Consider the following 57,671-nt stretch of genomic DNA (forward strand, 5'->3'; position numbering starts at 1 on the left):
TGAAAAACCATATTGTTTTACCATAATAAATATTACCACACTGGAGGTGTTGCATGAGCCTTTCTATACGGAGCCGTCTCTTTATTCTTTTTTTGGTTCCTCTGGGTTTTTTCTTGGTTCGAGAGGGCATGAATTTCCAGAAAAACTATGCAGATTACCAGCTCTACAAGAGTCAGCAGAAAAATATCCGGATTATAGGTGTTACGGGGGACCTCGTTACGGCTCTACAGAAAGAACGGGGACTCTCGAGTATCTATGCAAGCTCCGGAAAGGAACTGGATAAAATATCCGCTGAAAGGTCTGCGGTTGATGCAGAGCTTGATCGCTGGAGCAGAGAAGTTGCCCAGGCGGCTTATGTAAAACAGCAGAAAGGCCAGGTCCCGGAAAAAATCCGCGCTGCCCGGAACATGGTGGACGGGAAAACCTTTACTTCTTTTTACGATGTTTTTGATGCATATTCTGCGGTGATATCGGATTTACTGGCGATTTCCAACAAGGCGGTGAACCAGCCTACCATCGGTGGAATCGGCAAGGTGATGTCCTCTGCAGGGATTTTAATGCAAGCCCAAGAGTCCGTAGCCATGACGAGAGGTTTACTGGGCAGTATCCTTGCAGGCCAGCACCAGATCAATGATAAACAACGCTTGCTAGACTTAATTGAAGCCTTTGAGGGCTTTGAGATAAATCTAAAAAGTCCCGCAATTATCTATTCCGATGAGACCAAAAAAGCGGTGAGTGCAATTCTTGCAAGCGAAGCCTACATTGTCATAGAATCGAGTCTTTTTGATGTTTTTGTAAAAAACATGTCCGGCAACTGGGGAACTGGTTATTCCGTTGGGTATGATGAGCTATGGACCAAGGGGACTGGACTAGTAAATGATCTGAACGGAATAGTAAAAGAGGAGCTTACAAAAATTATTGACCGTTCTGTTCAGATGGACAGCAAATATGCATCACAATTCTTATTTACGATTGTTTTAGTAATTATTATGGTGATAGGTATTGTTAGCACCGGTTTTGTCTTTGCCCGGTCTATACGGAGTCCTGTTGTACAGGTTATGCACACCTTTGACTCTATTGCCAAGGGACAGGGCGATCTCTCTCAGGAAATTGCCGTAAGGGATAATTCTGAGCTTGGTAAAATGGCTTTGTATTTTAACAGTTTTACAACCCAGCTCAGCAGGATTATTCGCACTATTCGGGACGAGACCGCACGGCTTAAGAGCCTGGGAGAAAACCTCTCACAGGAAATGGAACAAAGCGCTGCTGCCACTGAAGAAATAAGCACCACCCTTAAAAGCATTCATCAAAATGTGCTGCACCAATCCACCAGCGTTACCGAAAGTGCTGCTACCATCGAGCAGTTCCTGTCCAATATTTCTGAACTAAAAGGCCAGATAGAAACCCAGTCGGCGGCAGTAACCGAGTCTTCCGCCTCCATTCGTCAGATGTTGGAATCAATCCGGCGTATGCAGGAATCCCTGGAAGCAGGTAATGAAAAAATAGCCGATTTGGTAAAAGCCAGTGAAGTTGGAAAGAGTACCCTGGAGCCTCTGATTGCCCAGATTGGCGAAATTACCGAACAGTCCCGGGCCTTGCAGGAGGCAAATAGCCTCATTTCCGGTATTGCAGCCCGCACAAACCTCTTGGCTATGAATGCTGCTATAGAAGCGGCCCATGCGGGTGAACATGGACGGGGTTTTGCGGTAGTAGCGGACGAAATCCGAAAACTTGCAGAAAATGCGGCAAGCCATTCCAAGAGTATCGCCACGAACCTTAAAGCGATACAGCAGGTAATTAACAACGTGGTAGAAAGTTCACAAAAAGTGAGCGAAAGTTTTACCTCTATCAATACGGGTATACAGGAAGTCAATTCGAGTCGTGAGCAGATGCGCCAAGCCATGCTGGAACAGCAGTCGGCTTCCAAAGAGGTTTCTATTGCCTTGGATGAAATTACCACTATCACCAGCAAGGTCGAGGATTTCGCAGGAGAAACCGAGACCGGCAGCAAGCAAATTAAAAGCGAGATGTCCAATCTGCTTCAGGTAACCGAGGAAATTCGGAATGCGGTTGCGGAGGCGTCTCAGGCGCTGGACGAAATAACTGAAACTACCCTCCATGTACACGAACTGAGCGAAGAAAATCGGAAGTCGATTGAGCACATTTATGAGGGTATAGCAGCATTTAAACTTAAAGAAGAAGCATAATTGTTTCACGGGGCTTTTGAAAAGGTAATTCAAAAGCCCTGTTTTATAATAATACATCATTATTATTGATGAATATAAACGATATGTATTGACCTTACTCTGTAAATAGAGTAGCTTGATAAAAGAGTGAGAGAAACTCATAACGTTACTGCTACATTTTCTACTGTTACGCTCCTTTCGAAGTTTTTGATGCCTGCCTTTCCCTGGCCGATATTCAAGAAAACCGACTCGGAAATTAAAGTTATCGTGAAAAGTGCTGTCCGTTCAGTCCGTCTCTTCGCTCTGCCCCGGATTTCTGCGGTCTAATCTTGCGGAAACTGACTGGGAAAAGCGCTTATCCTGTATAGGCGGATTTTATAAGACCCGAACAATTGGGCAAAGGCAGGCCATATATGGCTAAAAAACTTTATGTAGGCAATCTTTCCTACAACACCTTCGAAGACAGTCTTCGCAATCTCTTTTCTTCCTACGGAAACGTAGAATCGGTAAAAATCATTACCGACCGGGATACGGGCTATTCCAAAGGTTTTGGTTTTGTTGAAATGAGCACCGATGCGGAAGCCCAGGCTGCTATTTCTGCGACCAACGGTGTCGAATTCGACGGTCGCCGTCTTAAGGTGAATGAAGCGATGGACAAACCCCGCCGGGATCGGGATAACGGCGGTAACTACGGTCGCTGGTAATTTTTAAACCGGTAGCATAGTTAATGCGTTAAGAAAAGGCTGCTCAAATACTTGGGCAGCCTTTTTTTATTTCATTTTTTAATAGAAAAAGGCTGTTCCATTATTAGATATGCGGCGGACCGAATAGGTTGTTCCGCCCAAAAAGGTTGGCTTGTTTTCGGTCATTTCAAATACATAGCTGAGGGTTGAACCTGTTCCCATTGGATCAAAGCCTACTGTTGCGGTGTTCCCGGAAATTATACAGCTTACAATGCTGTATGGCCGATTGGGAAAATAAGTATTCCAGAGATCTGTGGTAGATGCGGTATTGTACATGGTGGCTGTGGGGTCAAGGCAATCTTTAATTCCCTGTTCGTCCCCAGAATTCACCGCATCTATAAATTTTCCGATCCGGTCCCGGATTGTTTCTCCTGAAAGGCTGCAACCTGCAAGCAGCACCGCTGCGAGTAGTAAGACAATCGAGCCAAGCATAAGGCCGGTTTTAATAGTAGTTTTCTTTTTCATAGCTCCCTCCTGGTTTTTCAGGCCGCAATGCAGCCTGTCAGTAATCGGTAATATTGGTATAAGGTTCAAAGGTTTCCTGAAAATCCTGAATAAGCTTCCGGTAGCGGGCCATAAAGGTTTCATAAGTACTGTCTTTGGTTACCATGTTCCGGGTCCTCACCTGCATATATAGGGGCCCCAGAACATAACGGCGGAGAGACAGGGCCGAAAGGGTATAGTAACGGTAATTTAAAACTGCGCTGCCGGTTTGCAGGGCCAGGGGGAACCACACCTCGTCCCGATATTTCCCCTGGGCTTCCTTGTCGGTGATTTCCGCCATGGTTTTGGCAGCCGCTTCAGATTCGACCCTGGCAGATTCGTATTTGCCAACCCATTCTGCAAGCCCCGCTTTGAACTGTTCTAAAAGGACCTGAGTCCGTTCCAAAGCTGCCAAGGGATCTGCAAGGAGGGCTTCTGCCTTTTCCTGGGCCCAGACAGAAAAATCGAGCTCCCGGCCTAGAACTGAGTATTTTTCTCCCGGAGGACCTCCGACAGGGACTTCCACCGCTTCCTGTTCGCCCAGGTCCACGGTCTTACCCTCCGCGGTGACCGATACAAGTCCGCTTTTCACGATAAAGAGGGAGCTGCCATCAGGTCCTGCAAACACCGTTAGTTCTGTGCCGCGGATGCCCGCGATGGTACTCACCGTTCCGACCCGGGGTTCTTTTCCTGCAAGGCGGTTAAATTTCATGGACACCGAACCAACTACGGTACTGAGGACCTGTTCTTTCTGTCCCCCTGTTTCTACTTCGCGGATGGTAAAGACCGTATTGGGTTTTATTCTGATGACCGCCGCAGATCCCTGTTCGAGCTCTGCCAGGTCCTTTTTACCGGTAATAACCGATTCCCCGGCGCTCAGCCGGCTCCCGTAATCGAGGGGCGCCAAAACTCCCTTGCTGTTTTTATGCTGCGGCTCCCCTTCTAGATACACCACCGTAGTATTCTGGGCCATCAGTATGCCGGCAGAAAAAATGCAGGCAAGGTGAAACCATATAAACAGGCTGCGTTTCATAGAGATCCCCCCTTGCTCGTAAAGCCGATGATTTTAGGTGTGAACCAGGTGCGCCCGCCGGTTATAATGTAAAAAGTTCCCAGGCTTGTTGCCACTTCCGCGACGGCCCCGTCCTTGGGAACATATTTCTTAAAGAAAAATTGGGCATCCTTGGAATTGCCAAAAAGCAGATAACTTTCGCTGTTCACTGGTTGTATCGATACAATTTCTGCTTCGGAAAAGCTGAATCGGGCGGCCCGTAGATTCTGCCAGAGAGATTCTAGGTCGGATTCCCGCACTATTATTTCCCCGTCCAAAAGAAACGGACGACTGGATCGTTTCATGAGGCTTTCGACCGGTTCAGTGTTGAGGGCCTGAATAAGACTCTGTACCCGTCTGGGGTTTTGAGACATAGGCAGGGTAGAACAAGATGCAAGGCCGCCCATAATAAGGGCTCCCATAAGAGAAAATAAAAAGCAGTATACATTCCTATTCATAGTGTAATAATATCCCGGTTTTCATTGGTTCACAAGCAGACTATTTTCATCAATATATGATGGCCCTCACCTCTCGATTTATACCACCTCTTTGGGCTACAATAAAGCTCGGAGGAATACTATGAAACAGGTTCAAGTTAAATTTGCTCTCGTTATTCTAGCTGTCATGCTTGTAGCTGGTTTTGTTTCCTGTGCAAAAAAAGCGGATAACACCGCGGCGCAGCCTAGCCAAGGCACACTGAGCGCTGGTTTGCCAGACCTTAAGGGCCGGACGATACGGGCGGTTACCGAAAATGCCTACACACCCCTAAATTTTGTGGATCCCAAGACCGGCAAGGCTATGGGCTGGGAATATGACGCTACGGAAGAAATTGCCCGCCGGCTGAATGCCAAAGTGGAATGGCACATCACCTCCTGGGACACCATGATTCAGGCGATTCGGGATGGCCAGTTTGATGTGGGTATGGACGGTATTACTATTAACGATGAACGAAAGGCCCAGGTCGATTTTTCCATTCCCTATATGACCAGCCAGCAATTTATGCTGGTTCGTGCCGATGAAACCCGTTTTACCGATGCTAAATCCTTTGCGGCCAATCCAAAGCTGCTCATCGGCTCCCAGGCTGGTACCACCAATTTTTATGTGGCTGTCTATAACGTACTGGACGGGAACGAGTCCAATCCGCGGATTAAACTCTTTGAAACCTTCGGTGCAGCGGTGCAGGCCTTGTTAGCAGGCGATGTGGATACGGTGTTGATGGATGCGGCTTCCAGCAAAGGCTATGTGGGTGCAAACCCTGGGAAACTTAAGGTCCTGGGCGAAGCTCTGGGCACCGAAGAATTCGGCTTTATCTTTAAAAAAGGTTCAGATCTCGTTGAGCCCTTTAACAAGGCAATTGAGTCTATGAAAGCCGATGGAACTCTGGACAGGCTGAATACCAAGTGGTTTTTTGAATACCAGCCGTAAATAGCATGGCGAAACAGGACTTCCCCTGGTGGCTCGGCCTCCTTGCGGTTTTAGCCGCCGCTATCATCGTATCTGTAGCGGTTTCCCCTGATAGCCAGGTTATTTTTACCGCCGTAGCAAAGGGCTTGGGGGTTACTATAACGGTATCTCTTATAGCGTACGGGACTTCGGTACTTCTTGGCCTTATATTAGGGCTCCTCAGGGCTTCTCCTTTTAAGCCCTTTAGGGAATTGGCCACCTTTTATATCGAGGTGGTCCGGGGCCTCCCGATGCTGGTTATCCTTTATTATATCGCCTTTGTCGGGGCTCCGGCCTTGGCATCCGCGTTGAACTGGCTTATCGCACCTTTTATAAAGTTGGGCTGGCTCGCTGCAGTGGAAGTCCGCGCTTTTAATTTTACCGTTCGGGCGGTTCTGGCCCTAACCCTGGGGTACGCGGCTTTTATTGCCGAAATTTTCAGGGCCGGTATCGAAAGCGTGCCCCGGGGCCAGGTGGAGGCTGCCCATGCGCTGGGTTTAAGCCATGGTCAGACTCTGCGGAAAGTGGTGCTCCCCCAGGCGGTACGAAACGTGCTCCCCGCGTTGGCTAATGAATTTGTGGCTATTGTCAAAGACTCTTCCCTCGTATCGGTTTTGGGGGTCCAGGATATCACCCAGCTCGGCAAAGTCTATTCCGCATCGACCTTTAAGTTTTTCGAAACCTACAATGTGGTAGCCCTTTTCTATCTTTTCATTACCATTACTCTTTCTTTGGCGGTTCGTTCCCTGGAGAAAAAACTAAAACGGAGTGTGCATCCATGAATCAGGCTTTGGTACTGCAAAGTGACTTCGGGCTTTCCGATGGGGCCGTTTCGGCCATGTACGGTGTAGCCCTTAAGGTTGCGCCGGACCTAAAAATCTATGACATTACCCACGATATCCCGCCCTACAATGTCTGGGAGGCCTCGTACCGTCTGGTTCAGACCCTGGGCTACTGGCCCGAAGGCACTGTGTTTGTCTCTGTGGTTGACCCGGGGGTGGGCAGCAATCGCCGGAGTGTGGTTGCAAAAACGAAAAGCGGACATCTGGTGGTAACCCCCGATAACGGCACCCTGACCCATGTGGGGGCCTTTTATGGCATTGCCGAGGTTCGCCGTCTGGATGAAACAAGACACCGGCTTGCGGGATCCGAGCTTTCCTATACCTTTCATGGCCGGGATGTATATGCCTATACCGGGGCCCGGCTGGCTGCGGGATTTATTGGTTTTGATGCGGTGGGTGAAATGGTAGCTCCCGAAAGCCTTGTTCAGCTGCCCTTGGTCCATGCCCAACGGGAAGGAGATGTGGTAAGCGGTACTATTGATGCGCTGGATGTCCGCTTTGGCAGCCTCTGGTCCAATATTCCCTATACTATGTTTGCTGAACTGAACATACCCTACGGAGGCCGGGTGGAAGTTTCTATCCGGAACGATACCCGGGAAGTGTACCGGAATACCATGACCTATGCCAAATCATTCGCTGACGTAAACGTAGGGGAGCCCTTGGTGTATATCAATTCACTTTTGAATGTGGCGGTAGCCATCAATCAGGGCTCCTTTGCCCGGGCTTACAATATCGGTACGGGGCTATCCTGGAAAATCGCAGTCAGGCGGGCTCCCAAAATAGTTTATGAATGAAAGGAAAGGTTGATGAACAAATCTGTTGCGCCCATGCTTTGTATTCTGTGTTTGACACTTTTGTTTGCCAATGCTGCTTTTGCTCTCCCCTCGCTCCTGGAAGATCCCCTGCTTAAACAGGATCCTTGGAATTTCCCATCCCCAGGAACAGAACTTGGAGAAAAAGCCAAGACTTTTGTGTTCACCCTGGAAACCCTGCCTCGGGAGGGAAACACAACCTGGATCCGTACCCAGCAGGATATACAGGCTCTGCTGCCCATTTCCATGAAAGCCTTTGCGGAGGTTTTTCTGGATTTCCCGAGTCATGTTTCTTATATGCCCCGGCTTGCAAAAATAACCATGCTGAAACAGGCTGGCGGGCTTTATGAGGTCCGGCAGCGCTATGAAATACGAATTTTAGGTTACATCTATCCGACCGAATACGATATGCGCTACGAATTTGTAGAATATCCAGACAAACGCCGGGCTGAAATACGCTGGCACCTGCTTGGATCCGATGGTTCTATTGGTGGTTCTGAAGGGGGCTGGTTTATGGAAGAAGTTTCTACTCCCAAAGGGCCGGCGGTTAAGGTTCGCAATATCAATGCGGGGCTGGTTCGGAAGGATTTTCCTTTGCAGGCCCAGATTATGAAAATGGTGGGCCCCGGCGAACTTGAAGGAATAGTAACGGCCCTGTACAAGGAAGCCCAGCGCCGGGGCTTAAAGTAGGGTCATCCTAAGCAGCGCAGGGTTTGCGGTCTGGGGCCTGCATCGGCCCCGCCACAGCCTCTCTTACCGAACCACCAGATTGGTTAAAAAGGGTATGGAAATGAAATTTCCGATTGCTCCGCCTAAGGATGAAAGGAAAAAGACTAAGAGTGCCCTGCTGACCCGGTTCCGGTATAGGCCCTTGAGGCTGGTGATATCCTCCGAAAGGTGTTCTATATCCTGAACTCGGGGACGGCGCAGGGTCGCTTCTACCACACCGGCAAAGAGGCCTACGCCAATAAAGGGATTAATGGTTGCCACCGGGGCTCCCAAAAAGGCAGTCAACACCGAAAGGGGATGCCCCAGGGCAAGTATAGTTCCCAGTGCGGCGAGGGAGCCATTCCAGAGCATCCATTGAATAAGCATGGAAAGGCTCACTGCCCCGCCGCTTTTAAAAAAGCCTGCGAGGATAAGCGCTACAATCAGGGCGGGGATGATCCAGGGGGCCAGCTTGCTGAACAGGGAGGACGGCGGGAGCTCTTCCAATTCAAGGGTATTAATAGATGCTGCGCCTTCGGAAAGTTTTTCCAGGTGGGTTTTCACCCCTCCCATATGTCCTGCGCCGATAACAGCCACGATGCGGCTGCCCCGACTCTCCCAGATTTTGGCAGCTAAATACTGGTCCCGTTCATCAATTAAAACTCTTTTTATCTCAGGTAGATAGTTCGCGAGTTCTCCCATCATGCTGTCCAGTTCATTTTTGCTTTTAAGGGACTCAATCTGGTTTTCATCAATTTTTTCAGTGGTAAAGGCACTGGAAAGCAGGGTTGCCAAGAGTTTGTTTTTGCTCCAGAAACTGCAGCTTCCCCAGGCCCGTTTCAGGGTGAGCTGGACTTCACGGTCACAGAGACTATAGGGGATACCCAGTTCTGTAGCCTTGTCTATGGCTGCCCGCATCTCATCTCCCGGTTTAACCCCCAGGTTTTGTCCCATCCGGCGCTGAAAACCCGCCAAGACCAGGTTTGCCATGAGGAGAAACCCTTTTCCCTCCTTAAACACCTTAATTAAGTCGAGTTTTTCCCAGGAATCCTGCTCTTTCATGGACGCCAGGCGCCCCGCATCGAGCTCCACGCAGACCATGTCGGGTTTTACTTCTTCTATTACCTTATTTACTTCGTCTATGCTGTCCCGGGACACATGGGCGGTGCCTACGAGGATTATTTCCCGGTCCTTAAGCGTAAGTTTTGTTTGTGTTTCTTCGTTCATTGGTTCTCCTGGGCTGTCTCCACGGCCTTTACAAAGCGCCGGAATAGAGCCTGTTCATCAATATGTGCTGTGGGATGGATAATTCCACCCGCCATGTGGTCGTGTCCGCCCCCTTCACCGATACCTGCCAGCGCAAGCCTCACCACGGTTGCGGCGGAAATATCGGGTGTTCTGCTCCGGACCGACACATGATACCGGGGACCGCCGGCTTCGACAATGACCGAAACCTGAATTTCCCTGAGGCGCAGAAAAAAATCTGCGAGAATAGAAATGAGTTCCTGGGTGCAGTCGCTGGGAAGCATGGTAAAGAAAAGGTTCCCTTGGGTGTAAAAATGCTGGGTGGCATAGCTGAATGCCCTGAGGTCTGCGATGGAGAGGGATGCTTTTACCACTTGGGTGCCGAACTGCCAGTCGGCCTGAAAAAAGAGCCGGTGGTGGGCATCGAGGTCTGCGGGACTGACCCGGCGGGATAAAAAATCCGTGTCTATTTGTATGCCCATGAGAAGGGCTGTCGCGGTTTGGCGGTCAGGAATCAGTTCCGCCTCCTGCCAGTAGTCGGCGATAATGCTGGAGCATGCGCCGTAGCTGGTACGGATGTCCACAAAAGGAAGCGGCAGTTCCCCAGGGTTAACATGATGATCTATAACGGCTATCAGATTGGATGAAAGGGGATGGGCATTGGCGTTATTGGGACTGCCGTCCACTAATATACAGGGGGCCTCCGCACATTCGGGATCGAGTTCCCCACTTATTTGTTCCAGCGGAATATTGAGATCCCGGATCATTGCATTGAGCGAATGGCTGCGGATTGGATAACGGTGGACCAGGCGGACCTTAAAGGAAAGCCGTTCAAGCAGCCGCCCTAAGCCGAATGCGGAGGCCACCGCATCGTGATCCGGAAAATCGTGGGTTTGCACCAGAATCAGGTTGTCATTCCGCTTCATCCGAAGGGTGGCCAGAATGTAGTTGAATTGTTCAAAGGCGGAACTGCTGCCCATATAATCAGTATAATCCTAGGAACTTACGCTTTGTAAGCCTCTGCCAATCACTTCCCATTCATTAAGCCGCCATTCGATCATATTTTTCCGGTTCATCTCCCGGACCATAATAAAATACTTATTGGCCAGGCTGGTATTTCCTTTTAGATCATAGTATTGAGCCAGGTAATAGAGCATGCGAGCCTTTGTATCCAGCTTTTTTTCATTGCCAATTCGGTTTGCGATATCCGTATCCCCGGAAAAATCGAAAAACAGCCGCAGCATGTACCATTCCAAGGAATTAGGTGTTACTGTGGGGATTACTTTTTCCAGAAATCCCTTTACTTCCTGAGGTTTGCCGATTTTATACCAGGAAATACTCGCTAAAAGTGCGTAGCTGCTGTGGCTTGGTGACCGTTTATAGGCTTCGATAAAGGCGTCCCGAGCTTCGCGCCACCGTTTATCCCTCATGTAGAGCATCCCGAGGGCTTCAAAGGCGAAATAATAGTCAGGGTTCAGTTCGGAAAGCCGTTTATAGTCCCGTTCTGCCCCTTTATAATCTTCCAGTTCATCCCGGATGCCCGCGCTGTACACATAGGCAAGAAAATAGTCCTTATTAATGCTGATAGCCCGGTCATATTCGGCGAGGGCTTCTGTTTTTCTGCCTAAATCTAAAAGTACATTGCCCCGGTCCAGAGCAACCCAGTAATCGCCGGGGGCGAGCTCTTTTGCCAGATCCAGGTCTGTCAGGGCCTCCCGGAGAAAATTATTCTCCCGATACAGGCGGGCCCGTTCCTGCAGTGGCAGGGCCCATTTAGGGTTAAGTGCAATTGCCTTGTTAAAGGCCGCTTCGGCTGCCTTGGGGTTCCGGTTGTAGCGGTCTACCCTGCCTTGTCCAAGGAGGGCGTCGCTATTATCAGGATCTATAGAAAGGGCTTTTTTATAGTAGGCTTCGGCAAGTTTGTAAGTCTTAGCTTCTAAGGCTATATCTCCTAAATTTGTCAAAGCCTGGGTGTTTTGGGGGTTGATGGACACAATACGTTCTAACAGCTGTTTCTGTTCTTTTGTGTTGCCCCCTAAGCCCTCTACCTCTGCGAGGAGGAGCAGGGTTTCCTGATTGTCCGCGTCCTTCTGCAAAAGATTCTGTAGGGTTAAGCGGGCATCGGCAATATTACCCGATGTTGCAAGAATGCTCGCCTTTAAGCGCTGCATGGGAGCTGTGTCGGCTGTGTCCTTATCTAACTGGTCAAAAAGTTCCAGAGCTTTGGAGAATTTTCCCTGCTGCATGGCTTCAGTAACGGAAGCAAGCACCTTTGCAATTTGTTCTTCCTTTTTAAGCGGTTTCTCAGGAGGTGCTTTTTCCGGTATTGATGTAGCTTCTGTTGTTTTTCCTCGCAGATCGGATTCCTGAGGCGTCTTTTCCGGGAATCCCGCTGAACCAGGCTTACTGGTAACACAAGATCCAAGCAGGAGGAGGGTAAGGGCCAGCCCAAACACCATTCTATATTGTAGTAATTGCATATTCTTCCTTGCCATGGTGGCTATAGTATATGATGGTATTAAAATCGGCAAGGTGAGCCAATTTCAAAAGTCTTGAGCTTTTGAAATAGCTTCAGTTGAAATAAAGCTAGCTATTGAGGTATGCTGAGGATAATGAAAAGACATGTTGTATTGCGAACCATAGGTCTTATCGGCCTCTATGCAGCGGTATTTGTTGCTCTTGTTCTTATTCAATATGTGCGGAGAACCGCCTTTACTCTGAACCTGGGCTCCTTGGTCATTTCTGGCAATTACCGGGATGCAGGGGCGATTAAAAAGCAGGCAAAAGAAGAGCCATACCTGACCGAAGGCCGGCTTTCGGTATTTTTTGGCGGTATGGAATTTAGGATGGCTGAGGAAGATGGTTTTTCTGTAACCAAAACCAATGGAACAAAACATCCCCTTTCTGGGCTTTCCTTTACCCTTTTGGATAACGCTGTACAAGTAGCCTTGTCAGATGGTAGTACTTTATTATTTAAGACCTTCTACGCTAATGGTGTAGAGACCCTAAGCATACAGGCCTCTTTGGAAGGGTCGTCACAGGATATCAGGCTTCCCTTCCGGCCCTTGAGATCCTCCCATGTTATGTCCGGTGAGCAGAATCGATATATGGTATCTGCGGGCGGCAAGAATTATCTGTTTACCGGGTCATCTGTGGATTATCAAAATAAATTGATTAGCCTTAAAAAGGGTATGTCCATGGCAGCCTATGGTATGATGCCAGAAAAGAAGGGCTTTAATCCCAGCGACCTTGTTATCGCAAGCGCTCTGGATTCTCAGGCCTATACAGCAGCAATCAGCCGATGGCAGGCCCAAGCCTCCGCGACCTGGGAACGCAATATGGCTGGCAGCCCCGATGAAGATACCGTACTTGCCTATGTTTCTCAGGCTGCCAGAAAGGGGAGCTACCGGAGCGCAACCGGTACAACTCCCGTGGTTTTCCTTGAGGGAAATCAGCGAACCTATCGATCTTCCGCATTCTTCGGCCGCCTGGATATTGCTCTGCGAGGCCTGGTTTCGGCAGACCGGGAATATCTGGGCCGGCTCTCTCGGATGATAAACGAAAAAAACCAGGATATTCTTGCTGAACCGGACCTGGTGCGAAACCTTTCCATCCGGGGATCCAAAGCCCTCGTGGATGATCTTATGAACATGGTAAAAACCATGGATCCAAGTACAATAAGTCCTGCTACTGCCCTGGGTGTTATAGAGAATTTTGTCAGCTGGAAAAAATACCGCGGATCAGATGAGAACCCCTTTGAACGGCTGAAAGAACAGGCCCTCTTTGTTCTTTCTGGCACCTTAAAGTCCAGTTCCGACGGTCTTGTGCTTGCCTTCCCCGCAGCACAGGGTGATGTAGCGTATTCGATAAGACTAGGTAACGCGTTCGTGCTCTATGGCACCAGCGCAGGGCTTGCCGATTGGACAGCGCTTGGAAGGACCTTAATTCTTTCTGTATTAAGCCTTGCCGATTCAAGCGGCTCTGTGCCTGCTCTGGTGGATCTATCAAAAGATAGCAAGTCGTTTGTTGTTGCAGGGGAAACAAGAATTTCCGCATCTCGCATGTATTCCCAAATTACCGGGGACCTGTATTATCCGCGGATTGAACAAATTGCCGTTTCCGGTTACCCAGGCCTCTGGGCATGGACCGGAGCCGGAGCTCTTTCTGCCACCTTTGATGGATCGGTCCTTGATATTACAGTTCCCTTTTATGAAGGGGAAACCCATTACATGATGATAAAGGGGGTAAAACCCTTTAGAAAAATACAGCTCTATTCTATCGATTTCCGTACTGATCCCCGTTTTGAACGGTATGATTCATCTGGTTGGGCCTATTCTGAGTCGGAACAAACCCTGCTCTTAAAAATGAAGCACCGCGCACAGGAAGAGCATATACGGATTTTCTATCAAACTGCGGAACAGTGATGGAACTGAACATGGAAAAAGTTGATGGAGCCTTCTTTGCAGGCTGTAAACATCCGGTGGAATTTGTGTTTATCCGACATGGTGAGAGTGAAGGCAACGCAGTGGGAGTTTTTCAGGGACTTCTTGATTTTCCGCTCACCGACCGGGGCCGTGAACAAGCCCGGCTTCGGGGAAAGCAGCTAAAGGCTCTGCCCTGTTGCGTGCATCCCAATAAGGTCGGCGTTTTTTCTTCCCCCATGGGTCGGGCCCAGGAGACCGCCGCGCTTGTAGCGGAGGCCGCAGGTTTTGCCCCGCCGACGATTGTCCCATCCCTTACTGAACTTGATACCGGTGTCTGGACCGGTAAGGCCTGGGCGGATGTTCGCTCCGACGATAACGAACTGTGGCCCCATTTCCGAGCTAAAAGCTGGGCAGCGATTCCCGAAGCTGAATCGGAAGGCGCCCTTTACCAAAGAGCCCTGGATGCGTGGAAATATCTAAGGGACCAATCGATAGACCATAACTTGCAGACCGTTATTGCTGTAAGCCACGCTGGTTTCTTGCAATGGTTGTTTAGGGTAACCTTGGGCTGTACATCCTGGTTCCCCCTCATTCCGGTGCATAACTGCGGAATGTTCCGTTTTAAGGTAGAACCAATCAAGGGTCATGCCGCCTATGTTGCCTGGGAAACTATCGACGAACCGTTGCCTTCGGCATCATTGTAAAGATTCTGGCCCCGCCCGCTCCATAAGCTCATCCCGTTCCTGTTCGCTGTCCGCAATAATGCTTGCCGCAAGGAAGCGGGCGACCACGGTTTCTGTCGTATAGACCCCCATGGGTACGGCCCCTTCTTTCCATAGCTCTTTCGATGTGCTGTACCCCGAAAAATCCACGAGTCCTTCCTGCTGGGAGGTACAGTAGAACCGGGCCTGTTTTTTCCGGCCCATTGCAAAGGCCCGCTTCAGCGAATAGGGACCCTCGCGGAAACCGGCGGTTCCTGTGTCGTAGAGTTCAAGAAAGAAATATCGAACCCCCTGGTCCATAAGGGCCGTCAGATAATCGGAGCGGAGCCCCGGGTAGATACGGAAAACACACATGGAATTGGCAGCCTCTTCTAAAAGCTGGGTCAGCACATATTGGTCCGCTTCCAGGGGCCCGGTAAGCAGGGAAGACCCGGCATGGATAGGTTTCTGCATGTTCCAGTTTCTAAATCCATCAGACCCGATTCGTTCAAATTTAAGGTTCAAGGGCGAAAGAATCCGCCCGCTATGCACCACATATACCCCGGTCTTTTCTTTTACCGCCACGTTGATGGCCAATTCCATGGCTTTGGCAGCCTCGTCGGAGGTTCCCGGTGCGGTGGAGGATGCGGCAAGCACGATAGGGACCCCCGCATCGGCGAACAGCCAGTAAAGGAGGGGAGCTGTATAGGGCAGGGTGTCGGTACCATGGGTTACCACGATACCGTTGGCAGTACCAGAATTTATCCGTTCTGTAATGGTCGTAATCAGGGCTGCCCAGTCGGAGGGTATAATCTCTTCCGAGAGGATGCGCCCTACTTGGATAGATTCAAAGCGGATTTTCGATTCCAGGTGGTTCATGCGCTGGTGGATCAGTTCCTTTAGTACCCGTTCATCGCCACTTTCTACCATGCCGTCTTCTGCTATGCGGCCCGAAATGGCTCCGCCCATAGAAAGAACATAGACTAAGGAAACGGAAAGCTGCTCCCGTAAGATCTCCTTGACCATGTTCGGTTCCGCAAGCCCGCCGGTCTCCCGCATGATCCGGCCTGTCAGGAAACGAATAGGCCGTGCATCTCCTTCCCGAACCCGCTTAACTTCCAGCGGATTTTCTTCAATTACCCGGCGGACTATGTCGGAAATGACCTTTTCGTCGGTTAATTGTTCCCAGCCCTGTTCTTTTACAATGGTTTCCGGATCCTTATTTTCTTCCAGCACTGCGGTGATTGTCTGTTTTGCAATACCCGTATGGATGCGGCGGTCTGCAAGGAGTTTTATGATAGTAGCAAACCGTTCAGGTGTGAGCGGTGAGGTCTGGGGTGTTAATTGCAGCCGTTTAAATTCTTTAATGACATAGGATGAAAGCCATTGGGCAGTTTCCCGGGGACTGGCCCCATGGGCGATGGTCTGTTCAAAAAAATCGGCCCGGCTTTTTTCATCACATATAAACTCTGCCTGAGGAAGGGTAAGTCCATATTGGGCCATAACACGGTTGCGGCGCGGTTCAGGCAATTCAACCGTAAAGGATTCCAGGGCTTCAAGAATATCCGGACCCGGTATAAAGGGTTGTGTCTTAGGAAGCAGCTCGAATTTGGGCTGGTTCTCGAGTTTACGTTTCTGGAAGGATTCGGTGTTGTTTTTAGTTTCATTCCATATTCGGCTTTCAGGAAGCACGGTTCCGCCGTGTTCCAGTATTTCTTCCTGCCGATTAAGTTCAACGTTAATCGCTTTTCTGACAAAGTTAAATGAATTAAGATTTCGCAGTTTTACAAAACCCTCAGGCTCTTCCGGATAGGGGGCAAGGGCGACATGGGCATTACAGCGGATAACACTTTCTACGGGTACCCCAGGGATGACCTCCAGGTACTGAATACGGCGGCGTAAATCAGACAGGAAGACCTCCGCTTCTTCTCCAATCTCAAAGTCCGCCTCGGTGCGGATTCTGAGGCTGGGCATTCCGGCGGTAGAATAGTCCATCCGTGTTTCCTTTCCTGAATGGGTAAGCCGACCAGCATCTTCTTCGATCCTGAGTTCCGCGATGCGGATGTGTTTTTTTCTTCTATGAAAGACGATATCCATAAAGCCGTCGGTGCCGAGTTTTAGGGATAGACGGGAAAGGGCATATTCGGGGGGTAGATCCGGGGTGCTCAGGTTCTTTTCATAGACTGGTTTTTTTACCAATACGCAGTTCAAGGCCTTTGCGATCGTATAGGCCTTACGGGCTGCTATCTGGTTTAATTGGGGCGGAACGGTGCCTTCACCCCGGCATACTGGGCAAGAAGCAAGCATGCCGTTTTCCATATATGTGCAGTCGCAAAAGGTTTTTACCCCCGTTAAAAGGAGTATGCGTACTTCCAGCGAAATATAGGATTTTAACATGGTATAACCGCCTTTCATTCGTACTATGCTGGGCATAGCCCTGCCTGTCAAGGTCTTGCCAAGGATGAATATATTTGACATTTTATCTTCCTTACGTTAATTTTGTAAGGATGTAAAGGAGACTGTGTGATCAAGCGTGACTTTCCAAAAATCCACTTCTATGACCAGGATTTTGTAGACATATACGACAGAACGTGGGCTTGGATACAGGACAGCTGGCTTTCTGGACCGGAGAAAAGCGCCGTTAAGGGCAAGTTTTTTGGCTATCCCGGTTGTACCAAAGTAACCCAGCTGGAAGCTATTTTATCATCCTTTTTTCTCGTTTACTCAAATAGAATTTACCAGGCCCATCCTACTTTGGATATATTTTACGAACGGCAGGAAGCCAATGGGGCAATCCGCTGGGCCTACGAAATAGAGTCCGGTAATCCGGTTGTGAGCCCAGAAAATCCTGAAGGGTTAGGCCTTCCGCTCTTTGCCTGGGCCGAGTTTAATCTTTACCATAAATCTGCCAATAAAAAGCGTGTTAAAGAGGTAGTCCCCGTCTTACATCGGTATATGGCCTGGATCGATTCCCTGTATAAGCGTCCGAACGGGCTCTATGCGGTACCTCTGGCTGCAACGGGTATGGACAATGCTCCCCGGGAAGATGCGGTGTACCTTATAGATTTTAACACCGTCATGGCAATCAACGCCCTGTATATGTCAGCCCTTGCAGATATCCTTAATGACAAGGAAGCCAGCTTTCAGTACAAACGGCAATATTTCTCGCTTAAAACAAGGATCAATTCGCTCATGTGGGACCCTGATTCGGGATTCTATTATGATCTTGATGAAAATGAACGCAGGCTTTCGGTTAAGACTATTGCGGGTTACTGGCCTCTTTTAGCTGAGCTGCCAAACGACGATAAGGCGGAACGGATTATCGAAAAACTCACCGATCCGGAATATTTTGGTACCCCCCATCCCTATCCAACGGTGGCACGAAACGAGCCCAGTTTCAGCGAAAACGGTGACGGCTATCGGGGTTCGGTGTTTCCTCATTTGACATTTATGGTAATTAAGGGCTTGGAAAAATACCAACGCTGGGATCTGGCTCGGGAATGCGCTATCCGGCACCTCTATTTTGTGCTCGATTCTATGCATCCGGAGGGAAATCACCATAAGGGAAACCTCTGGGAAGCCTATTTGCCCCTAAAAGAAGGTCCTGCCCAATGGCCGGGCCGCGAAGGATTTCCCCGACCTAATTATCTCAGTTATATCGCCCTGTCTACTATTTGCCTTACAATAGAAAATATCATTGGTCTTTCCATCTCGCTGCCGCGGAAGACCGTAGACTGGATAATTCCCAACCTGGAGATTATGGGTATAGAAAACCTTTCCCTTAAGCGGAACATGATTACGATTCTGTCGAATAAAAGCGGCCGCGGCTGGGAAATACACATGGAAAGCGAAAAACTTTATTATTTTACCATCAATATCCTGGGCAAGAAAAAGAAGACCCTTCCGATCCCATCTGGAAAATGCTCTATGCTCATAGACAAGCTGTAAGTGGGCACCTATGGCCAACGGGGACTTTCGACTTGTAGCGGTGATTGAAATTGGCTCCACAGGAATTCGTCTGGTCGTTGCAGAGATTAATTCCTCCGGAGCCTGGCATGTGGTGGACCGGGCAGGAAAACCCGTCGCTCTCGGCCGTGATGTCTTTACCCGGGGTGTTATTTCCCGGGAGTCCATGCTTGCAAGCATGGTGGTCCTGCAAAACTACCGGGAACTTTTGAATGGCTGGGGTATTGATGACCGGGATATCCATGTTATAGCTACCAGCGCCCTCCGGGAAGCCCGAAACCGGGATATGTTTATTGACCGGGTCTACCTAGTGACCGGTTTTAAAATCGTTGTAGTCGAGGGTATCGAAGAAAACCGCCTCATGTATCTTGCGGTTCGTTTTGCCTTAAAGGATGACCGCCCCCAGTTCAGCCGTTCAAACTCGGTCATAATAGAAGTGGGCGGCGGTTCTACGGAACTCATGCTTCTTCGGCGGGGAAAAATGGTAGCTGCCCACAGCCTCAGGCTGGGGACCATACTGGTGGACCAGCAGGTCAGACAAACCATGGGATCAAATCTCTATTTACAGCGCTTCCTGACCGAAAGCGTTAATAATACCTGCGAATCTCTTAACGTAGAGCTTGATTTAAGCCATGTCAAAATATTTATTGTAGCCGGTTCAGATGCACGTCTTGTGGCAAGCCGTTTTGGAGTAGAAATAAATAAAAACTGCTGGGTGGTGGATAGGGAAGTCTTTTGTGAATTTGTGGATCGTATAAAGGGCTACAGCATAGAAGAGTGTGTACAGAAACTGAGAATTCCCTTTGCAGAAGCAGAAGGTATAATTCCGGGGCTGCTTACTTATAAATTGTTCCTTGAAAAGACCTCGGCCACAGAATTAATCGTTCCTAATGCGTCCATACGGGAAGGAATGCTTATCAATCTGTCTCAGGGTATTGATCCGGGGTTGCAAGAAGAGTTCTACTCTCAGATTATTGCATCGGCGGTCAATTTAGGAAGAAAATATCGGTTCGATGAAAACCATAGCCGCCATGTCACCACGTTAGCGCTCCAGCTTTTTGATGCACTGATAAAAATACATGGTATGGATCGGCGGGCCCGCCTCTTACTGGAAGTTTCCGGTGTGTTGCATGATGTGGGCATGTTTATCCGCAGTTCCGGGCATCACAAGCACAGCCAATATATAGTAGCTAATTCTGAAATATTTGGTCTCCATCAGGAAGATTTGGATATTATTTCCAATGTGGTACGCTACCATCGCAAAAGCCCTCCAAATTCAACCCATATTTCTTTTATTGCCCTCCAGCGGGAGGACCGAATATTGGTATTAAAACTTGCAGCCCTGCTTCGGGTGGCCGATGCACTCGACCGTGGTCATGCGCAACGAATACAGGATATACGGGTTGAACAAAGGGATGACTCTATTGTGATTCTGGTCCCGGGAAATCATGATTTGACCCTGGAACGGTATGGTTTGGAAGAAAAAGCTGATATGTTCCAGGAAGTCTTTGGTTACAAGGTCGTTTTATTGTAGGTGGTTTATGCTTACTGTTCCTTTTCGTTATTTTAACCGTGATCTATCTTGGGTTGATTTTAACGCCCGTGTCCTTGGAGAAGCCCTTCGTCAGGATTTGCCGGTCCTTGATCGGCTCAAATTCCTTACCATAGTGGCATCCAATTTTGATGAGTTTTTTATGGTCCGGGTGGCGGCAATAAAGCGAGCCCAGCGGATGAACCTTGGCCGGGATCCCTCCGGTCTTCTTCCGGAAGAACAATTGCAGCTTATTTCGGAAAAGGTAAAGGAAATAACCCGTAAAACCTACGAATGCCTCACAGCAGAAGTGCTTCCCGATCTTGCACGGGCAGGCCTAGAACTTATTCGTCCTGGTTCCTACAGCGAAGCCCAATATGAATATTTGGAAAACCTGTTCCAAAAAGAAGTGTATCCGATTTTAACGCCCCTTAAACTCGAAGAAGGTAAGGAGCCCCCAACCATGGGGAACCTGAAACTGCATGGGGCTTTCCTTCTTGAAAGCGGTCAGGTTGCCATTGTACAGGTCCCCACCGCTTTGGATCGAATAATTTGGCTGCCTCCGGAACCAGGTCAAAAAAAGCCCTGGGCCTTGCTGGATGATGTGGTAATGCTCTGGGCCCATCGGCTTTTTAACGGGTATACCATCAAAGAGGCCATGCTTTTTAAGGTTACCCGGGACGCAGATTTTTCGGTAGACGAAGAACGGGACGAAGATTTTGTAGAAGCTATGGCAGAGGTGCTTCAGAACCGGGAACATTCCTGGCCAGTAAGGTTATCTTATTCGGGTAATAGCCCTGTCCTTAAGGAACGGCTTGCCAAGCTCCTGGAATTGGAAGAGATGGATCTCTATGAAATGCCTGGACCTATCGATCTGCGGTCCCTTTCTGAATTAGCCTTTATAAAAGGCTTTGATCAGTTCCGGGAGCCCCTCTGGCCTGCTCTCTGGCCGGCAGAATTGCCGGAAGATGAACCGATGTGGGAGTACTTGCACCAATCTGATCTATTGCTGCAGCTTCCCTATCATTCTTTTGATCCGGTTGTTCGTTTTATTCAGGATGCTGCCATAGACCCCCAAGTTTTGGCTATTAAAATTACCCTGTACCGCACAAGCGGCGATTCCCCCATTGTCAAAGCCCTTGAACAGGCCGCCCGGAACGGCAAGCAGGTAACGGTACTGGTAGAATTAAAGGCCCGATTTGATGAGGAACGTAACATTACCTGGGCAAGCAGGCTCGAACGGGCTGGGGTCATTGTGGTTTATGGAATCGCCCAGTTAAAAGTACATGCAAAAATCTGCCTTGTGGTACGGAAAGAAGAAAACGGGATTTGCCGCTACGTTCATATATCTACGGGAAACTACAATGATAAGACTGCCCGACTGTATAGCGATCTGAGCCTGTTTACCACAAACCAGCAAATTGCTCAGGATGCAACCCTATTCTTTAATATGATTACCGGTTATTCAGTCATCCAGAGTACCCAGCAGCTTTTAATCGCACCGGTTAATCTTAAGCGCCGTCTGATTGAACTGATAGATCGGGAAGCAAAGCGGTCAAGTCAAGATTATCCGGGGAGAATTGTGGCAAAATTCAATTCCCTCGCAGATGTGGATATCATCAATGCCCTGTACCGGGCTAGCCAGGCAGGGGTTTCTATTGAGCTCAACGTACGGGGCATTTGTATGCTCGTGCCAGGTGTTCCGGGGTTATCAGAGCATATCCGGGTGGTAAGTATCGTAGACCGTTACTTAGAGCATTCCCGTATCCTCTATTTTGCAAACGGAGGGGCTGAGGAACTCTATATTTCCAGCGCCGATTGGATGAGCCGGAATCTGGATCGGAGAATTGAGCTCATGGTTCCCATACTGGATGCTTCCATTGCTGAAACTGTTAAAAAGCTGCTTTTTAGCTATTTTAATGACAATACCCACAGCCATATTTTAGGTTCTGATGGCAGTTGGGTTCGGCGGGAGCCAGGATCGGAGGAAAGTGCTTTCCGGGTTCAAGAAGCGCTCTATACGTCGATTAAAGAGACTAATGAAATATCCCGCTCGGCTCCCCGGCAGGAATTTGTAGTCCGCCGCCGCCCTCCATCTGAATAAGCCTCAGCAAATAAAAAGGAAACATTATGAAACGCATCATACTAAAGCCATCTCAAGAACGCCGGTTGCTTGCCGGTCATCCCTGGGTTTTTGATAACGAGGTTGAACGCATTCTTGGCCCCGATGGTCCGGCTCACCTGGAAGCGGGAGAACTGGTAGATGTGGAAAGTGCTCGGAAAACCTATATTGGCCGGGCGTTTGCCAATCCCCGATCAAAGATAGTGGGCCGAATATTTTCATCATCCAAAGAAGGGGTCGACAAGGGTTTTTTTAAGGCCCGGCTTCGCAATGCAATTGAGCGGAGAAAAGAGTATTACAATTTGGATGAGGAGTGCGAGCGGCTGGTTTTTGCCGAAGCGGATCTGTTGCCTGGTCTTATCATTGATCGTTTTATTGGATGGCCGGCGGTTCAAGCTGAGCCCCATATACTGGAAAAAAATAATGCAGGCGAACCGGTGTCTTTTAAAACCCTTCAGGCTGCCCTGGGGCCCGCAGGTATCTGGCTTTCAGTCCAGTTTCTCAGTTATGCGGTGGATCTTCGGAAAACACAGATCCTTGAAGTTCTGGAAGAGCTTATTGGTCCAGTTAGCGGAATCATCGAACGGGATGAAAGTCCGGTCCGCAGTTTGGAAGGACTCCCTCAGTTTTCGGGTCTTATTGCCGGTACTTATCCAGAGGGGGGGATTTGCATATTTGAAAACGGACTTCCCTTTTTCGCTGATCTTATGGAAGGCCAAAAAACAGGGCATTTTTTAGACCAGCGCGATAATCGGCGCCGGGCTGCTCGATATGCTTCGGGCAAGCGAGTATTGGATATGTGCTGCCATTCAGGGGGTTTTGCAATTCATGCGGCCCGCGGGGGTGCTTCGTCTATATTAGCGGCGGATATTTCCCCCCATGCACTGGATTCGGTGGTCCGTAATGCTCGCCTTAATGGTGTGGAGGATAGACTCTCTGTAGAACAGGGAGACCTGTTTGATCTGCTCCGAAATTATGAACGAAATAAACAGGAGTTTGATCTCGTTATCCTCGATCCGCCAGCCTTTGCAAAATCTCATAAAAGTATAGAAGGGGCTATTCGGGGCTATAAGGAGATTAATCTGCGGGCCCTTTCGCTGCTGAGGCGGGGCGGGATCCTGGTAACCTGTTCCTGCAGTCAAGCTATGACGGAAGGACGCTTTAAGGCCATGGTCCAAGAAGCTGCCATGGATGCGGAGAAACGGCTCCATATGCTGGAATTTGCCTATCAAGCGCCAGATCACCCAATCCTTGTGGGCTACGAGGAGTCCTTGTACTTAAAATGCGGTATTTACCGGGTCTTGTAATTAGTAGTGGTACTGCTACAATAAATGTTCAAGCAGTATTTTTAAGCCTATGGCTATGAGAATAATGCCCCCTGCAAGTTCTGCCCGTTTTTCAATTAAATAGCCAATCCGTTTTCCAAATTCAAAACCCGCGAGGCATACTCCAAAGGTTACTGCTCCTATAGTGAGCGCGGGGAACAGAATTGCTTTTCCGAGAAGACTATAAGATAGACCGACCGCCAGGGCATCTATGCTGGTTGCGATGGACAGGGTGAGCAGGATTTTCACATCCCGTACGTCTGTTTTACCTTTTTTCTGAGGTGTTTCCCCATCTTCGCAGGCAGGATTTTCATTTTCAAAAGATTCTATCACCATTTTAATGCCGATAAATGCAAGCAGTACAAAGGCGATCCAGTGGTCGATTTTTTGAATATAAACACGAAAATAGGTTCCTAAAAACCATCCTAATACGGGCATGGCAAATTGGAATAATCCGAACGAAAAGGATCCCCTCAGAATATGGCGGGCCTTCAGTTGGTCGGTACAAATACCAGAAGAAACGGACACTGCAAAAGCATCCATAGATAAGCCAATAGCAATCAATAAAGTCTGAAACATGGGGCCTAGTATGTACGAACCAAAAGCCTTTTTGCAAGCCGTTCTATATTATCTTTTGCAGACCCGTGAGGCAGTTTATATATTTCCCGCAGTGCCCGCTCTGTGTAGCGGTGTGCGAAGCTCCTTGCGGCTTCTATTCCCCCAAGATTCCGTGTTGCAGCAAGTATGAGATTATAGTCACTGTTCGGAAACCGTTCTGTTTGAACAAGCTCTCTCAGTTTGCCATCCTTGTCCTGGCGCAGTGCGCAGATGAGCGGAAGCGTAACGAGGCCCGCACGAATATCATTACCCACAGGTTTTTTTAGTTCCGTTTCATTGCCGGTATAGTCAAGAATATCATCGATGATTTGGAATGCCATGCCAATGTTGTATCCGATACGTCTCAGCCGTTCAGTAATCTGGGCTGCTGCTTTGGCTTCGGAAGCGCCGACATGGCATGCAAGGGAAAACAGTAAAGCGGTCTTGCCGATGATTTTCTGCAAATAGATCCTAATTGATGTAGAAGGACGGTAGCGATCCGCATCTTGGTTGAGCTCCATGGAACAGATTACCGAAATAACCTTCCCAAGATTTACCGCATTTTGCGGATTTGTATACTCGGCAGCCACGAGAAAACAGCGAGAAAGCAAAAAATCGCCAATCAGAACCGCATCCTTCTTGCCGTAATTGATATGTACCGCCGGTAATCCCCGGCGGAGCGGAGAATCATCAATAACATCATCGTGAATCAGTGTGGCCGTATGCAGCATTTCAATCGCAGCTGCAAGGGGATATATTCGTTTTGGGTCTGGGTTCCCAAATTGAGAAGCCAGAATCAGCATACCGGGCCTGAGCATTTTCCCCGGATTATGAAACAATTCGGAAAGAGCCTCCTGAATGATAGGATTAGATGAGGCAGTAGCTGTATGGATATAGTCGGACACGGCCGTAATGGCCGTGTCCATACCGGGGAAATCACTCCAGAAATCGCCCATATTGTTTAGTATCAGTCCTTTTTGGAAGGATTATCCAGGTACAGATAATTTTTTCTGGCGAAGCGGGTTCCATTCCACCATTTTTTAAAGAACGGCACAACCCAGCAATCTAGTCCAAAGGCCCGACCGGCGCCGCCCAACATGAGGAAAGCCGCAAATATGAACCACACCTGGTCCCAGGCGAACATACCCGACAGGGTAAAGACCACGCACATAACGATGGATGCCGCTGCGGCCCACCAGGTAAAGAGGCCGCCAAAAAGCGCGAGCCCTATACCAATTTCGGCGGCGACGACCATAAGCTGGAAGGCCTGGAATGGTATGTGGCTTGCCATACCATCCATGAAGGTGGTCCTAAACCAGGTTGCCACTACCCCTTGGGGGTTAAATATAGGTTTGCTGAGGTCCCAGATTTTTCCAAAAGTTTGTGCAACTGCTTCTGTTCCCGCCGCTACTGCCGTCCCGACCGTTTCGGCTGCCTGTTCAGAAGCTGCCGCAACCGCATCGTAGGCTGGCTGGGCTGCCTGTGCAACCGCCGCAGCTGTATTGGATACCTCTTCCGATGCCGCTGCCACCGCATCAGCCCCGGTAGATGCCGCCGCTTGGACTGCCTGGGCTACTGCAGTGCCGGCCTGTTTAACGCCGGGGCTGAACATCCAGGTCGATTTGCTTCCCGAACCCCAGGCGAGCCATCCCTCACCTATCTTGTTGACCCCTTCCATAACCCACATGAGTCCGAGCCATAACCTTAAGGGGAGGAGCCAATATCCTCTGGTCCGGTAAGAACCAAATCCATGCACTATGTTGCGGTGATGTTCCATGATAAGGAATTCGTGTTTGAGGTATTCCCAACATTGGTTGATACCAGCTACTCCCAGAAGATAGTGCAGATTGATGAGATGCTTCATTGCCATGGCGGGCAAGCCTGATAATTTCATGCCTCCCGCATTGGAAACAGCGTATTTACCGCCTACAGAAACCATAAATCCGTGATAGTTAGACTTAAAGGTCTTTACCGGGGTTCCGTCTATTGCGGCTGCAATATTGTGGGCCGCTACATCTGCGGTTTGCAGGGCCGTTTCTACAATTTGGGGCAGGGGCTTGTTGTTCTCGATAAACCAGATATTGTCCCCCACCAGAAACACGTTCTGATAATCAACGGATCTCATTTCCGCATTAACCAGGATGCGGCCTTTCTTCCCTGAAATATCCCGGTGTTCCTTTTTGAATTTGCAGTCCGCTAGTCCGCAGGTTCCATGGGCTTTCATGATTTCGCAGTCCCTGTTACCGCAGCGCCCCTTGGTGAGGTCGAGCATACCCGCAAAGTGACAGCCCTGAACCCCTGCGGTCCAAACAAAGGTTTCGGTTTCAATGGTGGACCCATCTTTCAGTTTAACAATTCCGGGTTCAGCCCCCACAATTGGAGTGTTGGTTCTGAGTTCAACTTTGTGTTTTTTAAGGTATTTTTCTACCTTTGCGCGCAGGTCTTCTTCCAAAATGGGGAGAATTGAAGGCAATGCTTCGACCACGATCACCTTGACCTCGTCGGGAGAAACAAGCCACTTTTTGCACATTTCATCTCGCCATTCAAGGAGTTCCCCTGCAAGCTCAATACCGGTAAAACCAGCTCCGGCAACAACAAAGGTGAGCATTTTTTGTCTGAGTTTTGTATCCTGAATCGCAATGGCCTTTTCAAAGGTTTTTTCGATATGGTGCCGGATTTTTATAGCATCATCAAAGGACCAGAGGGTAAACGAATTTTCTTTAATGCCCGGTACGCCAAAAAACTCAGGTTCTGCGCCGGAACCAATGACAAGATAATCATAGCTATACCGGTTGGTGGCAGAGATAGCAACCTGTTCTTTAAAGTCGATTGTTTCGATACGGTCAAGGATAACCTTAACTTTAGATGCGCCAAAAATTTTGGCGAATGGAATACGAACCGAATCTGGCTCTACCCGATGCCCTGCAACCTCATGAAGTTCAGTCATCAGTGTATGAAAGGGATTCCTGTCTATTAGTGTGATTGAGATGTCGGGGTTTTTCTTAAAATGTTTAGCGAGCTTTTTAGCTGCTTCGATGCCGCCGTAGCCGCCTCCAATTATGAGTATGTTTTTTGATTCACCCATTGTAGTGACTCCTTGTAGTTAATTATGGTACATAACCGGCTTAATCCTATATTATGTTATCGATATAATTGTTTCTAAGCCGGTTTTTTATCAAGAAATAAGTATATTGTGGTTTTTATATTGTGGCAAGAGTATGTTGACTAGTTAAGTCAAATATTTTTGATAAATAAATATCTATTAAAATATGTTCGAGAGCCGATCCTGCGGATCGTATCTGCATGTCTCCTTCGGTGATAAGAGAGAGTGCTTTGAGCGCTCTTTGTGTATCGTATCTTTTTGCAGCTTCTCGGTAATCCCTCTGGGCACGGGGAGAAGCGAGCCCAATTTTTTTAAGTTCAAAATCATTAAGTTGTCGGGTCTGAACAAGTCCAAGGTAATCGAGGAGTTTCCTAAAACACCAGGCAAGGCCTGCGAAAAGGGCCTGGGGACTTTCCTTTGAATTGAGTAAGGTATGTACTATTTCAAACCCCTTTTCTCGATCTCCAAGGGCAATTTGGGTAAAGAGTGTAAATGCCGATTCTTCCCGTGTATGGGCGAGCAGTTGTTCTACCTTTTCAGCGCTGATGGGTTCAGATTTATCAAGAAAGAGCACAAGCCGCGAGCATTCCTGCCTTAGTGCTTCTGTGTTGTTTTCTACCAGTTCGAGTATTGTCTCGACCGCATCGCTTTGAATCTGAAAGCCTGAGCGTCGAAAAAAAACTGTTACCCATTCGGTTTTACGATTTTCAAAGAGCTCCCAAAAGATTTTTTTTTGATCCTTTGGTATGGTGGTCTCAAGCTTTTTATCTATCCCAATCTCATCAGAAATAAGTATGAGAAAAGTATCTTCCTGAGCTTGGACAAGATAGCTTGCAAGAAGTTCTATATCATCCTTTTTTTTAATGGATTCAGCATTTTTTACGAGAATAAGTCGGGCTTCAGAAAAGAGAGAACTATTGTGAAGGACAGAAACAATATCCGAAATTGGGGTTTCGGATGCATAAAATGTTTGTTCCTCCGGAGCAAAGCCATATTTTTTTGTAATTTCTTGTCGTACTGCCTGTACAGCGTCTTGCCGCTCTCCGATTTCCGGGCCCGTAAAGAGATAGCACAGTCCTTTTGCCATAAAATCCTACTAATAAGAACGAATAATGCAGGAGAGTCTGCCGAGAACTCGTACATCCTGGCAAAAAATAGGTGAATAAGCGGAATTTTCTGGCTGTAGTCGGATTCGGTTACTCTCTTTATAAAAACGTTTCAAGGTGACCGCATCATCTACTACGGCGACCACAATTTCTCCGTTATGAGCCGTTTCCCGTTTCTCTATGACTGCCAAGTCCCCGTCCATAATACCCGCTTCAATCATGGAATCGCCGCGTATGTTGAGCGCAAAATATTCACCCTGTTTTTTTACAAGCGATGGTGGAACGGAGATGGTTCCTTCCCAGTTCTCTTCTGCCAGTATGGGTTTGCCCGCTGCAACAGTCCCCAAAATGGGAATTTGGATCGGTTGTTCCGTCTTTTCATGCTCAATCTTGTCTTGAACTACTTCGATAGTACGGGACCGTTTGTCTGCCAGTCGGAGATACCCCTTTTTCTTAAGGGCACTCAGATGATCGTAGGCGCCTTTGACCGAAATTGAAAAATGATCCGCAATTTCGCGGATTGTGGGCGGGTAGGTGTGGGCTTTTGTAAACGCACTGATGAAGGACAACACTTCCCGTTGCCGTTCCGTGAGCTCTTTCATCGTTCCATCCTTATGCCATGCTTTTTGATCTTCGCATGGAGATTACTTGGATACATACCAATCACTTCTGCTGTACGAGATATAATATACCCATTTTCAGAAAGTTTGTACTCCAAATAGCGTTTTTCGAACAAATCTTTAGCATCGTTATAATTAAGTTCCAAAATGTCGCTCGGGAGTCCTGTTGGGGAATTTAATTCTCCGGCGGCTGATTTTTTAATAGTTTTGCTTGATTGGATATTAGAAACCATTCCTAGCATGTTTTCTACCACATCCCGTTCAACTGTTTCTGTTTCGCAGAGTATCGAAAGCCGTTCAGCAAAATTTTTAAGCTCCCTTACGTTTCCCGGCCAGGCATATTGGCTGATAAAATTCATGGCTTCGGTAGAAAGTTTGATATCACTGGTGCCAAAGGATTGTAAAAAGTGTTGCAGCAATTCTGGAATATCCTCAGTCCGTTCTCGGAGAGGCGGAATATGGATAGGAATGACGTTAAGACGGAAGAAGAGGTCCTCCCGGAAGCGCCCCGCCCTGCACTCAGCTTCCAAATCCTTATTGGTAGCTGCGATGATGCGAACATCGACTGTGAGGGTCTGCTCCCCTCCTAGCCGTTCTATCTTTTGTTCCTGTATGGCCCGCAGCACCTTTGCCTGGGCTGTCAATGTCATATCCCCAATTTCGTCTAGAAAGAGGCTTCCCCCATTAGCGATCTCGAATCGCCCTTTGCGGCTCGATACCGCATCGGTAAAGGCTCCCTTTTCGTGGCCAAAAAGCTCGCTTTCTATAAGCGTATCAGGGATGGCAGCGCAGTTTACCTCCACAAGGGGTTTGTCCGCCCGTCCTGACTTAAAATGAATGGCCCGGGCAACCAGTTCCTTGCCGGTGCCGTTCTCACCGCTAATGAGTACCCTCGCATCAGACTGGGCTGCCTGTTCTATACGGTCTTTTACTGCCTGAATCCCCGGGCTGTGGCCGATGATTTCTTCATAGGAAAGCTGTTTTGCTTTTTTTAGGCTTATATTTTCATGACGCAGTTTTTGAATTGTCAGAGCATTTTTCGTAACCGTTAAGACCTTATCGAGCGAAAGGGGCTTTTCAAGAAAATCAAAGGCTCCAAGCTTTACAGCCTTAACAGCCATATCAACATTTGCATGGCCCGAAATCATAATTACTTCAATTCCTGGCCAAGCACTGCGTATTTTTTCAAGGGCTTCGAGCCCTCCCATCCGGGGCAACAGTACATCGAGAAAAATGAGGTCAAAGAATGTTTGTTCAAGCAAAGAAAGCCCTATAAGGGCATCTTCGGCTGTTTCCACACGGTAACCCTCATCCATCAATATGGAAGACAGGGCCGTACGGATACCCGATTCATCATCTATAATTAAGATAGTATTCATGAGCGTTGCAAGCCCTCATCAACAGGCAAATCGATGTAAAAGGTGGTACCCACCCCTACGGCAGAATCAAACCAGATACTTCCCCCATGGTCAAGAACAATTCGTTCTACGATAGATAATCCCAACCCGGTACCTGCCGCTTTGGTTGTAAAATAGGGAGTAAAAATGAGTGCACGGTTTTCCGCAGGAATACCGCAGCCGGTATCCTTAATGCTGATTCTACAATAGCGGCTATCCTGTTTTTTGACAAGGTCAGAACGTATTTCAATGGTTCCTCGGTTATGCATGGCATCGATGCTGTTGATAATCAAGTTTGCTAATACCTGGCTAATATGCCGTCTATCTACACGTAAATAGATGTTTTCCGAACCTATATTGGTAATAAATTGAACTTCAGGGAAGGAATTCCTATACAGGCTGATGGCTTCATCGATAAGCGGTGTAAGGGCTGTGCGTTCCAGAGTGGGCGGCGGAAGCCGGGAAAAGGTTCTAAATTCGGTGAGCAGGTTGGTAAGACTGTCGGTTTCCTGAATAATGGCCATCATGGAACTTTCCAGTATTTCGCCAAGCCGTTTCGGTTCGGTCTTCCATCTTCGCAGCACCCGTTCAGCGGAAAGTTTTATAGGAGTAAGGGGATTTTTAATTTCATGGGCAAGCCGCTGAGACATATCTTTCCAGATAATTTCCTTTTCGGTCTGCAGTGCTTTGGATTGGGCCTTTTCCAGGTTCCTGACCATGCTGTTAAATGAATCTATCAGGATGCCAAAATCGTCTTTTGTCCTGCTCAGTACCCGGATGGAAAGATCCCCTTCAGCTACCTTTTTTGTTGCCTGAACCAGGTTGCTGATGGGCTGGCTCAATGTGGTGCTCAGTGAAATGGCGATAATGACAACCATGAGCACAATAGGCAAATAAAACACAAGATAAAAGCCGCCCAAGAGGGGAACCAATTGGGATCCAAGGTCGGATAGGGTTGCGATAGTGTACTTCCCTGCATCAATACGGGCGAGTTTTTCATCAAAACCTGGTCCGAGGCTATAGGTAATAACTACAACAGAAGTATCAGACTGAGGGACGATATAGCGAATGCAGTCTGGATCCCTATTTTCGTTTCTGTTTACAAAGCCTTTTGCCGTACCGGGAGGTTCGGCTAATAAGAATTGATCATTCCCGAAAGCCCGTTTTGTCTTATAGATACCGTCCTCATTCTTAACAAACTGCTGTACCGCAAGGAGCGATGGATCGATGTCAGAAAGGGGCTGCTTTTGTTCTAAAATCGTTGTAAGAGGAGCCGAGTCTGCCCATTTTTGTAAAAATGCGAGCCGGTAGCGGTAAGCATCCAGGGCAAACCATCGGGCATCTTCCGCAATGGTTCCAATTTTGGTCTGGTCCCATGTGTGCAAAAGATTCGAAATGAGCCGCACATGAATGATGACCGTAGGAATAGAAATAAAAAGCGTTAGCACAAGGAAATAGACCAGAAACTTCAGTTTAAGGCGGCTCCCGCTTCTTTTTTGCAGGATATCTCGAATGAGCCGGTACAGGGCCACCGCAAGAAAAAGGCCCAGGACCAGAGATATCATGACAAAAACGATGATGTACAAGGATACGGAAAAACTCTGTCTATTTACAAATTGGGTAAACAGGCTTGATGAAAAAATAAGCGCTAAAATACCAACAATTATGTAGATAAATATAAGCGCCGGGAGCGTCAGTGTGGTTGGCCGTTGCTGGGAATCAAGCCGGAACAAGGACTTTAATCTTCTTCAAATTTAGAATCAAAAAGATGCACCAGGGCATTGATTGCATCCTGTTCATCTTCACCTTCGGCAATCAGTTTTAGGTTCGTATCGTACCCTGCCCCTAGGGTTATGATCCCCATGATAGATTTTCCATTAATCCGGTCACTGTCTTTTTCTATGTATATTTTTGATTTGAATTTGCTGGCGGTCTGCACGAGCAGGGCTGCTGGACGGGCATGAATGCCGGCGCGATTTTTAATAGTGACCATTTGTTCTACCATAGGATAATCCTTTCTCTAAATAAAATCGTCCTGCCCAAAGTATACTGAACGGGCAGAATCGCTTTCTATCCATTTCAAAATATTCTGATTAAATTCCTTGGCTGAAAAATAACCCATTTTTTTAAGCCGCTCATTCATCGCCGCGGTTTCGATGATAATAGGAATGTTCCGGCCGGGCTTTACAGGAATTTCTAGTTTTGGCACCTGGACTCCCAGAATTTCCATGGTTTGTTCCTGGGTGCCGAGCCGATCGTACATTTTGTCCGAATTCCATTCTTCCAGCACAACCACAAGCTGGATCTGCTTTTTATCCCGGATGGCGCCGACGCCGAAAAGGTGGGTAATATTGATGATCCCCAAACCCCGTATTTCCATATGGTGACCGATTATTTTGTTGGCCCCGGACCCCATTAAAATATTGCCGTTCACACAGCGAATTTCAACCACATCATCTGCCACAAGCCGGTGTCCCCGTTCTATGAGCTCCAGGGCTGCCTCGCTTTTTCCCACCCCCGAATCACCTAAGATAAGAATACCAAGACCGAATACTTCCACCAAAACACCGTGGACGCTTTTTTGGGGCGCAAAAATGTTGCTTAAAATACGCAATAAACGGGATGAAAACTCAGAGGAGGGTAAATCTGTCTGCAATATGGGACACTGGGCTGCTTCGGCGATTTCAAAAAAGTTTCGGTCCGGTGTTTGGTTATAAGTAAAGATGCAGCAGGGGATAGTGTAGCTGAACATCTGGGTAATGGTGTCCGTTTTCCCTTCTTCCGCCAGCTTGCGAAGGTACGCTACTTCTCCACGTCCAAAAATCTGTATCCGCTCATGGGCAAAGGAATCGTAAAAACCAGACAGGGCAAGGCCTGGCCGGTTTATATCGGGGATAGCGATGGTTCGGTTCAAACCCTTTCTACCGCCAATACAGCGGAGATTGAGGGAGTTATGCTCCTTTAGATCGATATCTATGAGGTCCAGAACCGTGAACCGTTTCGCTGGCATGGCTGTATCATAATCCAAATAGGTTTAGCTTGCAACATGTTGACAGTTGAAATCTCCGATGTTATAGTGATTGTGAAAAAAATAACAGAGAGGTGAGGTTTGAATCTAATTCCTGAACCAAGTGTAGAACGGCTTCTCATTTTAGCCCGTCTTCTTGATCGTTTAGATGTTCAATTTATAACATCAGGAGAAATCGAAGCCCGGACTGGCTGGTCCAGCAACACCATTAGAAAGGATATTTCTTATCTGGAAGGTTCTTTTGCGAGTCCTGCAGGCTATGATCGCGAAAAATTGTCAGGGGCGATAAAAACAGCCCTGGGGCTTGATAAGCCGCAGCGTTTTTGCGTGGTTGGTTTGGGGCGTCTTGGTTCGGCTTATTTAAATTATCCTGTTTTTGCAGAAGAAGGTTATGAGCTTGTAGCCGGCTTTGATTCGAGTGTAAACCGGATTGAAATATTAAGGTCCCCTGTTCCGCTCTATCCTGCATATAAAATGGCAGAAGTGATTTCCCGGTTTCAGATTTCGCTGGCCCTGCTCTGTGTGCCCCCCGAGGAAGCCCAACATGCCACCGACCGGCTCGTCGCTGCGGGGATTAAGGGGATTATTAATTTTGCTCCAGTGGTGCTGCAAGTACCTGAGGGCATACAGGTCCGTAATGTGAATGTGGTTGATGAACTGAGGGCGATCAGCGCCACCATACAATGTTCATAATGAGGAGGTCTTAATGAACAAGCGGGTGTATAATTTTTCGGCGGGGCCGTCCATGCTGCCCCTGGCGGTACTGGAACGGGCTGCGGCGGAAATGACCAATGCGAATGGGACCGGACAGTCGGTCATGGAAATGAGCCACCGGTCTAAAGATTTTAAGCCAATCATTGATCATGCAGAGGCAATGCTTAGGGAATTGATGAGCATTCCTGATAATTATAAGGTGCTCTTTCTACAGGGCGGGGCTTCTCTCCAGTTTTCTATGATTCCGCTTAATCTGGCGGTGAGAGAGGATGGTAAAAAACAGAAAGTAACCTATGTGGATACCGGTGTGTGGGCTTCCAAAGCCGCAGAAGAGGCTGCTAAGTATGCGGATGTGCGGGTAGCGGCAAGCTCAAAGGACAAGGCCTATTCGTATATTCCCGAAGCACCTGCTGCCGATCCAGAAGATGTTTATTACCATATAACATGGAACAATACCATCGTTGGAACAAAATGGACGAAAATTCCCAATACCGGTTCGGTGCCTTTGGTAGCGGATATTTCTAGCTGCATACTCTCGGAACCTTTGGATGTTTCAAAGTTTGGCCTCCTCTATGCGGGGGCTCAGAAAAATCTTGGGCCCGCTGGGGTTACGGTGGTGATAATCCGAGAGGATCTTATTAAACAGGTCCCCGCGTGGATTCCGACCATGCTCCGTTATGATATACATGCAAAAGAGGGTTCCATGTATAACACTCCGCCCTGCTATGGAATTTATGTGATAGGCCTCGTGTTAGATTGGATGAAAGAACAGGGCGGCTTGGCAGAAATGGAACGGCGTAATAAAGAAAAGGCAAAGCTGCTGTATGACTATCTTGATCAGTCTGCATTGTTCCGGTCTCCGATTCGCAAAGAAGATCGTAGCCTTATGAACATCCCCTTTGTTATCGGAAATGCTGATTTGGAAGCCCAGTTTGTAAAAGAAGCTGCTGCTGCAGGACTTGTTAACCTTGCAGGACACCGGCTTGTTGGCGGTATGCGGGCCAGCATCTACAATGCAATGCCAAAAGAGGGTGTGCTTGCCCTTATAGACTTTATGAAGCAGTTTGAAGCTGCCCACAGGAGCTAGAGCATGTTCAGAATTCGTACGGCAAATAAAATTTCTCCCCTGGGACTGGAGCTTTTTCCCCGGGATCGGTATGAGGTCGCCAGTGATCTCCCCAATCCGGATGCAATCCTTGTACGGAGCGCCGATTTGCATCAGGTTGAAATTCCAGAAACGGTAAAGGCGATCGCCCGGGCCGGAGCGGGGGTAAACAACATTCCGATAGATCTGTGCAGTGAACGGGGCATTGTTGTATTCAACACTCCTGGTGGCAACGCTAATGCGGTAAAGGAACTGGCGATTGCGGCCCTTCTGCTCTCATCCCGGAAAATTATTGATGGTATTGCCTGGGCAAAGACGCTGTCTGATAAAAAAGATGAGGTCCCTGAACTGGTGGAAAAGGGAAAAGCCCAGTTCGAAGGCCCCGAACTTAAGGGAAAAACCCTAGGTGTGATTGGCCTCGGTGCTATTGGTGTCATGGTGGCCAACGATGCTACTGCCCTGGGAATGCATGTTATCGGCTATGACCCCTTTATTTCAGTGGATGCCGCTTGGAGCCTTTCACGTTCGGTCCAGAAAGCCGATACGCTGGAAGGTCTGCTGAGACAGTCTGACTATATAACGATCCATGTCCCCTTGACCGAGGATACTAAGGGTCTTATCAATGCGGAACGGATCAAAATCCTTAAAAAAGGTGCAAGAATTATCAACCTCGCCCGCGGGGGGCTCGTGAATGAGGCTGATGTGCTGGGAGCCCTGAACGACGGACGGCTCTCCTGCTATGTTACCGATTTTCCCAATGCGGAGCTTTTAGCAAACAATAAAGTAATTTGTATCCCCCATTTGGGCGCTTCCACTCCCGAAGCGGAAGATAACTGCGCGATTATGGCGGTGCAGCAGCTCATGGACTACCTTGAGTGCGGGAATATAAAAAACTCGGTTAATTTCCCCCATTGCCGGCTTGAACAGCGCTCGCCCTTCCGGCTTTTAGTCTCGAACCGCAACGTTCCCAATATGGTCGGACAAATAACCAGTATACTGGCGGGGGCAAACATCAACATTACGGACCTGATAAATCATCATAAGGAAAAATACGCTTATAACATTATCGATACGGAACAGGAAATACCCGATGACATTCTGGATCGTATCAGTAAGGTCGAAGGTATTATTCGCGTCCGGGCTATAAAAAAATAGAAAATAGTTCTTTTTCTGCGGGTTTTTGTCCGCGGGCCTGCGGGTTTTTAACCCGCAGGCGCCTTCCTTCCGCTTGTGCATACTTGTCATGAGAATGAAATATCAATAAAATGCAATCTACTTCAAGCTTTTACATCAAACGGTAGTATATCGTAGGTATCCCAAATGGAGTATTTCTGTAGGAATGATTCGAAGAAAGACAGTCTATATAGTGTCCGTTGTTTTTGTCGTGGTGCTTGGGGTTGGGGCCAGTATTTACTTTTCTAAGTCCTTTGATGCTTCTTTTTTTGGTTCTACTGTAGAAGATAAGACTGAATGGGTTGCAATGCATCCCAAGGAATATCGGGATGCAATTATTAACGCAAAGAAGGAAAAAATCGATTTAGTCCTTGCCCTGTATCGGGATCCCCTTTCACGAGATTCGGTGATCGGTTTTTTTGAGGCGATTACCCAATCCCGCCAAATTGCAGAGCTTATTCTTAAATACGCCGACGAATTTGAAGTTTCACCGAGTTTGGTTTTTGCGCTGGCCTGGGAGGAGAGCAGGTATAACCCGCGGGCTGTTAATAAAAACAAGGCCAGTATAGATCGGGGCCTTTTTCAGCTTAACTCTAAATCCTTTACCAGCCTTACAGAGGAAGATTTTTTTAATCCCGATATCAATTCTCGGTATGGGGTTGCCCATTTGCGGTGGTGTTTGGATCTGGCTGGTTCCGAGGTTGCCGGTCTTGCCATGTACAATGCAGGAACTACCCGGGTCCGTTCTGACAGTACACCCAAATCCACCTTGGATTACATATCCCGGATTCAAAATTTCCAAGCAGGTATTGATCAGCTTTTCCAGCAGGAACTGGCAAGCCGATGGGTAATAGCCGATGGTGGTGTTAGACCAGCGTCTTCCAAAGCAGGGGAGTCCCGCCTTGCTTCGGTCCGCTTCCCCCTGCTCAATGCCTTCCGTCAGCCCTGAATAAGAACTTTAATCTTGCAGGGTATGCCTGGATTTACCAGGTATAGTATGCTCTTTGCCTGATCCCAGGCATACTGTACCTGGATCTTTTCGGCTGTTTCCCCTGTCTCTGGGGTTTCGGCTGTAATGAATATCTGTGGATTTAATCCTACATGACGCTCTCCAAGATAGAGCTCTGTAGGGCCTTCAGCCTCTGTATTTGCTGTATAAACATAGAGGCAGGTTTTACGCGTGTAGTCCCAGGAAAAAAGTTCGGGTTTACCGGCGGTGGCCCGCGGGAATGGTCTATCCCAAGCTATTTGTGCCCGCGTTTTGCCTTCTCCAAACAGAGAGAGATCTTCGTCATTCCAGCCGTCTCCCCGCTCGTGGGTATTATCCGGTGTATAATTCCAAATGGTGGAATGTAAAAACAGACTCTCTATGGCACTGTAGTACATATCCAGAGCTTGAATGTGTTTTGCATAGTTGCCTGTTTTATATGCCTTTTTATTGTACAAATCAAAGGGAAGGCCAAATTCCCCCAGAAGGCACGGAGCGTTATCCATGGATGTTTTGGCCCAGTCCATATCTTCCTTAAGTTGATCAATAAAGCTAGCCAGGACCGCTTGCTTACCAAATACGAGCTTGCGATTGTCCGCCCGTACAGAAATATGGGGATTAAAGGTCTTTGAAAAAAGGGTAGCACCGTCATACCAGTGGAAGGCGTGTACGATTCCCTGTCCCTCTTCTTGCCGCCAAGATGGATGATCTCCATTGGGTATTCCTTCGATGAACAGAAAAACCTTGGGATTAACTTCCAGTATCCGGTCCCGGAACTTTTTAATAAAGGGTTTTAGGAAATCTTCAATAAAATTGACTTCCCTTCCCTGGTAATGGGCAAAGTAGTCCTCTTTCAATAGAACCGGTTTTCCTCCGTCTTCGCCCCAAACACCTGCTTTTTTCCATGGACAGGAATAACCTTCCTTAAAAAGAGATACACCTTCGGGATTAAGTGTTTGTTTTCCAATGACCCGGGTACCCAGTATATCTGTTTTGTATACCGGAATTTCTACTATATAACCGGAAGCCGATGCCATCGCTTGGAAGGCCGACGGAATTGGCCCTAAGGCTATGGAATTATTTTCCAGTCCCGATAGGTCCTTATAACCGATAAAACCCTGATGGGGTTCGTTCATGGCTCCCCAGCCAATAATGGCCTTGCAGTCCTTGAGCCGCCTATAGCAGTGCCGAAATGCAGCCAAATATCGTTCCTGCAGCCAGTCCTGGGCAGGTTCTCCGTCTATAGTTGTGCCAGGGGCATACACGTTTCCCGCAAAAAAAAGGGTGAACATGGTTGCCGCGGCGTAGCGGTTGTAGTTGGTGGGCCACATCATTTTAGGAAGCGGGTCTCCCAATTCCTGATGTGTAAGGGCCGCACCGGTTGCATAGATATGTTCCAGTTGTATGCCGATCTTTTCCAAGGTCCAAGCCGGAGCTCCGTCTCCTCCGGTCCAGCGGCTCCATACATCCTGATGGGGATCCATGTATACCCAGATCCCCCGGTCTTCACATTTTTTTATTATTTTCCTTAAGTACGCTAGATATTCTTCGTCATAAACTCCCGGCCCGGCATGTTCTATAGCTTCCCAGGTAATCACCATACGGATGAAATTAAAACCCCAGGATCTTAAGCGGTCTAAATGTTCGTCAGCTTCTTCGAGCGGGAAGGGGCGGCCGACAAAAGAAACCATCTCTGGATTCTTTAACGAATCCTTTCGCCAAGTTTCCCCCTTAGGTGTAAAGGGGACTTTGGAACTGCCGCTCACATTGCAGCCTCTCAGCCAAAGAATGCGCCCCTGTTCATCATAGAAATAATTATCTTTAAGAATCATTCTTGATACTCCTGTATGAAATGCTTGAAAAAGCCCCTATAATCTATCATATTATACATGTTTTTAGGAGGATATATACATGAAACACATGATAGCCCTTGCTGGTCTTTGTACAATATTTCTTTCTTGTGCAGGAACGCAGGTTGTGCCGAATGATACAAAGTCTGATACTCAGCCGCGATTAGAAGTACTGGCGACCAATGAGATACAGAAAAAAAATGAACAAACTGTTGCAAAGAAAACAATTACCATACAGATTCCTGTGGAAGTTAAATCGGTGGTAAAGTTTGCTGACAATACTATTGATGAATACACCGTCTCTGTGTGGGACGAAAAACGGTGGGTTCTGCAGAATCAGACCAGGTACAGTGCATCTGGAGCAGTTCTTGAAAAAATTGAATACTTTTATGTCGGAAACCAACTTGCGGAAAAGGTCATAAAAGACCGGGATGACAAAATTGTATCAAGGAGGGCCTATTCTTATAATGCGAATGGCCTTCTAATCGGAGAAAATGTTACCGATGCCAATGGTAAACTGGTTTCGTCCTATGAATATGTATATGATAACCAGAAGAATAAAATCAGCTGGATAGTAAAGGACAATAATAATTCAAAGGTTGCTGAAACTAAATATACATATATCAACGGCAAGGTCCGAAGCGCTGTTTTAACCGATGCAACGGACAAAAAAAATGGTTCGAGCGTGTATGACTATGATTCTAATGGCAACCTTTCCCAGGTAAGCTATTTTAATGCCCTGGACTCACTGCTTCGTAAGGAATTTTCATACTGGGATAAAGGCCTCTTAGTTAAAGAAGAACGCACCAGCGCAGGAGGCCAGGTGCTGCAACGAACAACCTATGAATATGGCCCCAATAAGGAACTTGTGCGTAAAATCGTAGAGGATCTGCAGGGCAAGTCGAAACAGATTGTGGAATTTGAATACTCAATACGTACCGAAACTAAAGTTGTTGAATAATGGGGACTAAACAAACAATGAAACGATTACTCACCTTAATTTTTTCTCTTTGTATTTTTGCTAATCTATTTGCTTCTGAGGCGATAGACGTTTATTCACTGCTCTATGAACAGGCTTCAACAACTCAGGAACGTCTAGCGGTACTGAAAAGTATTGCGGATCAGAATATTGTCGGCGCCGGACAGCTTTATGCTACAGCCTTATCTCAGCTGCTCCAGGAATTTCCCTCCCTCAAGTCTACCGCAGAACGGGATGCGGCAGACCAATCGGCAAGGCTTCTAGCACAACTTTTAGGCAATTCTAAATACTCAGCTGCAGCTGGTGACCTCTGGAAGGTTGTACAGAGTTTTTCCAACCCCTTGGTAAAAGCGGATGCGCTCATTGCAATGGGTAAGCTGAGAAATCTTGATTATTCAGAACAGATAGAAAAACTCTTGCAAGGTCTCAATTTAAAACCTACTGATGATCCTGAAAGCGGAGAAAAGATTGCCTATGGAGCAATTATCGCTTTGGAAAAATATCAGCAGCCTTCAGGTTATCTGCCGGTGTTCTTTGCAGCAAATGGCTGGTATAGCAAGCGAATCCGAGAACAGGCTGACCGGTCGCTGCCTTTTATTATAGAAGACCCCGAAACACCGCTTTCGGAAATTATTAGGTCCAGCAGCTATTCCTATGATATTAAACTACTTGCTCTGCAGCGAATGGAAAGTTCCCGGGCTGCTTCTGAAGCAAAGGCCCGAGTGGCGGTAAGGGCTCTTGCAGAAGCCTGGCGTGCTTCGACCATGGATGTTAAACAGCGGGTCATACTGAGCAATTCCAGAAAGCTTGCTATAGATATGATTCGTCGTTACAAAACCAATGATACTTCTGTACTTCCCCTGTTTGAACGATCTTATAAAGAAGGTATTGATACGGAAGAGAAACTGAATAGTGTTGCAGCTCTCTCTTCCATAGGCACCGATGATGCAGCCAAGCTCTTATCTAACTTCCTATTAGCTTTAAACGCAAAGCGCAAGTCAAACAATATTACCCAAGAAGATGAGCAGCTCGTTCGTGCAGTTATACCTGCTTTAGGCGCGACAGGAAAAGCTGTGGCAAGGCCAGCGCTGCAGGCTATCGAATACCAGGAATGGAACAACTATGTAAAGGTGTTGGCCCAAGAAGCGCTGAAACAAATAGGATCCAATAAAGACTGAGCCATTAAAAAACAAGAAACGTTTGAATATTAAAAGACCCGGCAGTTCGATCGGCCGGGTCTTTTTTATATCCTCACATTTATCTAGCGGCCGCTGAGTAGCAACCCCAAGCGGATAAGCGTTTATTCTACTAAGACCTTAAGCACATCCTCTGGTGTTTTTGCCGCAAGAATTTCTGCCCGTTTTTCAGAACTTTTAAACAAAAGGCTCACTTCTGCAAGAAATTGCAGATGCGGCCCTGTCTTATCGATAGGTGACAGGGTCATTATGAAAATGCGGCAAGGTTCATGGTCCAGGGAGTCAAAATCCACCGGTGTATCTGATATACCGATACAGGCAACAAGCTCATGTACTGTTGGAGACTTTCCATGAGGGATGGCGATACCATGCTTCATGCCGGTTGACATTTTCCGTTCACGGTCCATTATGGCAGCAAAAGCTGCTTCCCTGTCTTTAATTTTCCCGCTCTGAACCAGGACATCCAGCAATTCATTGATAATTTGTTCTTTTGTGGTCCCCTTAAGATGGAGACGTATAGTATCACGGCTAAGTACGCTCTTGAGGTTCATGGCTACAAGTTTAGAGCCCAATTACGTAAAAGTCAAGAACTAGTTACATCCATTTGCAAACTTTGCTATTTGTTGTATAGTAATGCAATGCGACCAGTTGAACATTTTTTATCAGACTTAAATAAACGGTTCCAAAATAAGGAACCCTTGGAAGATGGCCTTACTACAGATCGGCTTTTTGTTGCTTTTTCGAGCCTGGTTACACCCCATTTGGGGCTCCAGGGGTCTGAAGAATTATTTAAATATTGGAAAGATTCCTATACTTCCCAGGATGTACCCGATTATCTTCGTCTTGGATATATCGCTGCTTTTATAGTTAATGAATATGATGAAAGCTCAATGACACTTTCTCGGGAAGATTTAGAAGAAATTCGAGATACCCTTTCGAGCCTGGCCGATGAAATGCATATAGATACCTTAACAACTCTTATGGCAGAGCTGGTAAGCCGAGGCTTGCTTGATCAGTAAGTTGGGGCTCTTTCAAAAGAGCCTCAATTAAAAAATTAAAAAAGTCTTGCATTTCTTCAAAAATTGATTAAATTTATATTAGCTGGTTCTAAAGAACCAGCTCAGAAGTTGGTTCATGGCCCACCGGATGGGGGTTCATGAATGACTTATTCTGGCTTGTTCGCCATGTAATGTGGGAGGGCCCTTTATGGAAACTCCGCCTAAAAGGTTATGACCGGGGAATGCTTTTGGGTATGCTCCGGTCGAGCAGAGACAGCGAATTTATTTAGTGCCGTGTATTGTATTTTGTACAATGCAGACAAATTATAGGAACGCTAAAATGCGTGACGTCCATCTCTGGCCCTGCTTATGATGAGGCAGGCAACTGAGCAGGACACCGACAAGCCGGTTTTAGACCGGCTTTTTTATTGGTCTTGCAATTAAAAAAAAGGGAGGATGTCCTTAACCTATTGGACATCCCCTTTTATTAAGGTGCTTATGTTACCAGCGGTTGTATCCGCCGTTATCGCGTTCGCGGCGAGGTTTATCCATAGCTTCGTTTACGCGGAGCTGTCGCCCCTCGAACTCACGACCGTTGGTGCCTGCAATAGCAGCACTAGCTTCTTCGTCTGTGCTCATTTCGACAAAGCCGAAGCCCTTGGAGTTACCTGTTTCACGATCAAAAATGATCTTGGCGGAGGCAACGCTTCCAAAATTAGAGAACAGATTGCGGAGGCTGTCTTCGGAAGTGTTGTACGAGAGATTGCCGACGTAAAGTTTCTTGGCCATCGAGAAAATTCCTTCTCCCGGAAATGCGTCCGGGTGCGCTGTTATACGGTTCCATGATGCCATGGACCTCTCCAGCCCTCTCTACGAGAGGAACGAGGATACTAGTTTTTGTACGGGAACTAACAGCACAGTGCAACACAGAAGGGGTAAACGAAAAAGGCAACACACAATCTTGTAATCCCGCAGTCCGGTCAAGGACGTGCACATTCGTACTATTTTCAAAAAAATTCCCTATAACAATTAAAACACTAGCCTATCTTTACGGTGCCGTCAAGCAGTTTTTATAAAAACAGCGCAGACTGGTTTTATACTGCTGATACCGGCCGCTGCATGCATAACCCATCATGTCTGCTCCATTAATTTTTGAATGGCCGTTTTAATATCCGGGACCCGGATGTATATTTCCGTGTCTCCTGCGCTGAGTTCATCCAGGCGGGGGCGCTGCTCCTGTCCAGGTCCGATAAAACGGGTAAAGGACAGGGCTCGTCCCGCCTTGATGCGGGACGCAAGCCGGCGGATGGGACGGACCTCTCCAGCCAGGGACAGCTCTCCGGCGAGAAAGGTTTTGGCGGGCAAGGCGAGCCCTGTCCGGGCCGAATGCAGCGCCGCCGCAAGGGCAAGGTCCAAACCTACCTCGGAAATGCGGATTCCTCCGGCAACATTAACGTACATGTCGTGGTCTGACAGGCAAAGCTTGGTATGTTTTTCCAGTGTTGCTGCTATTCGGGAAATTCGGCTTGTGTCCACCGTATCCGAGAATACGCGGCTCATGGCTCCCTTGGCGGGAATGACCAGGGCTTGAATCTCGACCAGGAGGGGCCTGCTCCCTTCTAATACCGCAGCAGTGGCGATTCCCGGCGGGATTTCGCCGTCCCGGCGTACAAGGAATAGGGTGGAAGGGTCTTCTACCGGTACGAGTCCCTTTTCCTGCATGGAAAAAAGTCCGATTTCATCGATGGACCCAAAACGATTTTTCGATGCCCTGAGGAAGCGGGTATCCCCTTCGTTTTGTTCAAAATAAAGGACCGTGTCCACCATGTGCTCAAGAGTTTTGGGGCCCGATATCTGGCCGTCTTTGGTTACATGGGCTACGAGGAACAGGACCGCATCGTGCTCTTTAACCCAATGGATAAGCTCGTAGGAACAGTATTTCATTTGGTTGACCGTGCCGGGAACCATGCCAATGTCAGGCGAATAGAGGGTCTGAACCGAGTCGACAATGACAATAATGGGTTTGACCGCTTCCAGTATCCGTTCTATGTCCTGGAGGAGGGCTGAACAGTAGACTTCGATGCGGTCGCCAGCGATCCCGAGCCGGTCGGACCTCATGCGGATCTGCCCTGCCGACTCTTCTCCTGATATATAGAGTATCCTTCCGTTGGTCTCCGCCGATGAGGCGACCTGGAGGAGCAGGGTCGATTTCCCGATGCCCGGTTCGCCGCCAACCAAAATGGCGGACCGTTTCATCATGCCACCACCGAGGACCCGGTCGAGTTCGCTCACCCCGCTGCTGATTCGTATCCCTTCCTGGGGATCTACCGCTGAGAGAGGAATAGATGAGAGATTGAGGTTCGGCGCACTGGACCCTGCCTGGATGTGGCTTGTGCTGCTTGTTTCAAGGAGGGTGTTCCATTCGCCGCATTCGGGACAGCGGCCAAGCCACTTGGGCTCCTCATGGCCGCAGGACGTACAGCGGAATATGGTCGGTTTTGCCTTTTTCATTTCATCAACCCTTATATTGACCCGTTATAAATGTGCCTGTATGCTCATCAATATGGATGAAAAAGAATACCGCCTTGCGGCGATTATGTATACCGATATAGCCGGTTTTTCCAGGATGATGGAGACCAACGAGAAGCGGACCCTGGAACTGCTTACCCTGCATAATGGGATTATCGAAGCTGCGGTTAAACAGTTCCGTGGTACGGTTATTAAGACCATCGGCGATGCCTATATGGTGGACTTTAAAAACTCCGTGGACGCGCTGAACTGTGCGCTTAAAGTGCAGTATGACCTTTATGATTATAATAAGCAGAATAAGGATTTGCCCCTGCTGGTCCGGATTGGGCTCCATATCGGGGATATTTATTTTTACGAAAACGACGCCCTGGGGGAGGGTATTAATATTGCCGCCCGGCTCCAGTCTATCGCCCATCCGGGCTGTATTTGCATGTCCCAGCACCTTTACAATCTGGTGCTGAATAAGGTTGATTTTGCCGCGGAAAAGCTGGGAAAGGTGAGCCTTAAGAATATTACCAAGGAAATCATTGCCTACGAAATTGTAACCCCAAATGTGGAATTCGATCCCAACCGGGATGCCCGGCCGGTGCTGAAGCCCGACAAGGTAGAAAAGGGGGTGGTGATGGAAGGGGATTCTGGCTCGAGCCAGATTGATGAGCCTGATAAACGTTTAGCCCTGAAAAAGGCTATTCTTTCTGACATCCAGTCTTCCGGTAAGCGTATGACCGTGGAAGAGGCTCGGAAACGATTCGCCGCCGAGATGCCCGTGGCTGAAGATGTGATTGAAGAGCTTGCCACCAAGGGTATACTCCGATCGGAGCCGCTTTTCATTGATAACAGCTGGAGCAGCTCTGAACTGGGGGAGACCCTGTCGGAAGTAGCCCGGGAAGTGAGCTCCGCCTTTAAGGAAGCGGTTGAAATTGCCCGGGAGGAATACCGCTCTGAACGGCATAGGCTTCGGAGCGAATACCGGGATGGTCGGGTCCATCGCAGGTCGCGCCGCGGGCAAGAGGGCGAGATCCAAGAGGAGGAGCGCCTGCAGGAAGCAGCGGCGGGAGGCAAGAGCGAAGGTACTGCACCTGTATCGGATGGATATGAATCCTACGATGAATATGTAGAAAAGCTTGAACGGGAAGCTCGGCATGCGACCGGTGGTTTTGTGGGCCACCTGGTTCCCTTTGTTATGGTAAATGGCTTTTTAATGACCTTGAATGCGGCGGTTAGCCCCGGGTTCCCCTGGGCCCTCTTCCCCTTTGGCGGCTGGGGTATAGGTCTCTTGGAGCATTTTGCGGGGGCTCTGCGGACTAAAGAAAAATACCGGGAGCTTGCAAAATTGCCTCCCCTTTCGGATGAACAGCTTAGCATATTCAAGAAACTGCAGAAGAAAAAGGATGAGCTCTGGCAGAGCGGCACCGGTTTTATACCCACGAGTCTCTTTCTTTTTATGATCAATATCATTACCTCCCGCGGTTTTCTCTGGAGTCTTATTCCTATCTTTTTTATGACCATGGGTTTCTTTGGAAAACTAGTTAAAATGCCGGGAGAAATTGCAGCTTTGAATCAGGACTTAAAGGATGCGCTGCGGAACAAAGGAACAAGGAGCCGCAGGCAGAAATCTACTGCTGCTGCCCCCAGCGGTCCCTATGCTGCCTTGGTGCAGGAGGCTTTTAATGTCCGGGATGCGATTTTAGAAATGGTCCAAGAGCCTTCTGCAAAGGAAAGGCAGAAGGGAACTGCGAAAGCGGATCTCCCTGAGGCGGATGAACTCATACCGGTATTGAATGCCTATGTGGAACAGGTGCAGCTCCTGGCGGACCGTACCGCTGAGGTGGATCGGATTATTGAGCTTATACCCCGGACCGCTTTGCAGCGGGACAAGGAAGTTTTGGAACGGAAACTTCAGGAACAGAGCAAACCGGAGCTGCGGAAGGAATACGAGCGGGCCCTGGCAGAACTTGAGCAGCAGGAAACATCATTTATGGACCTCGGAGAACAGCGGGACCTTTTGGAACTTAAGCTGCGCTCCTCGGTAAATAACCTTAAGCAGATGCAGATTGATATCGGCCGGATTATCAGTTTGACCGGGTCCAGCGAAAGCGGTGCAGACCGGTCGCTGCACTACAAGACCGAGGAACTTAACCGGTATCTTGAAGATCTGCGGAGCGGTTACGAAGAGGTTGAACGGATCGAAAACAAGGCAACCCAGATTTCTCTTGAAGAAAGGTAACCTGAAGCGGCTTTTGTTGTTAATTATGCACTAAGTAGTGTCTTACAGCTGGCAATTTACATCCTTCATGCTGTATATTATTAATAGAGATTATTATGACGGGAGTAGATATGCCAAAAGAGGCTATTCTTTGCGTGGATGATGAGGCGATTATTGTAATTGCCATGAAACAGGAACTCAAAAGCCATTTTGGTAGTACCTATTACCTTGAAACTGCTCTGTCTGCCCAGGAAGCCTTTGTAAAAATTGATGAAATGATAGAAAACGGCATACGCCTGGTGGTTATTATTTCCGACTGGCTCATGCCCGGTATGAAGGGCGATGAATTCCTGCGGCGGATCCACGATAAATACCCCCATGTGGTTTCTATTCTGGTAACCGGTCAGGCCGATGCGGAAGCCATAGACCGGGCGATGCGGGATGCTAAAATTAAGGCCTGTCTTAAAAAGCCTTGGCGTTCAAAGGATTTGATTGCGGTCATTGAGCGGGCTTTGGTAAATCCTCTGTCACCGGGCTGCGGCGGTTAATACGACAAGTCCTGAACCTCGCAAAAAGCGCCACAAGGGGTCCGCAGTTTTCTGCGGCAAAAGCTTTCTCAGTTCTTGATATGCTGAGTCTGCCTTATGAGTGCCCGCTGACCTGAGTGCTGTGAGGATTGATAGGACGCCTTCGGCTGTAGCTTTGGGATCTTCTGTTAAAACCGTAAGTTCTGTTTCCTGGTCTGCCTTTTTATGGGCGCTTTTTGTGAACCTTACCGCATATTCGCTGAAATTCCACCTCCACCACATAATCGCGCTTGTTGGTTTTACTTCGATCCAGGGCTGGGGGCCTACAAAGATGGTTAGGGCATTCTCTAGATCCTCTGGCTGAGCGGACGCTTCTTTCTGTGCGAGGTAGGCCGCAAGGAGTTCTTCGACCCGGTTCGGGGGTATAGTGGGAGCGGGCATTGCAAAAGGAAAGGCGCTTCTCACTGGCTGTTCGGTGTGCCCCTGCATCCACTGGGCAAGCAAACTGTCCAGGGGCTTGGTATAGCGGTCGTAGTTGCCCTCTCCTGCAAAACGAAGATCGTTGTCCGCAAAAAAGTCTGTCGGATTTTCACTATCTTCATCAATAATAACGAGGTCCTTGTGGCGGCCCTGCTCTTTTTCGCGGTAAATGCGGGAATGGCGGGTGAGGACAAACTTGTGCCAGAAGGCGGAATCGATGAGGCCCGCTGCGAATAGCTGGCGCATAGTTTCTGCCGCATCGACAATTTCCTGCGCATCCTGGTCCCAATAGCCGTAGATAAGGTACGCATGGGTCAGTATGCCCGCTTCCTTAAAAGCTGCGCAGGAATTGACCACCTCCGCGAGTCCTATGCCTTTGCCCAGCCGCTTAAAGCCCGCAGCGGATGCTACCTCGATGCCGCCTGAGACTCCCAGGAGGCCCCCTGCGGCGAGCAGGGCCGCCACATCGGGGGTAAAAGCCTTTTCGAACCGTATGTTACCCCAGAAGGTGAGGGGAAGCCCCGCCTTTCGGTTAAGCAGAGCTAGTTCTACAAGGGATGAAACGGGGGCAGCCTCGTCTACCAGGTGTATGCCCCGTATGCCTGTTTGCTTTGATTGGGCGCGGAGATGAGAAAAAAGCGGTTCTACGGGAACAGGCTGGAAGCCCCGGATGTAATCGAGTTGGACATCGCAAAAGGCGCAGGCATGCCAATAACAGCCGTGGGCTAGATAGGCCTTGAGCCAGCGGCCTTCGGTCCAAAGCCGGTGCATGGGGTTGGTGTCGTCCACGGGGAGTATATAACGGGTAAAATCGACCCCCCGGTAATCTGGATAGGTTGTGCTGGTTGCTTCCCGGTCTATGGTATCGTAGCGGGCTATGCTTGTGTCGGCTGAACCGCTGGGCCCTCCTGAGGGGCCCCTGAATATGCAGCGATGCAGATTGGGATCTGCTTCGGGCGAGCTTTTAAGAGAATCAAGCACTGAGAGGAAGGACCCATACCCCCGGTCAAAGGACAGATAATCGATGTAGTCAAAAAACTTTGCGGCCTTGATGTGGCGGAGTTCGGTGTTCACATAGCCGCCGCCCGCGATAATGGGGAATTGAGGTCCGAAATAGGATTTTGCTGAGCGGGCGGCGGCGAGGGCCCCCGCAAGACAGCCGGGGAAGGGAATGGTGAGTCCTAAAATGTCCGGCCGTTCTGTGCAGCGCTCCCAGGTTTCTTTAAGGAGGGGTTCATAAAAGGTGGTGAGTACATAACCCTGCAGGGCCGATTCGGCCCGGGAAAAACTGCGAATGCTGGCGGCCAGCGAGTCTGCGTATTTAACGAGCGAAAAGGTCGGATCCAGAACCGCAGTGATGAAATCCGCCAGGTCCGCCAGCATGGTGCTGGCCAGGATGTTTGCCTGGTCTGGGAGCAGCGCATGCTGGTGATCTGCAAGCAGGGCTTGAGTGCGGGGGCCCGTGGGGAGGCTGTTGTTGCAAAGTGATATTACATGGGCATATTCCTGATCCTTTCCCTGTAAAAAGGCTACAAGCCGGTCGATATGGGCGATCCAGAGCTCCCGTTCTGAAAGGTATTGCCGGGCTATGTGTTCTGCATGAGGCTCCAGATGGGGCTGTTTTGCAAGTCGGACTAATCCGTCATTGAACACCCGTTCGAGGCTCTGAGGAGAGAAAAGACGGTGGAAAAGACCGATTGAATGGTCATCAATCTGAACATCGTAGCCCTGGTCTTCTAGAAAGCTCCGCAGATAGTACAGCGAAGGGTAGGGCGCATTGAGCTGAACAAAGGGTGGTTGGATAAGCAGTATCATTTAAGGCCCTTTTTTAAGGCAAAGGAAGGGCAATGACGGCCCGTGGCTTGGAATACTTCTACAGACGGCAGGTGTTTTGTTTTAATGCCGAAGACGGTGCAGAGCCGGGGAAAGGCGGGATCCCATGAGACGCGAAAATAAAGGCATTTGAGGCAATCCGGTGCCCGGCTGCCCGGTGTCCTGCTATCTTCTGTTTCTGCTGTCATAGTGCTTCCTTTTAACCTGTTTGACAGTTTACTCGCCTTTGCGGTATGCTTCAATATAATGAAAGAGTTCAAGGGCATTTCCGCCTCTTCGGGAGTAGCAATCGGCAAGGCATTTCTCTATGTGGATGATGTGTTTTCGCAAATTCCCCGATATACTATTACGAGAGACGAAGTTGATCTTGAATGGGCCCGGTTCCTCGAAGCGGTTTTGGCCGCCGAAACGGAAGTACTGGAGCTGCTTGAACGGGCAAACCGTGAAATGGGCGAGGAACAGGCGAAAATATTCGAATCCCACCTGATGATGCTCCGGGATGAGGATCTGAAAGACCAAATTCAGACAAAGCTTCATAAAAGCAGCCAGAATATTGAATGGGTTCTCTGGGATATTTCCCGGGAACTTACCCAGAAATTGTCCAATTCTTCCGATGCCTATTTACAGGAACGGGTGGTGGATATTTTTGATGTTTCCCGCCGTATCCTGCATAAATTGCTCTTTATAAAAAAGGTGTCTCTGGCGGACCTGCAGAAAGAGGTGATCCTGGTCACCCACAATCTGCTTCCTTCGGACGCCCTGGTAATGAATAAACGGCTTGTAAAAGGCATAGCCATGGATATGGGCGGGCCTACAAGCCATACGGCTATTTTGGCCCGGGCCTTTGAGATTCCTGCCGTACTGGGACTTTCCAGGGCAACCACAGAGATAAAGAACGGAGACCTGGTTATTGTAGACGGGAATGCGGGGCACATTATCTGCAATCCGAACAAAGAAGTTCTTGAACGGTACCAACGGATGGCAGTGCAGCTTAAAAAGATGGCGGAGGACCTGAAGTCGCTCCGGGACCTGCCAGCCGAGACAACCGATGGCTACCGGGTAACGCTGAAAGCAAATATAGAGATACCCGAAGAAGCCCCGCTGGCCCTGCAGCATGGGGCGGAAGGTATAGGGCTGTACCGGTCGGAGTTCCTTTTCCTGACCCCCGGCCAGTCCGCCGACGAAGAACGGCAATACCGGGCCTATAAGCAGGTTCTCGAAGGTATGGGAAGCCTGCCCGTTACGATCCGTACCCTGGATGTGGGGGGAGACAAGATAATTCCCGATCTGCAGGCCACGGAAGAAAAGAATCCTCTTTTGGGCTGGCGGGCTATCCGGTTCTGTCTCGCCCATAAGGAGTTTTTTAAGACCCAGCTCAAGGCCCTGCTGCGAAGCAGCGTGCACGGGAACCTTAAAATAATGTTCCCTATGATTTCAGGGATCGAGGAACTGGAAGCAGCCCTGGCGGTGCTGGAAGAGTCTAAGGTTGAACTGGCTGCTTCCGGCAAGGCTTTTTCTGAAAAGCTTGATGTGGGCGCAATGATAGAAATCCCTTCTGCGGCAATGACCGCGGATATTCTGGCAAAAAAAGCGGCCTTTTTTTCTATTGGCACCAATGACCTTGTTCAGTACAGCCTCGCGGTTGACCGGGGCAATGAACGGATCGCATACCTGGCCCAGCCTTTCCATCCGGCGGTGCTGCGCTTTATTAAGCGTACTATCGATGCGGCCCATGAGGCGGGAATTCCGGCGGCCATGTGCGGAGAATTGGCGGGAAACCCCCATGCCACGGCGCTGCTCCTCGGCCTTGGCTTGGATGAATTCAGCATGTCCGCCGCTTCTATTCCGCTGGTAAAAAAGATAATCCGTTCAGTCTCTCTCAAGGACTGTCAGGCCCTCGCCTCAGCTGCGCTGGCCTGCAGTTCCTATGTAGACGTTGAAAACCTGGTCACCCAATGGATGCGGCAGCGTATAGCTTCTTGATATGGAGTACCCTTTAATATGGAATTTAGTCCTGATCTGAAATATCGGAACCTTCCGGTAGTAGCCCTCGTGGGGCGTCCTAACGTGGGAAAATCTACCCTCTTTAACCGGCTGCTCAGGCAGCGCAGGGCCATTACCGATCCTACCCCGGGGGTTACTCGGGATCCCATCGAGGCTACTGCCTTTATTGCGGGCCATCCCGTAACCCTCATTGATACGGGGGGCTTTAAGCTTGAGCGGGAAGTCCTGGAAGATCTCGTGGTAGAAAAAACCCTGGATACCCTGAACCGGGCGGATCTGATTGTGCTGGTTATGGAAGCGGGGGACCCGACCAGCGAAGACGAAGAGTTTATAGACCGGCTGCGGCCCTACTGGGACAAGGTCTTGGTGGCGGTAAACAAAACCGAGGGGGGCCGCCGGGAAAGCTACGCCTGGAACCTGCTGTCCTACGGTTTTAATGATATCTTCATGATTTCTGCTGAACATGGAGACAATATCCTTGAGCTGGAAGAAGCCATTGTGAAGCGACTCGATTTCTCAGCGGTGACGCTTGTGGAAACTGAGCCTGAGCGGCTCATTCGGCTTGCGCTCATCGGAAAGCCCAATACGGGCAAATCAACCCTGTCCAACAGGCTTACCGCTTCCGATGCTTCTATAGTGAGCGATATTCCCGGTACAACCCGGGATGTGGTAAGCGGCCAGTTTGAATATAACAATCATCATTTTATTGTACTCGATACGGCGGGAATACGACGCAAAAATAAGGTGACCGAGAACATCGAATATTATTCGGTCAATCGGGCTATTAAGACACTCGACGAAGCGGATATCGTATTCTTGATGATTGATGCCCAGGAAGGACTTACCGAACAGGACAAAAAAATTGCGGCCCTTGCCCATGAACGGGGACGGGGCATTATTTTCGTGCTGAATAAATGGGATATCATGCCCCAGATAAAAAATGCCTATGAGGCTACCGTGGACCGCATTCATTTCCTTTTCGGCCAGATGGAATATGCGCCGATAGTCCCTATCAGCGCTCAGAATGGTACCGGTGTGGATAAGCTCTTAGAAACTGCGCTGCGGATGTACGGTCAGCTTAACAAGCAGATAGAAACAGGACCCCTGAACCAGGCGCTGGATCGCTGGCTCCAGGAGTATCCGCCACCTATTGGGCCCCGGACCCGCTTTAAGATTAAATACACCGTGCAGGCTTCCAGCAATCCGGTGAAATTTATCTTTTTTGTGTCCCGACCCCAGGCGGTGAGCGAAGCCTATGTGGCATACCTCAGAAACAAGATACGAAAAGATCTAGGTTTTTCCATGATTCCAGTGCAGATAGAACTGCGTCCTTCCCGGAAGGATCCTGTCACAGCCCGAAAAGAGCGGGAAGCCAAGAGAACCGAGGAAAATAAAGCCAAGAGGGATACTTAATCCATGGAGACCTACCAGATTGGGGATGTGGAGCGCCTCCTCGGGGTAAGGGCCCATGTTCTGCGATACTGGGAAAAAGAGGTGCCGCTCCTTCAGGTCCGCAAGGATCTGGGTGGCCGGCGGGTGTACAGCTCCCGGGATATCAGGATCCTGCTGCGGCTTAAATATCTGATCTATGATCGGCACTTTACCCTGGAAGGGGCCAGGGAGGAGCTGCTTCGGGAACTTGCAGGCCCCGGCCAGAATCTCCGGGCCGAGCTCGATGCAATCCGCTCTGATCTTCTAGATTTATACAGTATCGTTTCCCAGAGAACCCAAAGGACTTTAGATAATGACGAATCTTTTTCTTCCCCTGAATGAACCGGTCCGGACGGATCTGGAAAGGCTTTTTCCTCTTTTAGAGCAGCTTTTCCCTATACCGGGCCGTTTCCGTGCCCGGCTTCCCCAGGATGTGGCAGAGCTTTCCCGGCAGCTTACGAGCGAACGGCCCCGGCGGGATGCGGGGTATTTGGGCCAGAAGGCCCTGCTTTCGGCCTATCTCCATTATTTTATGCCCTGGAACGTGTTCCGCCTCTGCCGGTTGCTTCCTGCGCTTGATATTGAGCTCAACGAGGGGGATGCGGTTACTGACCTTGGCTCAGGTCCCCTGACGCTGCCAATCGCGCTCTGGATGTGCCGGCCAGACCTCCGGGAGCTTCCCCTGGAATTTCGCTGCCTCGATAGGACCGCGGCGATTTTAGATGCGGGAAAGCGCATCATGCAGGCCCTGCCGTCCCAATGGAAGATACGTACTATCCGGGGCAGCCTGGGTGAGCGGATCGAAGGAAAGCCCGCGAAACTGGTAACGGCCATTAATGTGTTTAACGAGTTATTCTGGGATACCCATGACGGTCCCCGCCTCGTGGCGGAGCGCTACGGGCCGGTGCTTTCTGCGCTGGCTGCAGAAGAGGGGCTCATATTGATAGTCGAACCGGGGATTCCAAGGTCGGGGGAGTTTATCAGCCTTATGCGGGAAGGGCTTCTCAGCCTGGGCCGTGTGCCCCGCGCTCCCTGTACCCACAGCGCCGCTTGCCCCCTCCCCGGCGGGCGGCGGGGCGCCAAGTGGTGCCACTTTGCCTTTGATACCGACGAAGCCCCAGAAGCCCTGCACCGGCTTTCCCGGGCAGCGGGGCTCCCCAAGGAGCGGGCCACGATGAGCTTTTTGCTCGCCGGCCCGCCGCTTCGAGGTTTCCGCCCAGACGCAGCAGGGAAAGCTGAGCCGGCTGTGGCAATGCCTAGCCTGCCTGCTCCTGCGGCCGCCCCTGCGGCAACCGCTATGGGAGCGACAGCCTCAGCCGTACAAGCTGGGTCAGCTGCTATTGGGCACAAACTGGCTTTCCGGGTCCTTTCGGATCCCTTCCCCCTGGGGGACAAGGCAACCTTTAGTCGGGGGTCCCTATTGCTGGGCCGCTATGCCTGCTCGGAAAAGGGGCTTGTACTTTTGCGGGGACAGGCTGGCCGGATACAGGGCCTTGCTGCCGGGGCCTATGCGGAAGTACAGGGCCGGGACCTGCAGCGGGAGCGGGATAAAAAATCCGGGGCTCAGATCATCAATCTAATGTAAAATTCTCTTATTATTCCAAGTTCAGGGCTGTTCCCAGGGCCTTTTCCATTTGGTTTACCAGGGCTCTGAAATCCCGGGGAAGGGGGGCGGTAAAGCTCCGTATTGCGCTGGTTCCTTCAGGCAACACAAGCGAATAGGCATGGAGACCGAGGCGGGCGAGGAGTGGTTTTTCTTCCATGCTGTCTCCCCTCCAGCCCCGCTTAAAGGCCGAAAGGTAGACCGGCTTGGTGTTTCCGTACAGGGGATCGCAGACCACCGGGTGCCCAAGGCTTGCCAGGTGTACCCGGATCTGGTGGGTGCGGCCCGTTTCTATCTGGGCCTGGATGAGGGAATAGGCACCCACTTCGGCAAGGAGCTTAAAATGAGTCAGCGCATGTTTACCCTTAGCCTTGTCTATGACCGTACGATGTTCCCGGTCTCCATCGGCCCTGAGGGGGAGGTCGCAGACCGTTTCGGTCCATCCTGGTCTTCCGTGAATGACCGCCAGGTATGTTTTTTCGATGCTTCTTGATTCAAAGAGGGAAGACAGGTCCCGGTGGGCTTCCTTGGTTTTGGCAAAGAGTACGAGCCCGGAAGTGTCCCGGTCGATACGGTGTACCACATAGACCCGGTGAGGGAAGGGGGTACGGGGCTCCCGGGGAGGCACCGCAGAGGCCGCCTCTCCTGCCTCCTTCGCATAATAGGCATTCAAAAGCTCGTCCAGCCGTTCCTTGGAATCATCCCAACGGTCCGCAATAACCGCAATGCCGCTTGCCTTGTTTACCACGAGGAAGCGGTCGTTTTCGTACAATATGCTAAAGGGTTCGATATGTTTCATCTCTATGAGTGTAATCTGTTTGCCGCTTCCGGAGCAAGGAGTCTTAACCTGCTCGTTCCACTTAGTTCCAGTTGGATTCCAGAAAGAACACGATGAGGAGGGCGAGGAGCCGCTGTATTTCTGCCTCATCGGGCGAACTCTTTGGCAAGGTGCCGAGGTATTTTTGGACCTCTTCCAGAAACCAGACAAAGGACCCAAAGTGAATGTCGATCCTAAAAGCGAGCTCCTGAAATTGCCGGGACTCGACCGCCTCACCGAGAATTTCCGCCAAAATATCCTGGGCAAAACGGGTGATTTTTATTAGGGCATCCAGGTCCTGTCCTGCGTCCAGGTGCTCCCGTACTTCTTGAATGGCCGTAATGCGGCTGTGAATCTGGTGTTTTGACAGTTTAGAAATGGGTAGTTTGTGGAGCCTAAAGTTGGTGGATCGGATTTTGCCTTCCAATTGATGGAAAAGCCGGGAGATGCGGTCCGCGCTGGCCCCTTCTGAGCCCGAAACAAAGGGATAAAAGTCACCCGGGGGACCAAAAAGGTTACCCAGGGCGATGGCGTACTGGCGGCGGATGCTAGAGCTTTTGCCTGCAATGAGCCGGGGGAGGAGTTCGCTGGTTGCTTCAAACAGGCCCAGCCGGCTTGCTGCGTCGGCTGCGGCGGCTCTGAGCCGGTCACTGGCGGCGTTCCGGTAAAATTCTGCTACCGTTTGGGCTGCCACTTCTCCGCCAATGTCTCCCAGGGCCTGGATGCAGGCTTCCTGGAGCTCTTCTGACTTGGTGCTCTTAAGGCAGTGTATGAGGGGTTCTACCGCCCGCCGGTCCCGTATTTTACCTAAAGCCCGGGCCACGGTTATCTGGAAATGGGATTGGTTAGATTCGAGCCGCTGGATAAGGGGTTCCACCGCATAGGCTGAACCGATGCGGCCCAGGGCCCGCGCCGCTTCTTCACGAATTTCCAGGTACGGATCATCAAGACGGGCAATTATTTCATCCAGGGCAAGGTCTCCGGTTTCTGCCTCTATAGACCGGAGGGCCTGTTCAGTTCTGCCTGGATCTGTAGCGGTAGCAATGTCATCGAGATAGGCATAGGTTTTAAGGATCCCCGGATTTGCTACGCGGCCAATGACAAAGCCCACTTCCTGTTCTCGGCCTTCCCGAACCCGGGAAATAATCCAGGCTGAAAGGAGAACCATGAGTATGCTGCCGAACTGTACCACGTGGAATCCCGAAAAGGAAAGGCGGAAAAGTTCAATCCTAAAAGATGCGAGGGCATCGAGCAGGGCGCCGCCCAGGAGGGAGCCCCCGGAGGACACAAGCCCTACCAGGGTCATGTACCAGGCAACGTAGGCGATCCTGTTTTTATTGGGCGAGAGGGAGAGCATCATCTGGTTTACCCCCTCCCAGAAGGCAGGTGCTAGGAGCCCCGCTGCAATGGATATCAGCGGCAAAAGGTATATATAGGTGCGATGGTTCAGGAAAAAGTAACCGGTCCAGCTTAGGACAAAAAAACAGCCGAGTACGACCACGGGTTTCCGTCCCCATTTATCCATAATAGTTCCCCAGAACGGGGCAGTGACAACCCAGGTAAGCTGGGATATGACGAACATGATGCCGAGCCAGGTGTTGGGCGCGGCGACCCCCTTGGGATCAACGACATAGGGGGACTGAAAGGGTCCGATCAGGTTGATGGAAAAAATGGCGATACCGACCGCAACTGAAAATTGTATAAAATTTTTATTTTTTAGCGGTTCCAGGGCATCAAGGGGATTAAAGGTTTCCGTCTCTGTAGGTTCCGGTTCGGGGATGAACAGGTTCAGGATGATATCGACA

Annotated in this window: 49 protein-coding genes (1 of these 49 only partly in view); 25 read left to right on the plus strand and 24 right to left on the minus strand. The window is 49.2% G+C overall.

Annotated elements, in window-relative coordinates; all coding sequences use genetic code 11:
- Nucleotides 1-53 precede the first annotated feature (53 nt).
- Nucleotides 54-2,207 carry a methyl-accepting chemotaxis protein gene (locus tag Q7P68_RS01860; RefSeq protein ID WP_304222100.1) on the plus strand — a complete coding sequence of 718 codons (2,154 nt, stop codon included), beginning with the start codon at nucleotides 54-56 and terminating at the stop codon, nucleotides 2,205-2,207.
- Nucleotides 2,208-2,599: 392 nt separating this feature from the next.
- The gene (locus tag Q7P68_RS01865; protein WP_304222102.1) at nucleotides 2,600-2,890 is read left to right on the plus strand and encodes an RNA-binding regulator; all 291 of its coding nucleotides are present in this window, start codon (nucleotides 2,600-2,602) and stop codon (nucleotides 2,888-2,890) included.
- Nucleotides 2,891-2,968: 78 nt separating this feature from the next.
- Here Q7P68_RS01865 and Q7P68_RS01870 read toward each other — a convergent pair whose 3' ends face one another.
- The 3 genes from Q7P68_RS01870 to Q7P68_RS01880 are packed head-to-tail and all read right to left on the minus strand — an operon-like array spanning nucleotide 2,969 to nucleotide 4,921.
- Entirely contained in the window at nucleotides 2,969-3,394 is a 426-nt protein-coding gene (locus tag Q7P68_RS01870) for a nuclear transport factor 2 family protein (RefSeq protein WP_304222104.1), read from the minus strand.
- A gap of 37 nt (nucleotides 3,395-3,431) precedes the next feature.
- Nucleotides 3,432-4,445, minus strand: a complete 1,014-nt coding sequence (locus Q7P68_RS01875; protein ID WP_304222106.1) for a FecR family protein — start codon at nucleotides 4,443-4,445, stop codon at nucleotides 3,432-3,434.
- Nucleotides 4,442-4,921, minus strand: coding sequence for a hypothetical protein (locus Q7P68_RS01880; protein ID WP_304222107.1), 480 nt, complete (start codon nucleotides 4,919-4,921; stop codon nucleotides 4,442-4,444). The genes Q7P68_RS01875 and Q7P68_RS01880 overlap by 4 nt, the downstream gene beginning before the upstream one ends.
- 121 nt (nucleotides 4,922-5,042) lie before the next feature.
- Between Q7P68_RS01880 and Q7P68_RS01885 the strand changes: the two genes are divergently transcribed.
- Genes Q7P68_RS01885 through Q7P68_RS01900 form a run of 4 tightly spaced genes read left to right on the plus strand, consistent with a single transcriptional unit; the run spans nucleotide 5,043 to nucleotide 8,250 of the window.
- Entirely contained in the window at nucleotides 5,043-5,888 is an 846-nt protein-coding gene (locus Q7P68_RS01885; RefSeq protein WP_304222109.1) for a transporter substrate-binding domain-containing protein, read from the plus strand.
- A gap of 5 nt (nucleotides 5,889-5,893) precedes the next feature.
- A complete protein-coding gene (locus tag Q7P68_RS01890) occupies nucleotides 5,894-6,688 on the plus strand; it encodes an amino acid ABC transporter permease (RefSeq protein WP_304222111.1) in 795 nt (264 codons plus the stop codon).
- Nucleotides 6,685-7,542, plus strand: coding sequence for an SAM hydrolase/SAM-dependent halogenase family protein (locus Q7P68_RS01895; protein WP_304222113.1), 858 nt, complete (start codon nucleotides 6,685-6,687; stop codon nucleotides 7,540-7,542). The genes Q7P68_RS01890 and Q7P68_RS01895 overlap by 4 nt, the downstream gene beginning before the upstream one ends.
- A 12-nt stretch (nucleotides 7,543-7,554) precedes the next feature.
- On the plus strand, nucleotides 7,555-8,250 hold the full coding sequence (locus Q7P68_RS01900) for a hypothetical protein (RefSeq protein WP_304222115.1): 696 nt from the start codon (nucleotides 7,555-7,557) through the stop codon (nucleotides 8,248-8,250).
- Between the two features lie 63 nt (nucleotides 8,251-8,313).
- On the opposite strand, the gene Q7P68_RS01905 is transcribed toward Q7P68_RS01900, so the two are convergent.
- The 3 genes from Q7P68_RS01905 to Q7P68_RS01915 are packed head-to-tail and all read right to left on the minus strand — an operon-like array spanning nucleotide 8,314 to nucleotide 12,008.
- The gene (locus Q7P68_RS01905; RefSeq protein WP_304222117.1) at nucleotides 8,314-9,495 is read right to left on the minus strand and encodes a TraB/GumN family protein; all 1,182 of its coding nucleotides are present in this window, start codon (nucleotides 9,493-9,495) and stop codon (nucleotides 8,314-8,316) included.
- Complete coding sequence (locus Q7P68_RS01910; protein WP_304222119.1) at nucleotides 9,492-10,493, minus strand: DHH family phosphoesterase; 1,002 nt, start codon at nucleotides 10,491-10,493, stop codon at nucleotides 9,492-9,494. The genes Q7P68_RS01905 and Q7P68_RS01910 overlap by 4 nt, the downstream gene beginning before the upstream one ends.
- A gap of 15 nt (nucleotides 10,494-10,508) precedes the next feature.
- Complete coding sequence (locus Q7P68_RS01915; protein WP_304222120.1) at nucleotides 10,509-12,008, minus strand: tetratricopeptide repeat protein; 1,500 nt, start codon at nucleotides 12,006-12,008, stop codon at nucleotides 10,509-10,511.
- A gap of 117 nt (nucleotides 12,009-12,125) precedes the next feature.
- Between Q7P68_RS01915 and Q7P68_RS01920 the strand changes: the two genes are divergently transcribed.
- Both Q7P68_RS01920 and Q7P68_RS01925 read left to right on the plus strand, forming a co-directional pair.
- Nucleotides 12,126-13,937, plus strand: a complete 1,812-nt coding sequence (locus Q7P68_RS01920) for a hypothetical protein (RefSeq protein WP_304222121.1) — start codon at nucleotides 12,126-12,128, stop codon at nucleotides 13,935-13,937.
- Nucleotides 13,938-13,948: 11 nt separating this feature from the next.
- On the plus strand, nucleotides 13,949-14,641 hold the full coding sequence (locus Q7P68_RS01925) for a histidine phosphatase family protein (protein ID WP_304222122.1): 693 nt from the start codon (nucleotides 13,949-13,951) through the stop codon (nucleotides 14,639-14,641).
- Here the strand turns inward: Q7P68_RS01925 and Q7P68_RS01930 are convergent.
- Nucleotides 14,633-17,116, minus strand: a complete 2,484-nt coding sequence (locus tag Q7P68_RS01930; protein ID WP_304222124.1) for an asparaginase domain-containing protein — start codon at nucleotides 17,114-17,116, stop codon at nucleotides 14,633-14,635. The two genes, Q7P68_RS01925 and Q7P68_RS01930, sit on opposite strands and share 9 nt — an antisense overlap.
- 45 nt (nucleotides 17,117-17,161) lie before the next feature.
- On the opposite strand from Q7P68_RS01930, the gene Q7P68_RS01935 reads away from it, so the two are divergent.
- The 4 genes from Q7P68_RS01935 to Q7P68_RS01950 are packed head-to-tail and all read left to right on the plus strand — an operon-like array spanning nucleotide 17,162 to nucleotide 23,564.
- The gene (locus tag Q7P68_RS01935; protein ID WP_304222126.1) at nucleotides 17,162-18,586 is read left to right on the plus strand and encodes an MGH1-like glycoside hydrolase domain-containing protein; all 1,425 of its coding nucleotides are present in this window, start codon (nucleotides 17,162-17,164) and stop codon (nucleotides 18,584-18,586) included.
- 10 nt (nucleotides 18,587-18,596) lie between these two features.
- The gene (locus Q7P68_RS01940; protein WP_304222128.1) at nucleotides 18,597-20,138 is read left to right on the plus strand and encodes a Ppx/GppA phosphatase family protein; all 1,542 of its coding nucleotides are present in this window, start codon (nucleotides 18,597-18,599) and stop codon (nucleotides 20,136-20,138) included.
- Nucleotides 20,139-20,145: 7 nt separating this feature from the next.
- Nucleotides 20,146-22,239, plus strand: coding sequence for a polyphosphate kinase 1 (gene ppk1, locus Q7P68_RS01945; protein WP_304222130.1), 2,094 nt, complete (start codon nucleotides 20,146-20,148; stop codon nucleotides 22,237-22,239).
- Between the two features lie 26 nt (nucleotides 22,240-22,265).
- Complete coding sequence (locus tag Q7P68_RS01950) at nucleotides 22,266-23,564, plus strand: class I SAM-dependent rRNA methyltransferase (RefSeq protein ID WP_304222132.1); 1,299 nt, start codon at nucleotides 22,266-22,268, stop codon at nucleotides 23,562-23,564.
- A 15-nt stretch (nucleotides 23,565-23,579) separates the two neighbouring features.
- Here the strand turns inward: Q7P68_RS01950 and Q7P68_RS01955 are convergent, their stop codons facing one another.
- The 9 genes from Q7P68_RS01955 to hprK form a co-directional block, all read right to left on the minus strand.
- Complete coding sequence (locus tag Q7P68_RS01955) at nucleotides 23,580-24,161, minus strand: manganese efflux pump MntP (RefSeq protein ID WP_304222134.1); 582 nt, start codon at nucleotides 24,159-24,161, stop codon at nucleotides 23,580-23,582.
- A gap of 5 nt (nucleotides 24,162-24,166) precedes the next feature.
- On the minus strand, nucleotides 24,167-25,135 hold the full coding sequence (locus Q7P68_RS01960) for a polyprenyl synthetase family protein (protein WP_304222136.1): 969 nt from the start codon (nucleotides 25,133-25,135) through the stop codon (nucleotides 24,167-24,169).
- A gap of 11 nt (nucleotides 25,136-25,146) precedes the next feature.
- Nucleotides 25,147-27,264 (minus strand): FAD-dependent oxidoreductase, encoded by a 2,118-nt coding sequence (locus tag Q7P68_RS01965; protein ID WP_304222139.1) that lies wholly within the window; start codon nucleotides 27,262-27,264, stop codon nucleotides 25,147-25,149.
- 115 nt (nucleotides 27,265-27,379) lie between these two features.
- On the minus strand, nucleotides 27,380-28,369 hold the full coding sequence (gene holA / locus Q7P68_RS01970) for a DNA polymerase III subunit delta (RefSeq protein WP_304222141.1): 990 nt from the start codon (nucleotides 28,367-28,369) through the stop codon (nucleotides 27,380-27,382).
- Nucleotides 28,370-28,378: 9 nt separating this feature from the next.
- Nucleotides 28,379-28,990: a transcriptional repressor LexA gene (gene lexA / locus Q7P68_RS01975; protein WP_304222144.1), complete on the minus strand. Its 612-nt coding sequence runs from the start codon at nucleotides 28,988-28,990 to the stop codon at nucleotides 28,379-28,381.
- The gene (locus tag Q7P68_RS01980) at nucleotides 28,987-30,387 is read right to left on the minus strand and encodes a sigma-54-dependent transcriptional regulator (protein ID WP_304222146.1); all 1,401 of its coding nucleotides are present in this window, start codon (nucleotides 30,385-30,387) and stop codon (nucleotides 28,987-28,989) included. The genes lexA and Q7P68_RS01980 overlap by 4 nt, the downstream gene beginning before the upstream one ends.
- Nucleotides 30,384-31,970 (minus strand): sensor histidine kinase, encoded by a 1,587-nt coding sequence (locus Q7P68_RS01985; RefSeq protein WP_304222149.1) that lies wholly within the window; start codon nucleotides 31,968-31,970, stop codon nucleotides 30,384-30,386. Before Q7P68_RS01985 ends, Q7P68_RS01980 begins: the two co-directional genes overlap by 4 nt.
- A 173-nt stretch (nucleotides 31,971-32,143) precedes the next feature.
- Nucleotides 32,144-32,410 carry an HPr family phosphocarrier protein gene (locus tag Q7P68_RS01990; protein ID WP_304222151.1) on the minus strand — a complete coding sequence of 89 codons (267 nt, stop codon included), beginning with the start codon at nucleotides 32,408-32,410 and terminating at the stop codon, nucleotides 32,144-32,146.
- Between the two features lie 15 nt (nucleotides 32,411-32,425).
- Entirely contained in the window at nucleotides 32,426-33,415 is a 990-nt protein-coding gene (hprK, locus tag Q7P68_RS01995; protein ID WP_304222153.1) for an HPr(Ser) kinase/phosphatase, read from the minus strand.
- A gap of 99 nt (nucleotides 33,416-33,514) precedes the next feature.
- Between hprK and Q7P68_RS02000 the strand changes: the two genes are divergently transcribed.
- From Q7P68_RS02000 to Q7P68_RS02015, 4 genes are all read left to right on the plus strand, one after another.
- Complete coding sequence (locus tag Q7P68_RS02000) at nucleotides 33,515-34,126, plus strand: redox-sensing transcriptional repressor Rex (protein ID WP_304222155.1); 612 nt, start codon at nucleotides 33,515-33,517, stop codon at nucleotides 34,124-34,126.
- A gap of 13 nt (nucleotides 34,127-34,139) precedes the next feature.
- Nucleotides 34,140-35,234 (plus strand): 3-phosphoserine/phosphohydroxythreonine transaminase, encoded by a 1,095-nt coding sequence (gene serC, locus Q7P68_RS02005; protein ID WP_304222158.1) that lies wholly within the window; start codon nucleotides 34,140-34,142, stop codon nucleotides 35,232-35,234.
- A 3-nt stretch (nucleotides 35,235-35,237) separates the two neighbouring features.
- Nucleotides 35,238-36,407: a phosphoglycerate dehydrogenase gene (locus Q7P68_RS02010; protein WP_304222161.1), complete on the plus strand. Its 1,170-nt coding sequence runs from the start codon at nucleotides 35,238-35,240 to the stop codon at nucleotides 36,405-36,407.
- 184 nt (nucleotides 36,408-36,591) lie between these two features.
- Nucleotides 36,592-37,374, plus strand: a complete 783-nt coding sequence (locus tag Q7P68_RS02015) for a transglycosylase SLT domain-containing protein (protein ID WP_304222163.1) — start codon at nucleotides 36,592-36,594, stop codon at nucleotides 37,372-37,374.
- On the opposite strand, the gene Q7P68_RS02020 is transcribed toward Q7P68_RS02015, so the two are convergent.
- Nucleotides 37,365-39,245, minus strand: a complete 1,881-nt coding sequence (locus Q7P68_RS02020) for a glycoside hydrolase family 5 protein (RefSeq protein ID WP_304222164.1) — start codon at nucleotides 39,243-39,245, stop codon at nucleotides 37,365-37,367. The two genes, Q7P68_RS02015 and Q7P68_RS02020, sit on opposite strands and share 10 nt — an antisense overlap.
- A 79-nt stretch (nucleotides 39,246-39,324) precedes the next feature.
- Between Q7P68_RS02020 and Q7P68_RS02025 the strand changes: the two genes are divergently transcribed.
- Together Q7P68_RS02025 and Q7P68_RS02030 are read left to right on the plus strand one after the other, a co-directional pair.
- The gene (locus Q7P68_RS02025; protein WP_304222167.1) at nucleotides 39,325-40,224 is read left to right on the plus strand and encodes a hypothetical protein; all 900 of its coding nucleotides are present in this window, start codon (nucleotides 39,325-39,327) and stop codon (nucleotides 40,222-40,224) included.
- 17 nt (nucleotides 40,225-40,241) lie between these two features.
- Nucleotides 40,242-41,420 (plus strand): hypothetical protein, encoded by a 1,179-nt coding sequence (locus tag Q7P68_RS02030; protein ID WP_304222169.1) that lies wholly within the window; start codon nucleotides 40,242-40,244, stop codon nucleotides 41,418-41,420.
- A gap of 122 nt (nucleotides 41,421-41,542) precedes the next feature.
- On the opposite strand, the gene Q7P68_RS02035 is transcribed toward Q7P68_RS02030, so the two are convergent.
- Nucleotides 41,543-41,989, minus strand: a complete 447-nt coding sequence (locus tag Q7P68_RS02035) for a PTS sugar transporter subunit IIA (RefSeq protein ID WP_304222172.1) — start codon at nucleotides 41,987-41,989, stop codon at nucleotides 41,543-41,545.
- 87 nt (nucleotides 41,990-42,076) lie between these two features.
- On the opposite strand from Q7P68_RS02035, the gene Q7P68_RS02040 reads away from it, so the two are divergent.
- Complete coding sequence (locus Q7P68_RS02040) at nucleotides 42,077-42,457, plus strand: hypothetical protein (RefSeq protein ID WP_304222175.1); 381 nt, start codon at nucleotides 42,077-42,079, stop codon at nucleotides 42,455-42,457.
- Between the two features lie 480 nt (nucleotides 42,458-42,937).
- On the opposite strand, the gene Q7P68_RS02045 is transcribed toward Q7P68_RS02040, so the two are convergent.
- Both Q7P68_RS02045 and radA read right to left on the minus strand, forming a co-directional pair.
- Nucleotides 42,938-43,225, minus strand: a complete 288-nt coding sequence (locus Q7P68_RS02045; RefSeq protein ID WP_041396759.1) for an RNA-binding regulator — start codon at nucleotides 43,223-43,225, stop codon at nucleotides 42,938-42,940.
- Between the two features lie 342 nt (nucleotides 43,226-43,567).
- Complete coding sequence (gene radA / locus Q7P68_RS02050; protein WP_304222185.1) at nucleotides 43,568-44,947, minus strand: DNA repair protein RadA; 1,380 nt, start codon at nucleotides 44,945-44,947, stop codon at nucleotides 43,568-43,570.
- Nucleotides 44,948-44,999: 52 nt separating this feature from the next.
- On the opposite strand from radA, the gene Q7P68_RS02055 reads away from it, so the two are divergent.
- Together Q7P68_RS02055 and Q7P68_RS02060 are read left to right on the plus strand one after the other, a co-directional pair.
- Nucleotides 45,000-47,192, plus strand: coding sequence for an adenylate/guanylate cyclase domain-containing protein (locus Q7P68_RS02055; RefSeq protein WP_304222188.1), 2,193 nt, complete (start codon nucleotides 45,000-45,002; stop codon nucleotides 47,190-47,192).
- Between the two features lie 95 nt (nucleotides 47,193-47,287).
- Entirely contained in the window at nucleotides 47,288-47,719 is a 432-nt protein-coding gene (locus Q7P68_RS02060) for a response regulator (protein ID WP_304222190.1), read from the plus strand.
- Here Q7P68_RS02060 and Q7P68_RS02065 read toward each other — a convergent pair.
- Nucleotides 47,699-49,993: a radical SAM protein gene (locus tag Q7P68_RS02065; RefSeq protein WP_304222193.1), complete on the minus strand. Its 2,295-nt coding sequence runs from the start codon at nucleotides 49,991-49,993 to the stop codon at nucleotides 47,699-47,701. The two genes, Q7P68_RS02060 and Q7P68_RS02065, sit on opposite strands and share 21 nt — an antisense overlap.
- Nucleotides 49,990-50,199, minus strand: coding sequence for a hypothetical protein (locus Q7P68_RS02070; RefSeq protein WP_304222196.1), 210 nt, complete (start codon nucleotides 50,197-50,199; stop codon nucleotides 49,990-49,992). The genes Q7P68_RS02065 and Q7P68_RS02070 overlap by 4 nt, the downstream gene beginning before the upstream one ends.
- Nucleotides 50,200-50,257: 58 nt before the next feature.
- On the opposite strand from Q7P68_RS02070, the gene ptsP reads away from it, so the two are divergent.
- The 4 genes from ptsP to Q7P68_RS02090 are packed head-to-tail and all read left to right on the plus strand — an operon-like array spanning nucleotide 50,258 to nucleotide 55,031.
- Entirely contained in the window at nucleotides 50,258-51,994 is a 1,737-nt protein-coding gene (ptsP, locus tag Q7P68_RS02075) for a phosphoenolpyruvate--protein phosphotransferase (RefSeq protein ID WP_304222199.1), read from the plus strand.
- A gap of 18 nt (nucleotides 51,995-52,012) precedes the next feature.
- Entirely contained in the window at nucleotides 52,013-53,428 is a 1,416-nt protein-coding gene (der, locus tag Q7P68_RS02080; protein ID WP_304222201.1) for a ribosome biogenesis GTPase Der, read from the plus strand.
- Between the two features lie 3 nt (nucleotides 53,429-53,431).
- Nucleotides 53,432-53,788 carry a MerR family transcriptional regulator gene (locus tag Q7P68_RS02085; RefSeq protein ID WP_304222204.1) on the plus strand — a complete coding sequence of 119 codons (357 nt, stop codon included), beginning with the start codon at nucleotides 53,432-53,434 and terminating at the stop codon, nucleotides 53,786-53,788.
- A complete protein-coding gene (locus Q7P68_RS02090) occupies nucleotides 53,760-55,031 on the plus strand; it encodes a small ribosomal subunit Rsm22 family protein (protein ID WP_304222207.1) in 1,272 nt (423 codons plus the stop codon). Before Q7P68_RS02085 ends, Q7P68_RS02090 begins: the two co-directional genes overlap by 29 nt.
- Before the next feature lie 10 nt (nucleotides 55,032-55,041).
- Here the strand turns inward: Q7P68_RS02090 and Q7P68_RS02095 are convergent, their stop codons facing one another.
- Nucleotides 55,042-55,848: an RluA family pseudouridine synthase gene (locus tag Q7P68_RS02095; RefSeq protein ID WP_304222210.1), complete on the minus strand. Its 807-nt coding sequence runs from the start codon at nucleotides 55,846-55,848 to the stop codon at nucleotides 55,042-55,044.
- Nucleotides 55,849-55,909: 61 nt separating this feature from the next.
- Nucleotides 55,910-57,671, minus strand: the 3' portion of a protein-coding gene (locus Q7P68_RS02100; protein ID WP_304222211.1) for an MFS transporter. 605 nt of this gene lie beyond the right edge of the window; the window shows 1,762 of its 2,367 coding nt (coding positions 606-2,367); its start codon lies beyond the right edge, outside the window; the stop codon is at nucleotides 55,910-55,912.

It is taken from the genome of Gracilinema caldarium (assembly GCF_029265695.1).
Lineage (GTDB): Bacteria > Spirochaetota > Spirochaetia > Treponematales > Breznakiellaceae > Gracilinema > Gracilinema caldarium_A.

Bases quoted from the DNA above. Each gene is read 5' to 3' on its own strand.
- Q7P68_RS01860 (WP_304222100.1), top strand. From the start codon at position 54: ATGAGCCTTTCTATACGGAGCCGTCTCTTTATTCTTTTTTTGGTTCCT.
- Q7P68_RS01865 (WP_304222102.1), top strand. From the start codon at position 2,600: ATGGCTAAAAAACTTTATGTAGGCAATCTTTCCTACAACACCTTCGAA.
- Q7P68_RS01870 (WP_304222104.1), bottom strand. From the start codon at position 3,394: ATGAAAAAGAAAACTACTATTAAAACCGGCCTTATGCTTGGCTCGATT.
- Q7P68_RS01875 (WP_304222106.1), bottom strand. From the start codon at position 4,445: ATGAAACGCAGCCTGTTTATATGGTTTCACCTTGCCTGCATTTTTTCT.
- Q7P68_RS01880 (WP_304222107.1), bottom strand. From the start codon at position 4,921: ATGAATAGGAATGTATACTGCTTTTTATTTTCTCTTATGGGAGCCCTT.
- Q7P68_RS01885 (WP_304222109.1), top strand. From the start codon at position 5,043: ATGAAACAGGTTCAAGTTAAATTTGCTCTCGTTATTCTAGCTGTCATG.
- Q7P68_RS01890 (WP_304222111.1), top strand. From the start codon at position 5,894: ATGGCGAAACAGGACTTCCCCTGGTGGCTCGGCCTCCTTGCGGTTTTA.
- Q7P68_RS01895 (WP_304222113.1), top strand. From the start codon at position 6,685: ATGAATCAGGCTTTGGTACTGCAAAGTGACTTCGGGCTTTCCGATGGG.
- Q7P68_RS01900 (WP_304222115.1), top strand. From the start codon at position 7,555: ATGAACAAATCTGTTGCGCCCATGCTTTGTATTCTGTGTTTGACACTT.
- Q7P68_RS01905 (WP_304222117.1), bottom strand. From the start codon at position 9,495: ATGAACGAAGAAACACAAACAAAACTTACGCTTAAGGACCGGGAAATA.
- Q7P68_RS01910 (WP_304222119.1), bottom strand. From the start codon at position 10,493: ATGGGCAGCAGTTCCGCCTTTGAACAATTCAACTACATTCTGGCCACC.
- Q7P68_RS01915 (WP_304222120.1), bottom strand. From the start codon at position 12,008: ATGGCAAGGAAGAATATGCAATTACTACAATATAGAATGGTGTTTGGG.
- Q7P68_RS01920 (WP_304222121.1), top strand. From the start codon at position 12,126: ATGAAAAGACATGTTGTATTGCGAACCATAGGTCTTATCGGCCTCTAT.
- Q7P68_RS01925 (WP_304222122.1), top strand. From the start codon at position 13,949: ATGGAAAAAGTTGATGGAGCCTTCTTTGCAGGCTGTAAACATCCGGTG.
- Q7P68_RS01930 (WP_304222124.1), bottom strand. From the start codon at position 17,116: ATGTCAAATATATTCATCCTTGGCAAGACCTTGACAGGCAGGGCTATG.
- Q7P68_RS01940 (WP_304222128.1), top strand. From the start codon at position 18,597: ATGGCCAACGGGGACTTTCGACTTGTAGCGGTGATTGAAATTGGCTCC.
- ppk1 (WP_304222130.1), top strand. From the start codon at position 20,146: ATGCTTACTGTTCCTTTTCGTTATTTTAACCGTGATCTATCTTGGGTT.
- Q7P68_RS01950 (WP_304222132.1), top strand. From the start codon at position 22,266: ATGAAACGCATCATACTAAAGCCATCTCAAGAACGCCGGTTGCTTGCC.
- Q7P68_RS01955 (WP_304222134.1), bottom strand. From the start codon at position 24,161: ATGTTTCAGACTTTATTGATTGCTATTGGCTTATCTATGGATGCTTTT.
- Q7P68_RS01960 (WP_304222136.1), bottom strand. From the start codon at position 25,135: ATGGGCGATTTCTGGAGTGATTTCCCCGGTATGGACACGGCCATTACG.
- Q7P68_RS01965 (WP_304222139.1), bottom strand. From the start codon at position 27,264: ATGGGTGAATCAAAAAACATACTCATAATTGGAGGCGGCTACGGCGGC.
- holA (WP_304222141.1), bottom strand. From the start codon at position 28,369: ATGGCAAAAGGACTGTGCTATCTCTTTACGGGCCCGGAAATCGGAGAG.
- lexA (WP_304222144.1), bottom strand. From the start codon at position 28,990: ATGAAAGAGCTCACGGAACGGCAACGGGAAGTGTTGTCCTTCATCAGT.
- Q7P68_RS01980 (WP_304222146.1), bottom strand. From the start codon at position 30,387: ATGAATACTATCTTAATTATAGATGATGAATCGGGTATCCGTACGGCC.
- Q7P68_RS01985 (WP_304222149.1), bottom strand. From the start codon at position 31,970: ATGATATCTCTGGTCCTGGGCCTTTTTCTTGCGGTGGCCCTGTACCGG.
- Q7P68_RS01990 (WP_304222151.1), bottom strand. From the start codon at position 32,410: ATGGTAGAACAAATGGTCACTATTAAAAATCGCGCCGGCATTCATGCC.
- hprK (WP_304222153.1), bottom strand. From the start codon at position 33,415: ATGCCAGCGAAACGGTTCACGGTTCTGGACCTCATAGATATCGATCTA.
- serC (WP_304222158.1), top strand. From the start codon at position 34,140: ATGAACAAGCGGGTGTATAATTTTTCGGCGGGGCCGTCCATGCTGCCC.
- Q7P68_RS02010 (WP_304222161.1), top strand. From the start codon at position 35,238: ATGTTCAGAATTCGTACGGCAAATAAAATTTCTCCCCTGGGACTGGAG.
- Q7P68_RS02015 (WP_304222163.1), top strand. From the start codon at position 36,592: ATGATTCGAAGAAAGACAGTCTATATAGTGTCCGTTGTTTTTGTCGTG.
- Q7P68_RS02020 (WP_304222164.1), bottom strand. From the start codon at position 39,245: ATGATTCTTAAAGATAATTATTTCTATGATGAACAGGGGCGCATTCTT.
- Q7P68_RS02025 (WP_304222167.1), top strand. From the start codon at position 39,325: ATGAAACACATGATAGCCCTTGCTGGTCTTTGTACAATATTTCTTTCT.
- Q7P68_RS02030 (WP_304222169.1), top strand. From the start codon at position 40,242: ATGAAACGATTACTCACCTTAATTTTTTCTCTTTGTATTTTTGCTAAT.
- Q7P68_RS02035 (WP_304222172.1), bottom strand. From the start codon at position 41,989: ATGAACCTCAAGAGCGTACTTAGCCGTGATACTATACGTCTCCATCTT.
- Q7P68_RS02040 (WP_304222175.1), top strand. From the start codon at position 42,077: ATGCGACCAGTTGAACATTTTTTATCAGACTTAAATAAACGGTTCCAA.
- Q7P68_RS02045 (WP_041396759.1), bottom strand. From the start codon at position 43,225: ATGGCCAAGAAACTTTACGTCGGCAATCTCTCGTACAACACTTCCGAA.
- radA (WP_304222185.1), bottom strand. From the start codon at position 44,947: ATGAAAAAGGCAAAACCGACCATATTCCGCTGTACGTCCTGCGGCCAT.
- Q7P68_RS02055 (WP_304222188.1), top strand. From the start codon at position 45,000: ATGGATGAAAAAGAATACCGCCTTGCGGCGATTATGTATACCGATATA.
- Q7P68_RS02060 (WP_304222190.1), top strand. From the start codon at position 47,288: ATGACGGGAGTAGATATGCCAAAAGAGGCTATTCTTTGCGTGGATGAT.
- Q7P68_RS02065 (WP_304222193.1), bottom strand. From the start codon at position 49,993: ATGATACTGCTTATCCAACCACCCTTTGTTCAGCTCAATGCGCCCTAC.
- Q7P68_RS02070 (WP_304222196.1), bottom strand. From the start codon at position 50,199: ATGACAGCAGAAACAGAAGATAGCAGGACACCGGGCAGCCGGGCACCG.
- ptsP (WP_304222199.1), top strand. From the start codon at position 50,258: ATGAAAGAGTTCAAGGGCATTTCCGCCTCTTCGGGAGTAGCAATCGGC.
- der (WP_304222201.1), top strand. From the start codon at position 52,013: ATGGAATTTAGTCCTGATCTGAAATATCGGAACCTTCCGGTAGTAGCC.
- Q7P68_RS02085 (WP_304222204.1), top strand. From the start codon at position 53,432: ATGGAGACCTACCAGATTGGGGATGTGGAGCGCCTCCTCGGGGTAAGG.
- Q7P68_RS02090 (WP_304222207.1), top strand. From the start codon at position 53,760: ATGACGAATCTTTTTCTTCCCCTGAATGAACCGGTCCGGACGGATCTG.
- Q7P68_RS02095 (WP_304222210.1), bottom strand. From the start codon at position 55,848: ATGAAACATATCGAACCCTTTAGCATATTGTACGAAAACGACCGCTTC.